Here is a 56,775-nt window from a genome sequence, read left to right on the forward strand (position 1 = left end):
GACCTTGACGGGGATGCGCGAGAGTTTTTCCGCGCCCCGCCGATGGGACTCCGGCGTCTGGCGCGACGGCGCCCGATTTTCATCCAGGGTTTTCATGCTGCGATTTCCTCGTCGCCGAGCTGGACCATCAATTCTCGCACCAGTGCCGCCGCCGGTTCGAACACCTGCGCGTCGACGCCCAGGTCGGTCAATCGCGTCACCGCCAAACCGGCATGACCGCAGGGATGGATCCGGTCGAAGGCCTCCAGCTCGGGGCAGACGTTCAACGCGACGCCGTGGTAACAGCAGCCGCGGCGCACCCGCAGACCGAGTGACGCGATCTTGGCCCCGTCCACGTAAACCCCGGGGGCATCGCCGCGCGCCCGCGCTTCGAGGCCATACTGGCGCAACAGCCCGATGACGGCCTGTTCCAGCGCGCTGACCATCCGCCGGACGCCGAGCTTCCGCCTTTGCAGGTCCACCAGCGTATAAAGCACGAGCTGGCCGGGACCATGGTAGGTCACCTGGCCGCCGCGGTCGGTCCGGACCACCGGCACCCCCCCGGCATCGAGGATGTGGGCGGGATCGCCGTTCATGCCGAGGGTGTAGACGGGCGGATGCTCCACCAGCCACAGTTCGTCGGCGGTGTCATCGGCACGCTGCCCGGTGAACTCCTGCATGGCGCGCCAAACCGGTTCGTAGTCGGCTCGCCCGAGCATGCGGACAAGAAAGGCCATCGGCGTTCAGTTCAGGAGAAACAGGGTGGCCAGCCCCAGGAAGATGAAGAATCCCATACCGTCGGTGATGGCGGTGAGCAGCACGCTGGTGCCGATGGCGGGATCTAGGTCCAGCCGGGCCCGGATCAGCGGGACGAACAGCCCCGTCACCGCCGCCACCAGCAGATTCAGCGTCATGGCCGCGGCCATCACCGAAGCCAGTTTCGGATCGCGGTAGAGCGCGTAGGTCAGGACACCGATGACGCTGCCCCAAACGATGCCGTTGATCAGGCCGATGGCGATTTCCTTGAACACCAACCGCCGCACGTTGGACGAATCGACCAGCCCGAGGGCGAGCGAACGCACGATGAGGGTGCTGGTCTGCGTACCGGTATTGCCGCCGATGCCGGCGACGATGGGCATGAGCGAGGCCAGCGCCACCACCCGGCTGATGGTGTCGTCGAACAGATCGATGACGCGGGTGCTGGCGAACGCGGTCAGCAGGTTGATGCCCAGCCACACCCAGCGGTTCTTGACGCTCTTCCAGATGCCGGCAAACAGGTCCTCTTCCTGAAGCAGACCGGCCTGGGCCAGTGCCTCCTCGTCGGACTCGTGGCGGATGTAATCGACGATGGCGTCGATACTGACGCGGCCCACGAGGCGCTGCTGATCGTCCACCACCGGCACCGACAGCAGACCATAGCGTTCGAAGGCACGGGCGGCGACGGACGCATCGTCGTCCAGATGGAACATGACGACATCTCTGGACATCACGTCCGCCACCCGCGCCTCGGGACTCCGCAGCAGGAGGCGCTTGAGCGAGAGCACGCCGCGCAGCACCCCTTGCTTGTCGACCACGAACAGCTTGTCGGTGTTCTCCGGCAGGTCGCCGCGCTGGCGCAGATAGCGCAGCACGACTCCCAGCGTCGTATCCTCCCGGATCGCCACCATGCCGAAATCCATGATCGCGGCCACGGTGTCCTCTTCGTAGGACAGGACCGATTCGAGCTGGGCACGGGTCTGGTCATTGAGCGACTTCAGCAGCTCCTGCATGACCTCTTCGGGGAGGTCGGGCGCCAGATCGGCGATTTCGTCCGTGTCGAGCTGCTCGGTGGCATGCAGCAGTTCGTCCCGGTCCATGTCCGAAATCAGCGATTCGCGCACCGCATCCGAGACATGCAGCAGGATCTCGCCGTCCATCTCGGGGTCCACCTGCGCCCACACGGCCAGACGCTGCGCCTGCGGCAGCGACTCCAGCACATAAGCGATGTCAGCGGCGTGGAGCGAATCGAGCTTCTGCCTGAGCGCGACCTGATGCTGCTTGTGCATCAGGTTTTCGATCAACTCATGCCGAGACATCGGCTGATGCTGAAGTATCGTCTCCTCCAGCTTCTGTTTTTCCAGCAGATCCACGACTTCGCGCACGAGCCGGCGCAGTCTTTCGTCGCTGGTTTCGATGATGGAATCGGACATGGCTGGCAACGGACTTCGGTGATCACTGCGCCGACGGAGAGGCCGGCGGATGGAAGGGCGTCCGGGCTCGTACCCTACCCGGACGGAACAGTCGTCAAAGAACCATGAGCACACCGGGCAGCGTGCCGATGCGCTGGTAGATCGCCTCGATCTGTGCCTGGCTCGAGGCGATGAACGTCACGGTCACCGCCACGAACCGGCCACCGCCGCTGGCGCGGACGGCGACACCGAGCTCTTCCAGCTCCGGCGCGGCCAGCCGCACCGCGGCTTCGACCGAAGCGGCGAAATCGCCTTCCGCCGGGCCGAACACCTTGATCGGAAACTCACAGGGGAATTCGAGCAGGGCGTCCAGACTCATGCCGTGATGCCACGCTTGAGCCTGCGCTTGAAGTCCTGGTACAGCGCACTGACCCGCTCCCAAACGGGCCCCGGACTCCCCCGGCCGACCGGCCGCCCGTCCAGCTCGACCACCGGCAACACTTCACGGGTCGAACTCGTGATCCAGATTTCCTCTGCCCCCGAAAACTCTTCCAGCGAGATCGCCCGCTCCCGCGCCGGCAGACCCTCCGCCCGAACCAGCTCCAGCACCAAGTCACGGGTGATGCCGGGAAGCAGTTCGGGCCCCTTGGGTGGGGTGACGATGGTACCGCCGACCACGGCGAACACGTTGCTAGCCGTCCCTTCCGTCACGTGGCCCTCGCGCACCAGCACGGCCTCGGCGCAGCCCCGGTCGACCGCCTGCTGCCGCAGCAGGACGTTGGGCAACAGCGTGATGGCCTTGATGTTGCACCAGCGCCAGCGGATATCCTCCAGCGTGATCGCGCGCACGCCGGTCACCGGAACCGGCGTGATCGGCGAAGCCATGGCGAAGACAGTGGGCCGAACCCCGACCGGGATCGAATGGTCCCGGGCAGGGCCCACGCCGCGCGTCACCTGCACATAGACCGACTGATCGTCCACCCCATCGATCAGGCGGCCGATGATTTCCGACCACTCCGACCTCATCAGGGGCGAGGTCATGCGGATGCCTCGCAGGCTGTCGTCCAGCCGCCGGAGGTGCTCTTCCAGCCGCAGCGGCCGCCCGCCGTAGACCGGGATGACCTCGTACACGCCGTCACCGAACAAGAAACCCCGGTCCAGGACGGACACGCGGGCCTGATCCAGCGGCAGAAACTCGCCGTTGAGATAAACCAGGGGGCCGTTCATGGCAGGACGCCGCGAATCTAGCCCTGCCGCCGCTTCAGCCACAACAGGACATGGTCCAGGGCCCGCCGGAAGATGCCGCCCTCCGGCACCTCCTGCAGAGCCACCAGGTCCCGCTGGATGATGGTCTCGTTGTTGAACGTGACCCGGATGCTGCCCAGTCTGTCGCCTTTTCTGACCGGCGCCATGGCGTCGGCATCCACTTCCATCGCCGTTTTCAGATTCTGGAACTGCCCTCGCGGAAAGGTCGCGTACAGATCCTCGTCCACACCGACCGGCACTTCGGTCTGCTCGCCTTTCCAGATGCGGGCCTTGGCGAGCTCTTCGCCGCCCTTGTGAACCGGTTTGGTTTCGAAGAAGCGGAAGCCGTAATTGAGCAGCGCCTGGTTGGCGTTGGCGCGATCGGTATCGCTCTTGGTACCCAGGACCACCGAAACCATCCGGTCGCCGTCGCGCACGGCAGATGTGATCAGGCAGTAGCCCGCTCCTTCGGTATGGCCGGTCTTGACGCCGTCGACCGAAGGATCACGCCATAGCAGCCGGTTGCGGTTGACCTGCTTGATGTCGTTGAACACGAACTCCTTGATGGCGTGCCAGGGATAGTACTGCGGGAACTCCTTGATCATCGCCCGGGTCAGCGTCGCCAGGTCGCGCGCGGTGGTGTAGTGGTCCGGGTCGGGCAGGCCCATGCTGTTCTTGAAATGGGTATTGGTCATCCCCAGACGCTCGGCATTCTGGTTCATCAACTGGGCGAAGACGGCCTCATCGCCGGCGACATGCTCGGCCAGGGCGACGCTGGCGTCGTTGCCGGACTGGACGATCATGCCCTTGAGCAGGTTTTCCACCGAAATCTGGGCACCGACCTGGGCGAACATCCGCGACCCTTCCGTCCGCCAGGCCTTTTCGCTGACGGTCACCATGTCCTCCAGCTTGACGTGTCCCTGGGCGAGCTCACGGAACAGGATGTAGGCCGTCATGACCTTGGTCAGACTGGCGGGTTCCAGGCGCTCGTCGGCATTGCGCTCGGCCAGCACCCGGCCGCTGTAGAAATCCTGCAGCAGATAGGCCTTGGCCGGCAGTTCGGGCGGGGCGGGGATCAGCGGCGGCTCCGCCCGGAGCGGCAGGCACCATCCGGCCAGGAGGACAAGGGAAAGGAAAACATGCCATCGGGCGTGAATCAGGAGGGCTTTCACGTTCATCCGCCGTAGGGTTGATTTGCAGTACCGTTAGTTTACCACGCCCCCCGCCACCGATTGACGACAGCCGGGGTGGGCGGCATCTCCCTCCGGCACGCCGCAACACCGCTGCCGGGCACTTCGGACCTCACCAGGGAAACGGGGCGCGACGTTTCGTGAGCTCACCCCGGCAACAGCTTGCGATGCGTTTGCACGGACATGAGGATGCCGAAGCCGGCGAGCAGCGTCACCATGGAGGTCCCGCCGTAGCTCACCAGCGGCAGTGGCACGCCCACCACCGGCAGGATACCGACGACCATGCCGGTGTTGACGAAAACGTATACGAAAAACGTCAGGGTCAGGGCGCCACTCAGCAGGCGCGTGTAGGCATCCTGCGCCTGGAGCGAAATGTGGATGCAGCGGCCGATGATGAACAGGTAGATCGCCAGCAACCCCAGACAACCAAGAAGCCCGAACTCCTCGGCCACCACGGCGAAGATGAAGTCGGTCGACTTCTCCGGCAGAAACTCCAGCTGGGCCTGGGAGCCCTGCAGCCAGCCCTTGCCATAGAACCCACCGGAGCCGATGGCGATCTTGGACTGGATGATGTGATAGCCGCGGCCCAGAGCATCCGCCTCGGGATTCAGGAACATCAATACCCGGTCCCGCTGGTAATCGTGCAGAAAATGCCAGACCACAGGCAGCAGCCCTGCCCCGGCGCCGCCGAGCACCAGCAGGTAGAGCCAGCGGATGCCGGCGAGGAATACCGCCACCGCTCCGGCGGCGCCGACCAGGATCGCCGTCCCCAGGTCGGGCTGTTTGGCGATCAGCCCCACCGGTATCGCGATGAACACGCCGGCCACGGCGACATGCCGGAAGGCCGGAGGAACCGGACATTCGGACAGATACCAAGCGACCGTCATCGGCACCGCCAGCTTGAGGATTTCCGACGGCTGGAACCGCACCACGCCGAGGTCGAGCCAGCGCTGTGCCCCTTTCCCGATCTCTCCCATGACCAGCACCGCGGCCAGCAACAACACCCCCACGCCCCAAAGCAGCGGGCTGTAAAAACGGAAATGGCGCGGATGGATCTGAGCGATGGCCAGCATCACCGCCATGGCCAGCAGCAGACGGATTCCCTGCCGCAACAGCACGTCGAAGCTCTGGGCCGACGCCGAATACAGGATCACCAGGGCCACACCGGACAGGGTCACCAGGCCGGCGAACAGCGGGATATCGATGTGGATCCGCTTCATGATGCGTTCGAAGCGGGTTTCCCCGGCAGAGAAACCGGCCAGCCCGGGATCGTATCTCATGGGGCACTCCCGCTCAGATAGCGCTCCATCACCGCCCGGGCGACCGGCGCGGCGACCGAGCCGCCGTGCCCCCCGTGCTCGGCGATCACGGCCACGGCGATGCGGGGTTGCTCCGCCGGGGCGAAGGCGATGAACAACGCATGGTCCCGCATCTCCTTGCTCACCTCCGACTCCCGGTATTTCTGTCCCTGCGCCACCGAGAAGACCTGGGCCGTCCCGGTCTTGCCGGCAATATGGTAGGCAAGGCCGCCGGCGATGCTCTTCGCGGTCCCGCGGGGGCTGTGCACGACGTCGATCATCGCCTGGATCACCGTGTCCCAATGCTCCGGCGCGATGGCCAGTTCCTCCCGGCGGCGTTCTTCCGGCGCCGCGCCGGCCCCTCCCTGCACCCCATCGAGCAACCGCGGCGTGACCACGCGACCCCGGTTGGCCAGAATGGCGGTGGCCCGCGCCAGTTGCACCGGCGTCACCCCCACGTAGCCCTGGCCGATGCCGGTGATGACCGTCTCTCCAGGAAACCAGGGGTATTTGCTGCGCTTCTTCTTCCATTCCTTGGAGGGATAGACGCCCGGCAACTCACCCGGAATGTCGATCCCGGTGCGCGTGCCGAAGCCGAACCGCCCCATGAATTCGCTCAGCTTGTCGATGCCCAGACTGAGGGCCAACTTGTAGAAATACACGTCGCAGGACTGGGTGATCGCCGATTTCAAATCGACGGCGCCGTGGCCGCCTTTGCGCCAGTCGCGGTACTGGTGAGAGGAATTGGGCAACTGGAAATAGCCGGGGCAGGACACCTTGCGGTCGGCGGCGAGGTCCCCGACTTCGAGTCCCGCCAGCCCTTCGAACGGCTTCACCGTCGACCCCGGCGGATAGACGCCGCGCAGGGCACGGTTGTACAGAGGACGGTCCGGCGAGGCCTGCAGCCGGTCGTAATCCGCCTTGGGAATGCCGTACACGAAGGGATTGGGATCGAAGCTCGGCTTGCTGACGAAGGCCAGCACCCGGCCCGTCGCGGGCTCCATCGCCACCACCGCACCGTTGTAGTCACCCAGGGCGTCGACCGCCGCGCGCTGCAGGGTGATGTCCAACGACAGGCGCAGATCGGCCCCCGGGATGGGCGGTACCGTGTTGAGAACGCCGATCGAGCGGCCCTGCACATTGGTTTCCAGCTCCTGGTGGCCGGTCCGGCCGTGGAGCAACGTCTCGTAGGTCTTTTCGATCCCGCTCTTGCCGATGTGGTAGGTGCCGCTGTAGAGCGAAGGATCGAGCGTCTTCAGATCCGCCTCGCTGATGCGGCTGACGTAGCCTACCGCATGCGCCGTGAGTTCGGCGTAAGGATAGGTCCGGATCATGCGCACGGCAATCTGGACGCCGGGAAAGAACGGCTGCTTGACCGCGAAACGCGCGATCTGTTCTTCATCCAGCCGCATCTTGAGAGGGATGCTCTCGAAGCTCTTGTGCTGGGATCGAAGCTTGCGGAACCGGCGCACGTCCTCGTCGCTCAGCCCGAGCAGGGTCTGGAGTTCCGCCAGCGTTGCGTCCAGGTCGTCGATGCGTTCCGGCACCAGTTCCAGACTGTACGAAGGCACGTTGTCCGCCAGTACCTCGCCATTGCGGTCGTAGATGACGCCCCGTGTCGGCGGCAACGGTGCGATCTTGACGCGGTTGTCCTGTGACAGGGTCGCGTAGTGCTCGTGACCGACGATCTGCAGATAAACCAGACGCACCACCAGCGCCGCCACCGCCAGCAGCAGCAGGACCACGCTGAAGGCGATGCGGGACTGGAATACCCGAACGTCGTTCTGGAACCTGCGGGCGGCTCGGATATTCATGGCTTCGGCAGGGCCGGCGCAGGCATGAGGCTACGCCGCGCCGTAACGGCGCCCCAGGCCGTCGAGCGCGACACGGACCCAGGGCCAGACCAGCCCGCCGGACAACGCCGCGAACCAGTAGCCTTCCGGCGCACTGGCCAGTCCCCGGATATGACGTGTCCACAGGGTGAGCAGGAGCCCCAAGCCGAGCAGCAGCACGACGGCCAAAACCTGCTGCACCATCGAATAGACCCGAAATCGCCGGTGAAATCGCACGCCGACATAGATGACCACACTGTATGCCAGCGCATCTTGCCCCAGCAACCGGCCCGTCAGTGCGTCTGCCAGGAGGCCGGTCAGCCAGGCCGTACCGACGCCGACGCGGTCGGGAGCCATCACGGCCCAATAGATCAGCACCAGCAGAATCCAGTCCGGGTTCCACAGTGCCCAATCTTGCGGCAAAGGGACGATCCGCATCGCCATCGCAGCGGCCAGGCTCGCGAAAATCAGGATACGGGAGGGTGTTCGCCTAGTGCGCCACATGCGGAGCCGCTGCGCCGGACGGACTTTCCCCCGTCTCGTCCCGAGTCTGGACATCGCTGCGGGTCCAGACCAGCAGAACCTCGCGGATACGGTCCAGGGGGGCGACCGGCTCCGCCGAGACCTTGGCGAGCGAACTGCCGGTGTTGGAAATGTCCACCACCGTTGCCACCGGATAGCCGGCCGGAAACACGCCGCCCATGCCGGAGGTCACCAACCGGTCGCCCTCCCGGATGTCGGCGCTGCCGCTGAGGTAGGGCAGGATCAGCCGGTCGATCCGGCCGGTACCCACCGCGATCGTCCGCAGCCCGTTGCGCTCGACCTGGATCGGGATGGCATGATTCGGATCGGTGATCAGCATCACTTCGGCACTGACCGGCGAAACGCGCAGCACCTGCCCGACCACGCCGCGGGCATCGAACACCGGCTGGCCGACGTGGACACCGATGTTCGAACCCTTGTTGGCCAGCACCAGGTGCTCGTAGGGCACCAGATTGATGGACAGCAGTTCGGCGATCAGGAAATGCTCGCCGATCTTGATCGAGGCGCCCAGCAGCGCCCGCAGACGGATGTTTTCCTGCTCCAGCGCGGAGAATTTAGCCAGCCTGGCTTCCAGACGCAGGCTCTCCTCCTTGAGCCTTTGATTTTCTTCCAGCAGGCTGGCATAGCCGGACACGTTTTCCCGGAGCCACTCGGCGAAGCGCACAGGCGCACTGACGAACTGCTGCAGAGGATAGACCGCGGCATCCAGCCCGCCCCGGAGCGCGCCGATCGCTCCCCGCCGGTCGGCCGCGAGCAGGACCAGCGAGACGACGGCGAAAACCAGCAGCCGGAAATTCTGGGCCGGCTTCTTGGTGAATGCGAGCTTGATGGCGCGCCCCTCTCGTATCAACGCTGATGGGGAACGGAACTATTCGAGGAAGAAGGGGGTACCGCCTTTCCGGTCCAGCAGCTCCAGCACTTTGCCGCCGCCGCGGGCGACGCAGGTCAGCGGATCCTCGGCCACCACCACCGGCAAACCGGTCTCCTCGGCGATGAGCCGGTCGATGTCCTTCAGCAAAGCGCCCCCTCCGGTGAGGACGATGCCCCGCTCCGCCACGTCGGCACCCAGTTCCGGCGGAGTCTGCTCGAGCGCCTGCTTGACCGCTTCCACCACGCCCGCGAGCGGTTCCTGCAAGGCTTCGAGGATCTCGTTGCTGTTCAGGGTGAAGCTGCGCGGGATGCCTTCCGCCAGGTTGCGTCCCATCACGGCGATTTCCTTGACCTCGCTGCCGGGATACGCCGAACCGATCTCGTGCTTGATGCGCTCGGCGGTGGCCTCGCCGATCAAGGTTCCGAAGTTGCGCCGGACGTAATTCATGATCGCCTCGTCCAGCCGGTCGCCGCCGATGCGCACCGACGCCGCATACACCACGCCGTTGAGCGAGATGATGGCGACTTCCGAGGTGCCTCCGCCGATGTCGATCACCATCGAGCCGCGGGCCTCGCTCACGGGCAGGCCGGCGCCGACCGCGGCGGCGATCGGCTCCTCGATCAGGTAGACCTCACGCGCCCCGGCGCCCTCGGCGGAATCCTTGATCGCCTTGCGCTCCACCTGGGTCGAGCCGCAGGGCACGCAGATCAGGACCCTGGGGCTCGGCCGCAGCAGCCGGTTCGGGTGGACCTTGTGGATGAAATACTGGAGCATCTTTTCCGTCAGGGTGAAGTCGGCGATGACGCCGTCCTTCATCGGACGGATGGCAGTGATGTTCCCCGGCGTGCGTCCGAGCATGGACTTGGCCGCGGACCCCACGGCGGCGATGGACTTGGCCCCGCGGTTCTTGTCCTCCCGGATGGCCACCACCGAGGGCTCGTTCAGGACGATGCCCTGACCTCTGATGTAAATCAGGGTGTTGGCCGTGCCCAGATCAATCGACAGATCGTTCGAGAAATAACCGCGCAGACGCTTAAACATCGGGAACCGGCCTGGCAAAAAAACATACTCTAGCAACGGGCTGGGGGGGCCAGCAAGACATGCGGTATGATATGGATCACATCGTCCATCAACAGGATACGCTCATGTCGCTCAGCGCCGCGGAAGTCAACAAAATCGCATGGCTGGCACGCCTCGCCATCGACGACGACAAGGTCGAGGCCTATGCCCGCGACCTGTCGCAGATTCTCGGCTTCGTCGAACAACTCGGCAGCGTCGACACCAGCCGGGTCGCGCCGATGGCGCACCCCCTGGACGAGGCCCAGCGCCTGCGTCCCGACGACGTCACCGAGACCGACCAGCGCGCTCTGTTCCAGGCCCATGCCCCCCTCGTCGAAGCCGGACTCTATCTGGTGCCCAAGGTCATCGAATAAACCGGTTCCGCCGCCCTTTTTTTCAAAATTCGCACATTTCGGAGCCCCACCGCATGCATCGCAAGACCCTCGCCGAACTGGCCGCCGGTCTCGAACGGAGAGAATTCAGCAGCGTCGAGCTGACGCAAGCCCACCTCGCGCGCATCGAGCGGCTCGACCCCGCCCTCAACAGCTTCATCACGACCACCCCCGAAATCGCCCTGGCCCAGGCCCGCGCCGCCGATGAGCGCCTCGCCAAAGGCGAAGCCGGCCCCCTGACGGGCATCCCCATCGCCCAGAAGGACATCTTCTGCACGAAAGGCGTGCGCACCAGCTGCGGCTCCAGGATGCTGGACAGTTTCGTCTCGCCCTACGACGCCTGCGTGGTCGAGCGCTTCAACGCTGCCGGCGCGGTCATGCTCGGCAAGCTGAACATGGACGAATTCGCCATGGGCTCGTCCAACGAGACCAGCTACTACGGGCCGGTGAAGAATCCCTGGAACACCGCCACGGTACCCGGGGGCTCCTCCGGCGGCTCGGCCGCAGCGGTCGCGGCGCGGCTGGTACCAGGCGCGACCGGCACCGACACCGGCGGCTCGATCCGGCAGCCCGCGGCCTTCTGCGGCATCACCGGCCTCAAGCCGACCTACGGCCGGGTCTCGCGCTGGGGCATGATCGCCTTCGCGTCCAGCCTGGATCAGGCCGGCCCGATGGCGCGCACTGCCGAGGATTGCGCCATCATGCTGCAGATCATGGCCGGTTTCGACGAGCGCGACTCGACCTGCGTCGACCGGCCGGTGCCGGACTACCGCGCCGCCCTCGGCAATGATCTGGACGGCTTGCGCATAGGGCTGCCCAAGGAATTTTTCGGCGAAGGGCTCGATCCCGCCATCGCCGGCCTGATCCACGCGGCCGTGGACGAGTACAGAAGGCTCGGCGCCATCGTCAGGGAAATCTCGCTGCCGAACATGCATCTGTCGGTCCCGGCCTATTACGTGGTCGCTCCGGCGGAATGCTCGTCCAACCTGGCCCGGTTCGACGGCGTGCGCTTCGGCCACCGCTGCGAAAACCCCACCGACCTGGCCGATCTCTATACTCGCTCGCGGGGCGAGGGCTTCGGAGCCGAGGTCAAACGCCGCATCCTGATCGGCACCTATGCACTGTCGGCCGGCTATTACGATGCCTACTACCTCAAGGCCCAGAAGATCCGCCGCCTCATCAGCGAGGACTTCCGCCGCGCCTTCGAGGAGGTCGACGTCATCATGGGCCCGACCGCGCCCTCGGTCGCCTTCGAGTTCGGCGCCAAGAGCGCAGACCCGATCGCCATGTATCTGTCGGACATCTACACCATCGCCGTGAACCTGGCTGGCCTGCCCGGCATGTCGATCCCGGTGGGCTTCTCCAACGGCCTGCCCGTCGGCATGCAGATCACCGGCGGCTATTTCAGTGAGGACCGGCTGCTGAACGTCGCCCACCGCTATCAGCAGGCCACCGACTGGCATACCCGCACCCCGGCCGGCATCGCCGATTGACCCACAGCTTCAAGGTGTAACCGAACATGGAATGGGAAACCGTCATCGGGCTGGAAATCCACGCCCAGCTCGCCACCCGCTCGAAAATTTTCTCCGGCGCCCCCACCGCCTACGGCGCCGAACCCAACACCCAGGCCTGCGCCATCGACCTGGGCCTGCCCGGCGTGCTGCCGGTGCTCAACCGCGAGGCCGTGCGCATGGCGGTCAAGTTCGGCCTGGCCATCGGCGCCGAGATCGCGCCGGTGTCGGTGTTCGCCCGCAAGAATTACTTCTATCCCGATCTGCCCAAGGGCTACCAGATCAGCCAGTATGATCTGCCGGTGGTCGCGCGCGGTAAGCTCAGCATCAACGTCGACGGGAAAGCGCTGACCATCGGCATCACCCGCGCTCATCTGGAGGAAGACGCCGGCAAGTCGCTGCACGAGGACTTCCACGGCTACACAGGCATCGACCTGAACCGGGCCGGCACGCCGCTGCTGGAAATCGTGTCTGAACCGGATCTGCGCTCGGCCAAGGAAGCCGTGGCCTACATGAAGAAACTGCACGCCCTGGTGCGCTACCTGGAAATCTGCGACGGCAACATGCAGGAAGGTTCGTTCCGCTGCGACGCCAACGTATCGGTCCGGCCCAAGGGCCAGACGAAGTTCGGCACCCGCGCCGAGATCAAGAACCTCAACTCCTTCCGCTTCGTGGAAAAGGCGATCAACCACGAGATCGCACGCCAGATCGAGATCCTGGAAGGCGGCGGCGAGGTGATCCAGGAAACCCGGCTGTACGACTCGGTCAAGGACGAGACCCGTTCCATGCGCAGCAAGGAGGAGGCCAACGACTACCGCTACTTCCCCGACCCGGATCTCTTGCCGCTGGAAATCAGCAGCGGCTTCATCGAGGAGGTCAAGGCCACGCTGCCGGAGCTGCCGGACGCCAAGCGCGACCGGTTCAAGGCACAGTACGGCCTCAGCGATTACGATGCGGAAGTGCTGACCGCCAGCCGGGAAATGGCCGATTTCTACGAAACCGTGGTCCGCGAGGCCGCCGGCGACCCCAAGCTGTGCGCCAACTGGGTGATGGTGGAACTGTCCGGCCTCCTCAACAAGGACGGCCTGGAGATCACCGCATCGAAGATCGATGCCGCCGGACTGGCCAGCCTGGTCCGCCGCATCGCCGACGCTACGATTTCCGGCAAGATCGCCAAGCAGGTGCTGGAAACCATGTGGAACGAAGGCGGCAGCGCCGACGACATCATCGAGAGACAGGGCCTCAAGCAGATCACCGACACCGGCGCCATCGAGTCGATCATCGACCAGATCATCGCCGCCAACCCGGAGCAATTGGCCCAGTACCGCGCGGGCAAGGACAAACTGTTCGGCTTCTTCGTCGGCCAGGCCATGAAGGCCACCCAGGGCAAGGCCAATCCCGCCCAGCTCAACGAACTGCTCAAGAAGAAGCTGCAGTAATCCGAAAAGAGAAAGCGTCTTTCGGTGAGGTCTCGGGTTTCTCCGAAAGGCGAGAGCCGGCCCTGCCAGCCCTTCCGCCGGGGCAGCGGGCCGGCTACCCTAGGTGAATCGTCCAGTCCCTGCTGCTTAAGGATGAAACACCGAGGGCCTTCCCATGAAACGTAAGCACCACGCGACCCGGAAACCTCACCCGCCGGCGCACTGGCATCTGCTGGAACCGTGGCAGATCACTGCCTGGCTCAAGGTCGACCCGCAGAAGGGACTGTCGCAACGGGAGGCCGAACAACGGCTCGCCGAACGGGGCCCCAACCTCATCATCGAGCAGCGGCCGCGCGGCCCGCTGGCCATGCTGCTGGGTCAGTTCGCCGACTTCATGATCGGCGTCCTGATGCTGGCCGGCATCGTTTCCGGCCTGGTCGGCGAGATCGCCGATACCGTGACCATCGTGGTGATCATCATCCTCAACGCGGCCATCGGCTTCGTCCAGGAATACCGTGCCGAGCGCGCCATTGCGGCCTTGAAGAGCATGGCCGCCCCCCTCGCGCGGGTGGTGCGGGACGGGCAGCATCACGAGCTGCCGGCCCACGAGCTGGTTCCCGGCGACCTGGTGCTGCTGGAAGCGGGTAACATCGTGCCGGCCGACATCCGTCTGCTGGACACGGCCCAATTCCGAGTGGAAGAGGCCGCCCTCACCGGCGAGTCCCAGCCGGTCGGCAAGTCCACCGAAGCGATACGCAATCCCGACGCTGCGCTCGGTGACCGCCGCAACATGGTCTACAAGGGCACGGTCGTCACCTACGGCCGGGGCCTGGGCAGCGTGATCGCCACCGGCATGGAAACGGAACTCGGCAAGATCGCCCAGCTCCTGCGCGAGGAGAAGGAAAGCCGCACGCCCCTGCAGAACCGCCTCGCCCAACTCGGGAAGCGGCTGGCGCTGCTGGTGCTGGCGATCTGCGCCATCATCTTCGTCGTCGGACTGCTGCGGGGCGAACAGCCGATACTGATGTTCCTCACCGCCGTCAGCCTCGCGGTCGCCGCCATTCCGGAAGCCCTGCCGGCCGTCGCGACCGTCTCCCTGGCGCTGGGCGCGCGCAAGATGATCCGCCAGCACGTGCTGATCCGCCGCCTCCCGGCGGTCGAAACGCTGGGTTCGGTCACCTATATCTGCTCGGACAAGACCGGCACGCTCACTCAGAACCGGATGCGGGCCGAGGCGTTCTATGCCGACGGCCGGCCGGGCCCGGAGCTGCCGGAGCCGATGCTGCGGGCCATGGCCCTGAACAACGATGTCCGGGTCGACAAGGAGGGGCGTCTCCTGGGAGATCCCACCGAGACCGCCCTGTACGAAGCCGCCGCCGCAGCCGGCCATTCCGGCATCGATCTCGCCGCCTCATGTCCGCGCACCGCCGAAATTCCTTTCGATTCCGAACGCAAGCTGATGACGACGCTGCACCGTGAAGGGGAAGGACTGGTCGCCTACACCAAAGGCGCGCCGGAAATGCTGTTGCCGCGCTGTCGGACGGTATGGAGAATCCAGGGTCCCGTCCCCATCCAGAGCGACGAGCTACATGAGATTGCCGAACGCATGGCGGCGGAGGGGCTGCGGGTCATGGCCCTCGCTTTCCGGGAATGGCCGGAGCCGCCGGCGGAGCCGAGTCCGGAAACCGTCGAAACCGGGCTGTGCTTCCTCGGCTTCGTCGGCCTCATGGACCCGCCGCGGCCCGAAGCCGCGGAAGCCGTGGCTCTGTGCAAGACGGCGGGAATCAAGCCAGTCATGATCACCGGCGATCATCCCGCGACCGCACGCACCATCGCCCTCCGCCTCGGCATCGCCGACGAGGACGCCCCGGTCCTGACGGGCGAGGAACTGGCCGGCCTGAGCCTGGCGGAATTCGAGAAACGGGTGGAGGAAATCCGGATCTACGCCCGCGTCGCCCCGGAGCAGAAGATCAAGATCGTCCGGGCCCTGCAGGACAAAGGCGAGTTCGTGGCGATGACCGGCGACGGGGTGAACGATGCGCCCGCCCTGAAATGCGCCAACATCGGCGTGGCCATGGGAAAGAGCGGTACCGACGTGGCGCGGGAAGCCTCACACATGATCCTCCTGGACGACAACTTCGCTTCCATCGTCGCCGCCGTGCGGGAAGGGCGGCGCATCTTCGACAACATACGCAAGTTCATCAAATACACGATGACGAGCAATTCGGCGGAGATATGGACACTGTTCCTCGCGCCGTTCCTCATGCTCCCCATTCCACTGCTCCCCATCCACATCCTGTGGATCAATCTCGTCACCGACGGCCTGCCGGGCCTGGCCCTTGCGGTCGAGCCCCAAGAACGCGGCATCATGCAGCGCCCCCCGCGTCCGCCTCAGGAAAGCATCTTCGCGCATGGCATGTGGCAACACATTCTCTGGATCGGGCTGCTGATGGGGGGCGTTTCTTTGCTGTCGCAGGCATGGGCCTACCATACCGGTTCGGCTCACTGGCAAAGCATGGTGTTCACCGTGCTCACCCTGTCGCAGATGGGGCATGTCCTTGCCGTCCGATCGGAACGGGAGTCGTTCTTCGCGCTGGGCTTCTTCTCGAACAAGCCCTTGCTCGGCGCCGTCCTGCTCACATTCCTGCTGCAGATGGCAGTGCTCTACATCCCGGCCCTCCACCCCATCTTCCGGACGGAGGCCTTGGAACCGCATGAACTGGCGGCCTGTCTCGTCCTGTCCACCCTCGTGTTCTGGGCGGTGGAACTGGAGAAATGGATGCGTCGGCGCGGCTGGATCTATCGGGAAGACCGCCAGACCGCCGCCTGACGGATCATTCCGGGGCCAACAGGAGTTCGACCTCGCGCGGCCTGGACGACGATCCGATACGGAAGCCCCGCATTTCCAGCACTCCTTTCGTGCCCAGCGAAACGATGAGATGCAGCGCCTCCGGGTAAGCGGCGAACTCGAGGTCGGCCGGGGATGGAATGGCTGCGGCCGTGGGGTGTGAATGGAAAATCGCGAACAGTTCCTCCCCCCGCTCCCGCATGGCGCGCAGGGCGTCGATCTGCCCCTTGGGATCGAGAAGAAAACGGCATTCCGGGCGTTCGGCGACGTTGGGCACCGGATAACAGCGCATCCTCCGCCCAGCGGTGGCACCGACCAGCCCGCAGACCTCGCGCTCCGGCGATGCCTGGGCCAAACGCAGAATCTGATTGATCAGACACCTGGGAATCACACACTGTTCCTTGGTCACTGAGGTCGTCTCCCGTAGCGGACGTTCAAGACGGCCTGCCTGAAGGTGCCGTCCAGATATGCGCTTCCATGACGCCGAAGCCGGCGGGGCGATCGTAAGCCGTCTGCAGGACCTGGACTCGCCGGGCCTTCCCTCGGTAAGCCAGGTCGCGCCCGCCCGCCTTCGCCGACACGGCAACGTCGTAAATCCCGGCATCCAGGCCGAGGAAGGGCAGTTCCACCCGAAGGCGCCCCCGCCCCCCGGCCAGGCATGGCCGGCTGTCCGCCGGCGTCAGTGTGCTGGCTGCGAGCAGACCCGCCGTATTCCAGAATTCGAGCCGCAGATCCACGGCCTCGAAATCGCGCTCGGCCCGGTATTCCAGTTCGAACGCCAACGGCTGGCCGGGGTTGGCCTGCAATGGCTCGTCCGCCGACCCGGAAAAATCCAGCCCGGCGGAAACGTCCGGAGGTCTAGTCGGCAAGACGCCGAGCGACTTCAGGTCGCGATTGAGATAACCCACGGCCTCGTAGTATTTCCCGAACACGGCTTCCGGCCGTCCCTCGACCACGGTCTGACCGTCGAACAGCAGCAGGCAGCGGTCGGCCACATGGAGCACGTTCATTTCGGAATGGGACACGAATACCAGGGCGCTGCCTTCACGCTTGAGGGTCTGGAGCCGCTCGAGACAGCGCAACTGGAATGCGACGTCACCCACCGCCAGCACTTCGTCGATGAGCAGGATATCGACCGGCATGCAGGTGGCGATGGCGAACTCCAGGCGGGCGTACATGCCATCGGAATAATGCTTGACCGGTCGCTCCAACACCGCCTCCAGTTCGGCGAAGGCCACGATTTCGTCCAGCCTGGCGTCGATCTCGCGCTTGGACAGTCCCAGCTCGGCGCACTTGAGATAGACGTTTTCGCGCCCGCTGTACATCGGCTGGAGCCCATGTCCCAAGCGGATCAGCGATTTCACCGCCCCGTGCAATTCGATCCCCCCGGCATCTGGGCGGTATTCGCGGCCGAGCATCCGTAGCAGCGTACTCTTGCCCGCACCGTTGGGGCCGACCAGTCCCAGGCACTCGCCCGCCGCGACTTCGAGGGACACGTCTCGCACCGCCCAGAATTCACCCGCCCGCAAGACCGGCGTCGGCCGTCGCCCGATCAGGCGCCGCCCTAGATCCTGCGTACGATGCCAAAGCGAATGCCCCAGGGAGCGGGAAAACTTCTTGCCGAGCCGGTGGGCCAGGATACGGGGGAAACTCACGGTCGGGACGAGGATGTCGGTTAGAATGCACAGCTTTCGCCGGTTCCAACTTAAACCAGCCCCGCGCACAGGTAAAGCCTTGACATCGCCCTCCTCGATCCTCCTCTACTGCCGCCGCGGCTTCGAAAAGGAATGCGCGGCCGAAATCCTGGTCCAAACCCAGGCGGCGGGGATTTCCGGCCATGTCCGGGCCAAGGAGAACTCGGCCTATGTGGTCTTCGTGGCGCACGAGCCCGAGATCCTGGCCAACCGAGCCGCCAGGCTGCGGTTCGACGCACTGATATTCGCCCGCCAGCGGATCTTCGCCAGCGGACCATTGGCCGACCTCCCGGTCGACGACCGGATCACCCCGCTCCTCGACACGGCGGCCGGCTTGCAGCGGCGCTATTCGACGCTCTGGCTGGAAACCGCGGACACCAACGAGGCCAAGGAACTGGCCGCCTTCACCCGCAAGTTCGAGCGTCCTTTCGCCGCCGCCGCGGCCGGCCTGCTCGGCGGCGGACCACAGGCCCCACGCCTGCACGTGTTCTTTCTGACTTCGACCGCCGCCTATCTGGGCTACACGCTGCCGGACGATTCGGCGCCGTGGCCCTGCGGCATCCCCCGCCTCAAGCTTCCCCGCTCCGCGCCGAGCCGGTCCACGCTCAAGCTCGAAGAAGCGTTCCTGGTATTCGTCGACCGGCCCGAAACCATGCTGCGCCCCGGCATGAGCGCCGTCGACCTGGGCGCCGCCCCCGGCGGCTGGACCTGGCAACTGGTGCGGCGCCACATCCGCACCACTGCCGTCGACAATGGCAACCTGGATCCAGCACTGTTGGACTCCGGTCTGGTGACCCATTTGCGCACCGACGGTTTCCGTTTCCGCCCTTCCAGGCCGGTCGACTGGCTGGTCTGCGACATGGTGGAACAGCCCTCGCGGATCGCTCGGCTGGTGGCCGACTGGGCGGCCGACGGCGCCTTCCGCTATGCCGTGTTCAATCTAAAATTGCCGATGAACAGGCGCTACGAGGAAGTCGAACGCTGCCGCGGCTTGATCGAGGAACGGCTAGCCGCACAAGGGGTGTCCCACCGCCTGAGATTCCGCCAGCTCTACCACGACCGGGAAGAAGTGACGGGATTTCTCGAGCTGGTGTCTTAGATCAAACGTTCCCGAGGGGAGAGGGGCTTGAAACTCATGCGTTCGCCGCTCCTGGGGTCGCCGATGCGCAGAACCGCCGCTTTCACCCTGATCGAACTCATGATCGGGATCGCCCTCGCCGCCGTCCTGCTCACCGTGGGCATACCCGGTTTCCGCGATCTGATCCTGGACAACCGCATGGCGGCCCAGATCAATTCGCTGGTGGCCGACTTGAGCTATGCCCGCAGTGAGGCCGTGAAGCGCAACTCCGAGGTCACCGTATGCAAGCGGAACACCGCCGGCACCGCCTGCGACGACTCGAAGAATTGGACGGACGGCTGGATCGTGGTGGCCGGTGCAACTGTATTGAGAGTCCATGACCCGGTTTCTTCGTCGCTGACCATGACCATCAAGTACACCGGCAGCAACCGCGTGGTTTACGGCGGCAAGGGGTTCCTGAGCGGTGTGAACAACGGCACCTTCATCTTCTGCGACAGCCGCGGTTACACCAAGGCGCGAGGTCTGGTGCTGGCGATGACGGGACGCCTGCGGACCACCCGCGACGACGACGGCAACCAGATTCAGGAAAAGGGCAGCAATGGCGTCAATCTTTCCGAAAGCGACTGCCAATGAACCGGTCTCGCCCTAACGGCTTCACCCTGATCGAAGTACTCGTCAGCGTGTTCATCTTTGCCGTGGCGCTGCTGGGCCTGGCCGCCCTGCAGATCACCGCCCGCAAGGCCGCGTTCGAATCCGCCCAGCGCAGTCTGGCCGCAGCCATCGGCCAGGACGTGCTGGAGCGGATGCGGCTGAACACCGAAGCCCTGTCCGGCTACACCGGGACCCTCAACGCGAACACCACGTTCAGCGACTCGCTCGACTGCGCGGGGCCGGCCAACCTGGCGGTCTGCGATCGCCGCGACTTCCAGCGCAGCCTGCTGGGCACCGCCGAAACGACCGGCACCGGAACGAATGTCTCCAAAACTGGCGGGCTGGCCAACCCCACGCTGTGCGTGACCAGCAGCAATGCAGGCGGCTCCGGCCAGTACACCGTCACCATCGTCTGGCGCGGCCGCGAGCCTGCCCTGCCCGAAGCAGGGTCGGAAAACGCATCTGACACCTGCGGCAACGGCCAATACGGCACCAACAACGAATACCGCCGGATCTTCCGGATCAGCACCTATATCTGCCGCGAAGGCGTCAGCGGAGGATGCATCTGAGCATGAAAATTCCGAGACGGAGCGGCCTGATGGGGTTTTCCACGGTGGAACTGCTGATATCGATGGTGCTGGGCCTTTTGGTGGTCGGCGCCATCGGCAGTCTGTTCGTGCAGCACAAGACCAACTACCGCCAGAACGAGCAATTCGCGCTGATGCAGGAAAACGGACGGTTCACCCTCAACCTGCTGGCCAGCGACCTGGCGCTGGCGGGATTCTGGGGTGGCGCCGATTGCAACGACCTGAGCCGTTGCCCTTCCGCCTCGGCCATCAGCGTGCAGAATGACTGCGGAACCAACTGGACGACCACGACGACGTCCTCGTCTCCGGCCACGCACTACCTCATGGCCCCGTCGGCGGACTCGATACCTGCCGATTGGCCCTGCTTCAACTCCAACGACTATCTCAAGCCTGGAACCAATCTGCTCGCCCTTAGGCACGCAGAAGGCAAGCCCGTCTATTGTCAGACCGGAGAGGACAAAAGGAACGACCGTTTCGCGGGACTGATCTATCTGCGAACCAGCGGCTCCAATGGCAATCTCGTAAAACTTCCCGTGTCCACCGCCACGCCGCCGGAGCCGCCCGACTGTCCGGTCAGCTCCAGCTCCGCGGCCTATTGGCGGTATGTCGTCCATGTCTATTACATCAGCCGAGGTTACACGGCGAGACAATGCGCCAGCAAACCCACCGATCCGCGGTGTGCGCCCAGGCTGATACGAAAGACCCTGGGCCGACAAACCGGAAACCCCATCATTTTCGAGTCGGATGACGGCGGAGAAATCGCCGAAGGTATCGAATATTTCCACATCGAATTCGGCATCGATGACGGCGACGGCAACATGACCGATGAGTCCTGCGACATGGATGGCATCCCCGAGCGGTATCTCTCCACCCGGGAGGATTACGCCGCCATCACCCCCGACGAGCTCGACTGCGCCATCAGTGCCAGGGTCCACGTGTTGGTGCGTAGCATGGAATCCGATTCAAGCTACACTGATGACAAGACTTATACATTCGGCTCGGTGACACTGGGACCGTTCGGTGACCACTTCCGCCGAAAAGTGTTCACGACCACGGTGCAGTTGCGGAACCAGCAATATCACTGAGCATTTCGTCGGAGGGGGAAGACGGCGATGGCCCGGAAAAGAAGCACGCAAAACGGCGCCGCCCTGGTCGTAGGCCTGCTGTTCACCATCGTGCTGACGATGCTGGGCATCGCGGCGATCCATTCCAGCAGCACCAGCGTCCGCATGGCGCGCAACGCCGAGGCCCGCATCAACGGCCTGCAGCAGGCGCAGGCGGCTGCCGACTACGTCGCGGCGGAAGCGATCGATCTCAACCTGGACCGGATGGGCAACAATGTACGTTGCACCGCAAGCTATCCCTACGGCACCTGCAACGGCCTGTCGCTGCCGGCCCTGCCATCACCGCTGACGACACCGCCGGTACACGTCCGGGTCCGCGGCAGCATCGCCTTCGGCTCGTCCAGACGCGAGGAGGGCAACAAGGTCTTCGAGCGCGTCATCGAAAGCGACTACGACGGCGCGCCGGCCGGATCGTCCGCCGATGCCAGCCGCGCCGGCGTGGTGTCCGCCGTCCGCGGCACCCTCGTCTCCAGCGGCTCGGTGCGTTACGACAGCGAAACTCCCGACCCGACGCCGACACCCGCGCCCACCTCCTAGCACCTGTCGAATCCGGAGAAGAACGATGAAAATCCAACCCGCAATCATGGTGCTTTCGATCGCTGCCCCCTTCTGCGCCGGCCGGGCGGACGACACCGACATCTATTTCGCTGGCGGCGGCTCGCTGGGCGGGAAACCGCTGGTGATGTTCAGCCTGGACTACCGCTCGAACCTGGGCGCACTGGTATGCCAAGGCACCGGTGAAGACGACGAGCATGACGATCACAGATATGACCATCAGGAAGATGACGACGATGAACACGGCGACGACTGCCGTTCGCTGAGGACGACTGTCTCCCCCAGTTCGGGAACCACCTATCTGCCCCCCAGCGGCGACGTGACCCATTTCGACCTGATCCGGGGCGCCTTGCGCAAGGCCATGGACGATCTCGGCACCGAGCTCGCCACTGTCCGGGTGGGGCTCATGATCAACCACGCCGATTCCACCACCGGCCAGTGCGGCGCCGGCCCCAGCGGCCAGTGCAGCAACGGCGCCTACGTGCTGAGAGGTTTCAGCACCGACAAGGCGCGCTTCCATGACGCCCTGGCCCGGATTCCCGTGCCGCAAGGCAACCTGGCCCACGACTTCCAGGGCAAGGAGCTCTATTTCGAGCTGTTCCGCTACCTGACCGGCCAGGCCATCTTCAACGGCCACAAGGGCTGGCAGGACTACGGCGACAGCAACCGGAACGACAACCTCGACGTCGACAACCCCGGAACGAGTTTCGACGACCGGCTGCTCAAGTGGGACAGCGGCATCGAAAACGGCACCAATTACGTGAGCCCACTGGTGGACAACTGCTCCAAGGTGTTCATGATCAACTTCATGTTCCAGGTCTCCAACAAGGACAACGACTCCGACGCCGCAATCAGGCAGAGCAAGGACTCGGGCGGTATGAACGGCCTCAATCCGGGCACCAGCAACAGCGCATTCGCCAACGTGATCCGCTGGATGCGCGACGCCGATCTGGCGGACGGCACCTACGGCAGCGCCGGCAACCTGGAAGACGTACAGAACGTCACGTCCTATTTCTTCGTCGCTCCCACGAACATCAACACCACGACCAACGGTTACGCGGTCGCCGGCGGAACCAACAATGCGCTGCCGCTGAGCACCGATCCCACTGTGCTGATCGCCTCCCTCAAAGAGGTCTTCAAGGAAGTGCTGAGCGTGAGCACCACCTTCGTCTCGGCCGCCTCACCGGTTAACGTCTTCAACCGCACGGAGTCGCTGAATCACGCGTTTTTCTCCATCTTCCAGCCGGAACAGGCGCCCCGCTGGAACGGCAATCTGAAACGGCTCAAGCTGGCATCCGATCCCACCACGCACCGACTCCAGGTCCTGGACGCCTCCAGTCCGCCGATCGAAGCGATCTCTCCCATCGACGGCAGGATCAAGCATGAAGCGTTCACCTACTGGACCAGCGCTTCCGGCTTCGATGTACAGACCTACGCCGATACCGGCAAGGGCGAAGTGGTTGGAAAAGACGGCCGCAGCGTGGGCCGCGGCGGCGGCGGCCAAAGAATCCCCGGATTCCTGACGAACTCGCCCGGCGACAGCAACTCCACCAGCGGCGCCCGGAAGCTCTATACCGAACCCGACAGTCTGAGCAACGGCACGGCGACGGCCCTGCGCGCACTGAACGCCGATTCGACCACCGCGGCTGCGCTCTGGAACACGCTCCGTCTGAACGGGGCGAAGAGCGGCGAGGTCTGGAGCGATGCCGCGAGCTATGGCACCGCCAGCAGCGACGATCAGGCCACGGCCGTGAAACTGCTCAAGTTCGCCCGCGGACAGGACGCCAACGACGAGGACGGCGACGGCAACTACACCGAGGCCCACCCCTGGGCGTCGCCGGCCAACCAGGCCAAGCGCAAGTGGCTGATGGCCGATCCGCTGCATTCGGCCGCCGTGCCGCTCAACTACGGCGCACGCAGCGGCTATTCGCGGGACGTTCAGGACGTCCGCATCCTGGTCTCCGGCAACGACGGCTTCCTGCACATGTTCCGCAATTCGGCTTCGGGAGGCACCACCACTGAAACGCCCAGCGGCGTCGAGGACTGGGCCTTCATTCCCCGCCGGCTGCTCGGCAATCTAAAGCCGCTCTCGGACAACGGCGCGGCGACACCCCATGTCTACGGACTCGACGGCACCGCAGCGGTCTATGTCAACGACATGAACCGCGACGGCACCGTGAACGGCGCCGACCAGGTCATCGCCTTCATCGGCATGCGCCGCGGCGGCAAGGGCTATTACGCGCTCGACATCACCGATCCCGACACCCCGAGGATGCTCTGGACGATCGAGAAGAACGACGCCAGCGGAAACTTCAACGAACTCGGCTACACCTTCTCCGATCCCACCATCGCCCAGCTCGACTGGGGCGAAGGCCGCAAACCCGTGCTCATCTTCGGCGGCGGCTATGGCACCCGCAAGGACGAAGCCAGCGCCGCGAATGCCCGGAACGCGGCGACCGGCACCGACGACACCGAGGGCAACGCGATCTACATCGTCAACGCCAAAACCGGCGCACTGGTCTGGAAAGCAGTCAAAGGATCGGGTGCCTCATCGGCAACGACGTTCCAGCATGCCGGACTGGCCGACAGCATTCCCTCCAAGGTCACGGCGGTCGATACCGACGACAACGGTATGGTGGACCGCCTGTACGTCGGCGACACCGGCGGGGTGCTGTGGCGCGCCGACCTGGCCTACGTGCAACCGGACGGCACCACGTCCTACAACGAGCCCGCCCACTGGACCCTCACCCCCGTGCTCTCGGTTGGCCGCCATGCCGGACAACCGGACCGGCGCTTCTTCCACCGTCCGGACTTCGTGCCGTCCCCCGCAGGCTCAAGCCGCTTCGATGCCGTGCTGATCGGCTCCGGCGACCGCGAGCACCCACTCGATACCAACGTCCAGAACCAGTTTTATATGTTCAAGGACACCTACGTCGCCAGCGGCTCGCCGCCGACGGGACCGGTCAAGACCCTGGCGGATCTCGACAACCTGACGAGCTCGACCACTGTCCATCCCGACAAATCCGGCTGGTACATCGACATCGGCAGTTCGGCCAGCGGCGAAAAAGTGCTCTCCAGCCCGCTCACCTACAACGGCTCGGTCTATTTCAGCACCTATGCGCCTCAGGGCGGGAGCGTTTCCGGACAGTGCGGACCCAACGAAGGCGAGTCGCTGACCTATGTCATCCGTCTCGCCGACGCGGCCGGCGTCTTCAACTTCAACGCGGCGACCACGGCCAACGAGCGCTTCACCGTCACCGGCCGGGGACTGCCCAGCGATCCCGTCACCGTCGCCGTCAACGGTAAACTCTACGTCACGGCCGGCAACCTGCCGGCGAATCCCGACCTGTCCAATCCGGTCGGCAATTCCGGCATCAACCGGCTCTACTGGTACGAAAAGGAGTGAACGGACGTGGCCGAACCGAACGGAAAGGTAAGCATTACTCCCGCCCGCCGGGCGGCGGAGGGACGGGGATTCTCCCTGCTCGAACTGATGATCACCGTGGCCATCATCGGCATCCTCGCCACCGTCGCCTACCCGTCCTACAAAGAACACATCGTCCGGACCCGCCGCGCCGACGGCAAAGCCGCGCTCCTGCGGGCCGCCGCACGCGAGGAGCAGTACTTCATGGACAACAAGACCTATACGAGCGACGTCACCAGACTCGGTTTCGCCTCCAACGGGAAATCCGACGAAGGCCATTACGTCATTTCCGTGACCGCCGCCGACGCCAATGGCTTCACGCTGCAAGCGACGCCGCAGAGTCCGCACACCGACGCACTCTGCGGCAATCTCACCCTGAACTCCCAGGGCGTGAAAGGAAAATCCGGCTCCGGCTCCGTCGCCGATTGCTGGAACTGGTAAAAGCGGGATGGGCGGTCAACCCGCCGCAGTGGAGACGGTGAGCCTCAATCCCCGATCCGCGCCAGCGAATCGATCACGGCTTTGGCCTCCGCCGGTCGCAGCCCGGTCGCCTCCCTCAGCCGATTGACCGCTCCACCCGGATTGCCGTCCCGGATCAGCCTGCGGATCTCCACCGCGGTATCGGAGGGCAGCCTGACCATTTTGCCGTTCACGACCACGTCGACGGGCTGCGCATCGGAGGGAATGCCGGCCCCACCTGCGGTTCGTCCAGGAGCGGTCCGTGCCGGTCCGCCGATCCGGGACACCAGCCAGCCGAGAAAGAAGCCGAGGCCTGTCCCCAGCAGCAGGAAGGCATATTCCTTGGGGAATCCGGACAGGTTCGCGGCGGCTTCGTTCATGGGCGTGTCGCTGGTGGGGGTTGAAAGGACTCGAGGACTTCAGCCTTTCACGCTGGCCTTGAGCGCTCGGAACTTCTCGATCATTTCCTTCTCCATCTGACCGCGGCCGATGGAATGCTTCAGTGCCTCGCCGAGGCCGGTGACTTGGTCGGTCGAAGAACGCACCGAGTAGAAGACCAGGGCGCCATCGAGGTAAGGCACGGTGCCGGCGAGAGTCTGGCTGACATCGTAGGAATGGCCGACGTAGAAGGCGCTCTGTAGCAGGAGGACCCCGTCGTTCCCGGCATGAATGATGCGGTGGACCAGGATCGGGGTGGGCCGTCCCTGCACCATGCGATTGAGCCAGATGAACGAATCCTCCGCACCGGCCGGCATCTCCGCCGGATAGCCGAGCAGAGCCTTCTGCAACCCAGGGAACCGATCGCCGAGCAACTTGCTGGCCCGGATGGCATCGGTCAGCTCGGCGGCCGGATCGGCCTTGTCACCGTCGCCGCGTTCGTATGCGGCCATGCCGGCCAGCCCCTTGCTCCGGTAGGCCCTCAGGCGGGCGGCAAGCACCGAGCGGTACTGCCTGGACACGGCTTCCACCACCGTTTCGTCGTCGTCGCTGGCGAGGCTCGCCTTCAGCGCGGCGAAGCCGGCGATTTCCTCGGCCGACAGATTGAAACCGGAACCCGGCCGGACGTTCAGCAGGTCGCGAGCCTCGTCCACCTGCGCCCGGCCGTAGGCGAACTTCGCGAAGGCTTCGACCCCGGCACCGCTGGGCACGACACCGCGAGCCGTGACGTCCGGATCGCGGGCAGCGAGTTCGCCGCGCCTGACGACCTCGACGATCCGGGCCGGCGCCGTTTTGAGGTACATGGCGATCCCGGTCGCCAGCGATTTGCTACCGGTCTCGACCACCGAATAGGAAACGATCTCTCCTTTCTGCAAGCGTGCGACGTCGGCCTGGGAGATCCCCACCTGGTCGATGAGTTGCCCCGCTGTCAGCCCGGCTCGGACGGGGGATGCGGCCAGAAGCAGAAAGCCCGCCAGCCATGCTTTCCGAAAAGCGATCGAGGGTGGGAAGGGACGGTTCATCGTTCTCGACTCCGGGGACAACGGTTGCGGCAGCCCGAAACCGACACCCCGGGCCCACGACGGCTTCAGCTTACACGGGTTTTTCCGCGCGGAAAATGCAGTAACGCACCATGCCCTCGCTGAATACCTTCCACTGCGCCAGTGCCACCTTGTAGTTGGCGGTCTGGGCCTTCTTGCGCAGCCCCAGCCAATGCATGATCCATTGCATCGGGGCGGTCCAGCGCGCGGTGAGATACATGCGGCGGGACGAAGGCAGGGTTTCCCGGGTCGCTTCGGTGACGTGGATCTCACGGAAACCGCATTCCTCCATGCCGGCATGGAACTCCTCCACGGTGGACAGGTTGGGCACCGCCCAGCCGTTCAGACAGTCCATCACCGCCCGCCATTCGGCTTCGTCGAACTCGCGCCGGGCGGCATAGCCATCACAGGCGATGAGGGTGCCGCCCGGCTTGAGCACCCGGTAAGCTTCGCGGAGGAAATCGCGCTTGTCCGTGGCGTAGCAACTGCTCTCGACGGCCCAGACCACGTCGAAGACGGCGTCCGGAAACGGCGTCTGGCAGAAGTCCGCCACCTGGAATTCGGTCTTGTCTGCGACGCCATGCCGCCGGGCGTTACGCCGGGCGTGCTCGACCTGTTGCTCACTGACGGTGATGCCGGTGGCCCGGGCCCCGACGTGCTTGGCTAGCCAGATGGAACTGCCGCCGATGCCGCAGCCGGCATCCAGCACGTGGTCGCCAGCCTCGATCCCCGCGATCGCGGCCATGATGCGGTTCTTGTTGATGAGGGCCTGGCTGTGGGTCTTGATCCCTTCTTCCCAGTAGCCGTAGTGCAGCGCCAGGTTCTCGTTGTCGAACCAGGCGGTGCGGTAGTCCCAGTAACAGTCGTCGTAATGCCTGGCCGTGTCGATACGGATTTCGGCTTCGGAAAACTCGGCGCCCTTGCGCAGGGAGTCGTTGCGGTAATCTTTGTTGGGTTCGAGATAATACATGGGTCATTCCAGAGCTGCTCGCCTCGTGCCCGATGCAGCAAAAACGCAAAGTGTACCCCGGAATTCTCGACCAAGGCATGTCTCGATGGAGTTCCGGGCTCAGCAACCGTTAAAATGACCGGTCGTTCTCCCATACTTCGAACTCCCCCCGCATCGAGCGGCCGAATCCATCCCGACATGAAACTCCCCCGAATCGGCTTCATCAGCCTTGGCTGTCCCAAGGCGCTCGTGGACAGCGAGCGCATCATCACCCAGTTGCGTGCCGAGGGCTACGCCATCGTGCCGACCTATCAGGACGCCGATCTGGTGGTCGTGAATACCTGCGGCTTCATCGACGCGGCGGTGGAGGAGTCGCTCGAAGCCATCGGCGAAGCCGTGGCGGAAAACGGCAAGGTGATCGTCACCGGCTGTCTCGGCGAACGGCCGGAGGAAATCCAGGCGCGCCATCCTGCGGTCTTGAAAGTGACCGGCGCCCATGCCTATGAAGAAGTCATGAACGCAGTGCACGAACACCTTCCGCCGCTGCACGATCCCTTCATGGACCTGGTGCCGCCACAGGGCGTCCGGCTGACCCCGCGCCATTACGCTTACCTCAAGATCTCGGAAGGCTGCAATCACCGCTGCAGCTTCTGCATCATCCCCGCGCTGCGCGGGGATCTGGTGAGCCGGCCGATCGGCGAGGTCATGACCGAAGCCGAACGGCTGGTCGCCGCTGGCGTGAAGGAAATCCTGGTGGTATCACAGGACACCAGCGCCTATGGGGCGGATCTAGGCTACCGCACCGGTTTCTGGGGCGGACGGCCGCTGCGCACGCGCTTCCAGGAACTGGCGCGGGCGCTGGGCGATCTGGGCGTCTGGATCCGGCTGCACTACGTTTATCCGTATCCCCATGTGGACGAAGTGATCCCGCTGATGGCGGAAGGACGACTCCTGCCCTATCTGGACATCCCGTTTCAGCACGCCAGTGCGCGGGTCCTGAAAGCGATGAAACGGCCCGCAGCGACGGAAAACATCCTCGCCGCCATCCGCCGCTGGCGTGAGGTCTGCCCGGAACTCACCTTGCGCAGCACCTTCATCGTCGGCTTCCCCGGCGAGACCGAAGACGAGTTCCGCGAACTGCTCGACTTCCTGGAGGAAGCCCGGCTCGACCGGGTCGGCTGCTTCGAATACTCGCCGGTGAAAGGCGCGGCGGCCAACGCCCTGCCCGATCCAGTGCCGGCCGAGGTGAAAGCCGAGCGCCATGCCCGTCTCATGGAGGTGCAGGAGCGCATCAGCGCGGCGCGGCTGCGGACGAGAATCGGCCGGACCGAGACGGTGCTGGTGGACGAAGTGGTGGAAGAGGGCGCGGTCGCCCGCCGCCGGGCCGATGCCCCGGAGATCGACGGTCAGGTCTTCATCGATGGCGCCACCCACCTCGAGGTCGGCGAATTCGTGGAAGCCACCTTCGAGGACGCGGACGCGCACGATCTTTGGGCCCGCCTGGCCGACTAGCGCTTCGAGACGACTCCCCGGGCAGCCGCCAGCCTTGCCGAATCAGTGGTGATGACCGCCGGGACCATGGACGTGGCCGTGTTCGAGCTCTTCGGGCGTGGCATCGCGGATGCCGGCGACTTCGACGTTGAAATGCAGGGTCATGCCGGCCATGGGATGGTTGCCGTCCAGCACCACCTCGTCTTCCAGCACTTCCAGCACCGTCACGATCTGCATGCCTTCGTTGGACTCGGCATGGAACTGCATGCCCGGCAGGATTTCGTCGACGCCCTCGAAGGCGTGCCGCGGTACCGCCTGGACCAGGTTCTCGTCGTGCAGACCGTAGGCCTCCTCCGGGGGGATGGTAACGTTGAAGCTGTCGCCGACCACCCGGCCGGTCAGCGCATCCTCGAGGCCGGCGATGATGTTGCCCATCCCGTGGATGTAAGCCAGCGGCTCGTCCGCGCTGGAGCTGTCGAGAACGTCTCCCTCGTCGTTGGTTAGGGTATAGTGGATGAGGACAACCTTGTGGGGAGAGATTTGCATGGGAATACCTGCTGAGATTGGAGTCGCCATCATAGTCTTTTTCCTCGAATGCAGACAGGCTTTCGTTGTCGCGGCTGATGACGGCCAGTTTCCTCTGTCCTTCGCCGTCTGACCGGGCGCCGGGCCTTTCCGAGTATACCTCCGCTCCCCGCCGATGCCGTATATCCACCGGACGCCCCGCCCCACGCGCGCGGCCGTCCTGCTTTGTTGTTGTGTCCTTTCCGGCGCCGCAGGCGACGAGGCCGGGACGGCTTTCGAAATACCGGTGCAGCAAACCGGGGTCGTGCTCGAACCCGCACGGCAGCGACTCGCTGGCATCGAAACGCGCATCCTGGATGCCGTCGAGTACCGGCCCGAAACGAGATCACTGGGCCGCATCGTGGATCTCCAGCCATTGCTCGAACTGCGCTCGCGCTACCGCGCCGCCCAGGCCGAGGCCAAGATCACCGATGCCGCGCTGCGGCTCGCCCGCAAGAACCGTGACCGGCTCGCCAGCCTGCACAGCGAAGCCATCGTCGCCACCCGCGAACTGATCCACGCCGAATCCCAACTCGCCGCCGACGAGGCACGGGCCGTGACGGCGCGCCAGCATGTCCGGGAGTTGCAGGAGGAAGGTCTGCAGGCGTGGGGCACGGAGCTGTTCCAGGCCGCCGTGGCCGGGGACTCCCGCTTGTTCGACGATCTGCTGCAACGGCGCCGGGTGCTGCTCCTGGTCACCCTGCACCACGGCCAGGCGCTGCCTGCGGACGCCGCCCGTATCATGGTGGCGCGGGAAGGTGACCGGCAGGCGGCACAGCCCGCCGAACTGGTCTCGGCGGCGCCGAAGACCGACGACATCGTGCAAGGGGAAACCTGGTTCTTTCACACCGATGCCCGCAAGTTGCGTACCGGCATGCGTATCGAGGCATGGATTCCGGCTTCCGCCGAAAAGCTGAGCGGCGTCGTCATTCCCCGCTCGGCGCAGATCTGGCACGAGGGCCGGCCCTGGGTCTACCTGCAGATCGGCGCAGACCGTTTCGTGCGAAGGCCGATCGATGCTCATCGCGACTACGGCGACGCCTGGTTCGTCGACGAAGGGATCGAGCCGGGCGCTTCGCTGGTGACGCGGGGGGCGCAGCTGCTGTTGTCGGAGGAACAGCGCCACGCGATCCCCGAAGAGGACGACTGATGCTGGGCGCCTTGGTCCGCTTCGCGGTGTGCCGCAGCGGTGTCGTGATCGCGCTCGCGGTGCTGCTGGCGGCCTACGGCCTGTACCGTGCGGCGACGGCGAAACTGGACATCTTTCCCGAATTTTCCGCCAAGCGGGTGGTGGTGCAGACCGAAGCCCCGGGCCTCACCACCCGGCAGGTCGAGATCCTCCTGACCCTACCCATCGAGCGAAAGCTGGCCGGCATCGTCGGACTGGAAACCCTGCGCTCGGAGTCGATCCAGGGTCTGTCGGTGGTAACGGCGGTATTCGCCGAGGAGACCGACATCTACCGCGACCGGCAACTGGTGAGTGAACGCTTGGCGCTGCTGGCCGGTCAGCTTCCGGAAGGCGCGGGGACGCCGGTCCTGGTGCCGTTGTCCTCCTCCTCGGCGACGGTGCAGACGTTCGGCTTGACTTCGGAGACCCTCGGCCCCATGGAACTGCGGACGCTGGCGGACTGGGTGATGACGCCGCGCCTCCTCGCCGTGCCGGGAGTCGCCGACGTCAATGTCTTCGGTGGCGCAGTACAGCAGTTGCAGGTGGAAGTCGATCCCGCACGGCTCAAGCGCTTCGGTCTCGACCTCAACGCCGTGAGCCTGGCGGTGCGCCAGTCGTTCCGCACCCAGGGCGCCGGCTTCGTGGAGAACGAGAACCAGCGTTTGGCCCTTCAGGTCACGGGCCTCCCGCTCGGTCCGGAAAGCCTCGGCAACGTCATCCTCAACCGTTCGCCCGGCGCGGTGCTCAAGCTGCGGGACGTCGGGACGGTCCGTTTCGGGCCCAGGCCGCCGATCGGCGCGGCCGCGGTCAATGGCGCCGCCGGGATCGTCATGATGGTGATCGGCCAGTATGGCGCCAACACCCTCGAGGTATCGCGCGGCGTGGAACGCGGCCTGGCGGAACTCGCCCCGATGCTCGCCGCACGAGGCGCGACACTGCATCCCAGACTGTTCCGCCCCGCCGACTATATCGAGCGGGCGCTGGACAACCTCGGCGCTCACCTGCTGGCGGGCGGGCTGCTGGTGATGGCGGTACTCTACGCCTTCCTGTATGACCTTCGCACCGCTCTGATCTCGGCAGTGGCGATCCCGCTTTCACTGCTGGGCGCCTTCGTGGTGCTCCAGGCTTTCGGTGTCAGCCTGAACCTCATGGTGCTGGGAGGACTGGCCATCGCCCTGGGCGAAGTCGTCGACGACGCCATCATCGACACCGAGAACATCTTCCGGCGACTGCGGGAAAACCGCGCCACTGCCGCCCCTCGCCCCGCGCTCACGGTCGTTTACGAGGCATCACTGGAAGTCCGCGGGTCGGTGGTCTACGCCAGCTTCATCGTGGCCCTGGTATTCCTGCCGCTGCTGGGATTGGGCGGCGTCGCCGGCCGTCTGTTCGCGCCGCTCGGCTACGCCTACATCATCGCCATCCTGATCTCGCTGGCGACCGCACTGACGGTCACGCCTGCGCTTTGCGTCGCCCTGCTGACAGGTTCGAAAGAGGCGGCGGAAACGCCGCCGCTGATCCGCTGGCTGCAACCGCTTTATGGACGCTGGCTGCGGTGGGCCGCGAGGCAGCCGGCCCGGCTCGCGGCCGGCAGCCTCGCGGCCTGCCTCCTGGCGACCGCGTTGGCCCCTGGGCTGGGCGGGGACTTCCTGCCGCACCTGCGCGAGGGGCACTACATCGTGCACACCACGAGCCTGCCCGGCACCTCGCTGCAGGAATCACTGCGCCTTGGCGGACTGGTCGTCCGCGAGATCCTGCGGATCCCCGGGGTGGAATCCGTCTCGCAATGGGCGGGACGGGCCGAGCGCGGCGCCGATACCTACGGCAGCCATTACAGCGAATACGAGGTGCGCCTCCAACCGATGTCCGGCAGCGGACAACAGAAGGTGCTGGAGCGGCTGCGCGGACTACTGGCGGGCTTCCCCGGAATACGGGCCGAGGTGAACACCTTCCTCACCGAACGGGTCAACGAAACGATTTCGGGCTACACCTCGCCGGTCGCAGTCAATCTGTACGGTGAAGACCTGGATCTGCTGGACCGGAAGGCGCGCGAGCTCGCCGACGAAATCGGCAGGATGGCTGGAGCCACGGACGTGCAGCTGCGGTCGCCGCCCGGCTCGCCGCTGGCGGAAATCCGGCTGCGGCCCGATCAGCTCCAGGTGTGGGGACTACGTCCGGGAGACGTCATGGATGCCGTCGACACCGCTTTCGCCGGCCGGACCGTCGGCCACTTCCCCCTCGGCCAGCGTATCGTCGAAACGTCCGTCATCCTCCGGCCGGATTTGCGGCAGTCGCTCGACAGCCTGCGCGAACTGCCGCTCAAAAGCCAGGACGGTACGCTCGTATCCCTCGGCGAGGTGGCCGAAATCTCCGAAACCGGGGATCGCTACAACATCCTGCACGGCGGCGGCCGCCGCATCCAGACCGTGACCGCCGGCGTCGAGGGGCGCGACCTGGCCTCGTTCGTGGAGGAATTGCGGGCCCGGTTGGATGCGGTGCTGGGACGTTCGACCGGCGTCTATGCGGAAATAACCGGCGCCGCGATGGAACAGGGCGTCGCCCGGCGCGAACTGATCGCCCGCGCCTGCCTGGCTGGCGGCGGCGTGCTGGTGCTCACCTATCTCGCCATAGGCCGTTTACGCCATACCGCCATCGTCCTGGCCAACCTGCCGTTCTCACTGGCTGGCGGGGTGCTGGCAGCAGGGATTTCCGGCGCCAGCCTTTCGGTGGGCGCGCTGGTAGGTTTCGTGACTCTGTTCGGCATCACCGTCCGCAACACCATCATGCTGCTTTCGCATTACCGTCATCTGGTCGAGAGGGAAAGGCAGACATGGAATCTCGACACCGCCGTGCGGGGTGCCCAGGAACGCCTGCCTTCGATTCTGATGACGGCGCTGGTGACCGCGCTGGCGATGCTGCCCATCGCCAGCGGCAGCGACGACCCGGGACTGGAAATCATGGGACCGATGGCTGCCATCATCATCGGCGGCCTGCTGTCTTCCACCTGCCTCAATCTCGCGTTGCTGCCGGCAATGCTGCTGCGCTGGGGAGGCTCTTTCGAAAACCGGTAGAATGTCGCCCGTGAGACCGAACCGTCCCCTTTCGCCTCGAGGATCGACCGCTCGATGATCAAAAAAATCCTGGCGGCGTCGATCGTCCTCGCCGCCGTATTCGCGTTTTCATGGCACATGGGGGTACGCCAGCGCCTGGCGAACGAAGCGAAGCGCGCCCAGGCACGGATGTCGGTACCGGCGCCGCCCGTCAGTCCGGCACCCACCCCCATACCACTCGCCGCGCCGGAGCAGCAAACGGCGCCAGAGGCCCCCACCGAAGCCCGGAAGCCGGTGGATCTGCTGAAAGAGCCTGCCAGGATTCACTCGGGTGGACGGAAAAAGGTCTGCAAAAAGATCCTCGGCCTGGAGACCTGCGCCGATACCGAATGGAACGTCCAGGTCGTGACGGAAGGCCAGCCGTCCGTCACCCGCAACGGGAACCTCTTCCATGTCTCCATCCCCGTCCGGTTCACCGGCGAAGCGGCGGCCTCCAGCGAGGACTTCAAAAGCCTGAAGCTCGACAGCCGGAAATTCACCGGAGCGGTCGATGCCTGGGCCGACGTGGGCATCGATCCCGCCGACGGCTGCACGATCAACGCGGTGTCGACCGGCATCGAATGGCGGGAAGAGCCGGAAATCGAGCTCGTGGGCGGACTGCAGGTGAAGGTGGGCGATCTCGTGAGGAGCCATTTCGAGAAGACCTTGCAGGACGCGGTCGAGTCACTGAAACTGCAGGCGACCTGCGAAATGGTGAAGAAACAGATCGAACGGCTGTACCAGGAGAACGGAAACTGACGCCGCCTCAGAACTTGAGCGGAGCCTTCCCTTCCTGCTCCCACAGTAGGTCGCAGCCATGTTTCAGCGAATCCTTGAGCAGCCCGATGAGCGGGAAGGCCCGCACCCGCAGGTTCGGCTTTTCCTGCCTTTCCTCTTCCTCGTCTTCGGAGGAAGTGGAGACCGGGGCCGCTTCGGCCGCCAGCCCCTGTTCGAGCTTCTCGAGCGCCACCGGGATGTCCCTGGCCAGCAGGGCACCCGGCACCGTACCGGTATTTCCCATCATCCTGAGCAGGTGCAGAGCGACATCGCCGAACATCGTCACCCGCCCGACTTTGCTTTCAAAGGTTATCAGCATGAACGTGCCGGTATGTCAAATGGCCATGGCTGCGGAGTTCATCGGCCAAGCTTCAGATATCTGGGATTGATTACTTTCAGATAGAAAAAGGCCACGATGGAAACCAGGCTGCCAACGATGGCGAGGGGATAAACCAGACCCCACACGTTTCCGGTGCGCACCGTTCTAACGCCCTCGGCAAGCCACTTCTGCCAATGCTGCACAGGATGCGGCAGCTTCTTCATCAGCGTCCATCCCGCCATGCCGAAGACGACGACCGCCGCCGTCCACCCGGGCGCAGCCAATGCCCCCTGGATTCGATCGGCGTAGACGGTCAACGCTTCATAGACGAAAGCCCAGATACTCAGAAGGACGACCAGTCCCAAACCTGCTCCCAACAATTTCCCTTTCGTATCGGTCAAGCGGAACACCTTGAAAAACATGTCACCGCCCACGGCAAGGCAATGGGTCAGTCTGCAGCTATCCAGCGTGGGACTCGTCATGACGGAATAAAAACCCCAGGGGAGAGACGGCGGATTCTTCAAGCCTTCGGATTGGTTGAGGAATCTATCGCACAAGCAATAACCGTCATACATCAGAGCGTTGGCTTCGATATCGGCGAAGGCATCCAGATCGGTACGTATCGCCGAGAGCAGAAATATTTGCCCGTTGTCCGCACCGGTCTGGTTGTAATCGCTGCTGTCGGGAGGCGGAGAGAAGCTCCGGAAATACGGCGTGCCGCCAAACCCCTCCCTGAGATGCCAGAAACGCGCATCGACGGTTTTGCCGCCCTCTTTCATCTCCAGCTCCCGAACGATGAGGTCCCGCACCCGTTTCATCAACACATCGTTTGAACGCATGAACACGGAAGCCATGCCGCTTGCAGGGCTGCGGTCATGGCACAACTGCCCGCTGGCATCGCTGCAGATGATGTGCGTGCATTTTCCATCGGTTAGCGCTGTCAAGCCCTGGTTGTCGAATACGCCGCCATCCACCAATTCGATGACGTCTTTTTCTCCGTATAAATCGTGAATCGCAAACGGCGCAAACAACGCTGGCACGCAGGCGGAAGCCGCAACCGCATCGGATAGGGTCAGCCTGTTCAATATGGCCGCACGCTTTTTGTTTTGCTCAGGTGACAAGCCGGGATCGTTGGGATTGGCGAAACTTATTCTCGGATAGAGATCCGATGAAGCCACGCCGACGTAAGACGCCGTGAATACCCAGTTGTCGCCGGAGTTCAGCGTCGTCGCGTTGATATTCAATACGGGAATCTTGTGCTCGGCGTCCCGGTTATGCAAGGCAACATCGAATCCGGGCCGTTCGCCCTTGGGGACGATTTTGAGATCCTTGAGAAATATGTCTCTGCAATCCTTTAGGCTCAGCGCATCTTGCAGCCAGTCCCGCAATGTCTCTTTCCCAGGTCTCTGGATGGGGCGGTAGAATGTCTCGTTATATAACTCCGACATGCGGTCACTGCGCGAATAATCGTCGCTGATGAACATCTTCGCATTTTTGATGGGGTTCAGCAGGGCACGCACGCGCAAGTTGGTCTGGACTCCTTTCAAGAATTCCGTTTCCAGCTCCTGGACTATCTTGACGTAGGCACCGGGTGTGGACGGTATGACCCCATCCGTGCGCTCGTGTTCCAGTAACTGTTTTACCTTCAGATAATACATCGCGCCGATGATGGAACCGCCGGACACGGTCGAGAGCATCTGCACATGTCGCAATAAATCGAGTTCCGCCATTTTCGCCAGAACGCCGAGATGGAACAGCGCGGCTCGAAACCCGCCCCCGGACAGGGCCAAGCCCAATCTATCGGTGTTTCGGATCGTAAAGGGAGCGTCGTGGTTCATCGTTACGGCCTCCAGCGAGACGAGACGGGGCGACTGCTAGCCCTCGACGATAGGGAAATCACTGACCAAGGCGGTGTAATTGCCTTTCTTGCCTGCGGAGACCTCGGCCCGCGTCCCGGCCAAGTGGTGGTGCTCGGCCCAATGTTCCGGATGCCGGAGCAGGCGTGTCAAGCGCCCCAGAAACAGGGAGGCCTCCTGGCGGACGCTCATGTCCACGTGTAACTGGCCGCTTTCATGGTTGCCGTAGCACAAGCGGCCGACGCCCACATAACCCAGGTCGTGGACGCTCAGTTCCAGGAACTCGTTCACCTTGACCGGAACACCAAAGCGCTTCAAAGGCAAATGCCTCGGGACGGTCACGAGCGTCTTCACCCACCTGCTCAGCAGTGTCGGCGGAACGTGGGGAACGATGTCGTCGCCGAATTCGATACGGTGGAACGGAAACTCCGCCGGAACCGCGTCTGCGAAGGTCCGGTCGCCGGCGCGCGGTGCGGCGAAGGTGTAAGTGGCCGCGACCTTGAATCCGCCCGCGAGCAACGCCACCGTCGCGAGCGTGGCCTCGGCGCCACCCTGACTGTGCCCCGTGAGGTACAAGGGTTTGTCCTTGCCACCGTTTTTCGACAACACGTCAATGACTTTGGCCTGGACGGCTTTCAGCTCGGAAAGGAATCCCGCGTGGACCCGGCCGGGGAGCTCCACCTCTTTGTCCAAGCCGAGATGTTCCTTGCCGAGTTTGAACGGCACCGGTGCCGCCCGGAAATTGTTGAGCCAATCCTCGATCGAATCCTTGGCGTTCACGGCGTTGTCGAATTCGGTCTTGGTGCCCATGTAGGCAACGACATTCTTGTCCGGTTACCGGAAAACGCAGGCCACCGAGGTATCGCCCCCTCGTATGGGCTCCAACGAGGCGGGATCGGGTTTGCCTCCCTGCTGCTCGATCCACTGGAGCGCATCGCCTTCCTCGGGGGCGAGAGCGAACGCCTTGGCATAGGTATAGCGGCAAATTTCGAGCAACAGCCGCGCGAATCCTCGATCGAATGTCGACATATCCCCTCCACGTTGGCAAGCGCCGCGGAAGCCTCTTCCCGCCGGCGGGACTTAACTTATTGGATCAACCCTTCGGCCTTCATAGCGGCCTGAACTGCTGGCCGCGCCTGGTTGCGTTCGAGATAGGCGAGGATGCGCGGCCACTTCGAGAGATCGATCTTGAGATATTCGCACCAACCCAGCACGGTAGAGAGATAAGCGTCGGCCACGCTGTAGCGGTCCCCCATCAGCCAGGGACCGCCCGCCTCCAGCCGGTCTTCCACGTAATCCAGCCTCCGCGACAGCAGCCCGAGTGCTATCTGCTTGCTGGCCTCGGGAGATTCCGGATTCCAGAACGGGCCGAAGGTTTTGTGGATCTCGGTGGAGATGAAGGCCAGCCACTCCAGGAGCCGGTAGCGCTCGAACGTCCCCGACGGCGGCATCAGGCCGGACTCGGGCGCGAGGTCCGCGAGGTATTGCAGGATGACCTGGTCCTCGGTCAGCACCTGGCCATCGTCCAGCTGCAATGCCGGTACATAGCCCTTGGGATTGACCTGGAGAAAGTCCGCGCCGCTGCCGGTCTTCTTGGTGCCGAGATCGACGTTCTCCAGCTCGAAATCCAAACCCGCTTCGCGCAGCACGATGTGGGGCGCCAGGGAACAGGCACCGGGGAAATAGTAGAGTTTCATGGGTGCATCCTCGTTTCGGTGTGTTTGAAGGGGGGCTACCGTCAGACACGTCCAGCCATGCTGACGGGCATGCGCTTCGCGCCCCAGTCCCCCGGCGCGGACTCGAACACGCCGGCACAGGGCGTGCCGCAGCGGTTGCAGCGTCCTTCCGGCGTGAGGTTCCACTCCGACAGCTCGTACCAGTCGCGGCCGATCAGCATCCGTCCGCAATGGTGGCAGTAAGTGCTGTCCCCCTCTTTGTGATGGATGTTGCCGACGTAGGCGTAGCGCACCCCATTCTTCATGGCGATCCGCCGCGCCTCGAGCAGCGTCGCGGGCGGCGTGGCGCTCTTGTTCAGCATCTTCCAGTCGGGATGGAAGGCCGAGAAATGCAGTGGAACGTCCGGCCCCAGCTTCTCCACCACCCACTGGGTCAGCGCCTCCAGCTCCCGTTCGGAATCGTTTTCGTCCGGGATCAGCAGGGTGGTGATCTCCAACCAGACCTGCGTCTCATGCTTGATGTATTCCAGGGTCTCCAGCACCGGCTGCAGATGGCCGCCGCAAATCCTGTGGTAGAAGTCCTCGGTGAACGCTTTCAGATCGATGTTGGCGGCATCCATGTGGCGATAGAACTCGGCGCGCGGCTCCGCGCACTGGTAGCCGGCGGAGACGGCGACCGACTTGATACCGAGCTCGCGGCAGGCGCGCGCGGTATCGATCGTGTATTCGTGGAAAATGACCGGGTCGTTGTAAGTGTAGGCCACGCTGCGGCAGCCCAGCGCCTTGGCGGTCCTGGCGATCGCCTCGGGGCTGGCCCGGTCCAGCAGCGAATCCATTTCGCGCGACTTGCTGATGTCCCAGTTCTGGCAGAACTTGCAGGCCAGATTGCAGCCGGCGGTGCCGAAGGAGAACACCGGCGTCCCCGGCAGGAAGTGGTTCAGCGGCTTCTTTTCGATGGGATCGACGCAGAACCCGCTGGAGCGGCCGTAGGACAGCAGCACCACCTTGCCGCCGACGTTGCCCCGCACGAAGCACAGACCGCGCTGCCCTTCGTGCAGTTTGCAGAAGCGGGGACAGACATCGCATTGGACACGACCATCCTCCAGAACATGCCAGAACCGAGTGGGAAAGGCTTCCGCGGCATCGATGTTGGTGTCCATGACGTACCCCCGGGAACGACGGGAAGTTGACAGACGGAACTACAGTATGAATTCTGTAGCCGCCAAGCAAGTGTTTCTTCATTGCACAGCAGGAGGACACCATGCGATCCGTTCGAGCTCCAGCCGTCGCCGGCCTGTTCTACCCCGCAGACCGCCGCCAGCTCCACGCCCTGCTGCAGGGCTTCCTCGGCGAAGCGAAGACCGCCGGTACACCGCCCAAGGCGCTGATCGCCCCCCATGCCGGCTACGTCTATTCCGGCCCCGTCGCCGCCAGCGCCTATGTCCTGCTGAAGCCTTTGCGGCACAGCATCCGGCGCGTCGTACTGCTGGGTCCGTCGCACCGCATCGCCTTCCGGGGGCTCGCACTGAGCAGCACCCAAAGCTTTGCGACGCCCCTGGGCGAAATCCCGCTGGACCTCGAAGCCCAGTCGGTACTCGCCGCACTGCCGTTCGTACACGTTTTGGACCAGGCCCATGTACTGGAACACAGCCTCGAAGTCCAACTGCCGTTCCTGCAGGAAATGCTGGAAGATTTCAAACTGGTGCCGATCGTGGTGGGCGATGCAGTGCCGGGCCAGGTCGCCGAGGCGATCGACCTGGTGTGGGGCGGGGACGAAACCCTCATCGTCGTCAGTTCGGATTTGAGCCATTATCACGATTATGCGACGGCCCGGCGGATGGACCGGGCGACCTCCGACGCCATCGAATCGCTGCACCCCGAGGAGATCGGCTTCGAAGACGCCTGCGGACGGCTGCCTGTGGCGGGCCTCCTCATCGCCGCGCGCCGCCGGGGTCTTTCGGCGAAAACGGTCGATCTGCGCAATTCCGGCGATACCGCCGGTTCCAAGGACAGCGTCGTAGGATACGGAGCCTATGTCATCGAACCAGGGCCCTTGCCCGCTTGAACCCGGACACCGGCGATACCTGCTGGACCTCGCCCGCGCGTCGATCCGGCACGGCCTCACCACCGGCAGCCCCCTCCCGGTCGACCTTGCAGACCTGCCTTCCCGGCTTAAGGAGCGGCGTGCGACCTTCGTCACGCTGAAGAAAGGCGGCGCACTGCGCGGCTGCATCGGCTGCCTGGAAGCGCTGAAACCGCTCGCCGTCGACGTGGCCGACAATGCCTTTTCCGCCGCCTTCCGCGACCCGCGCTTCCCGCCCGTCACGGCGGACGAAATCGACGGCCTGGACATCCATGTCTCCCTGCTCACGCCGCCCGAACCCATGAGTTTCGTTTCCGAGCGCGACCTGATCGGACGACTGAGGGCCGGCATCGACGGCCTGATACTTCAGGAAGGCCCCCTGCGCGGCACCTTTCTGCCTTCCGTGTGGGAAGCCTTGCCGCGGCCGGAGGACTTCTTGCGCCAGCTCAAGCTCAAGGCGGGTTTGCCGGAGGACTATTGGTCGGACACATTGAGGATTTCCCGGTACCAGGTCGAGAGCATCGACCAGGCCTGATATCGCCCGCTTGGCCTTCTTCCAGAATTGCACACAATCGCCGACTGCCCGGAAAAACCACCCTGAAGAAAACCCAGGCCAGCCAAGCCGCTGCTGAACTGGGCAGGTCCAACCCGCTCGAACGCGCCGCGATCGGCACTCGAGCCGGCGTCATCGCGGCAACTCGGGTCGACTGGTCGTTCAAGAAGACGCCCCGTGCGAAAAACTCCGTTGAGACCGAGCGGAAGAGAGGAAAGGAAGGCGGGCCGGAGTCACCCTGAAGCATGGGCCATCGGCCTGAAAGCCAGGTCTGGGAGCAGTTTGGCGAAGCGGTGCAACAGCCACACGCACAGCTCGAAGTCCGTATCCAAGGTGCCGGCCTCGATGCTCTGCTCTGTTTCCAGGGCCGCGACCCCGTCCGAATACGCCTGCCGGAGCGCTGTGACCGGCTCGCCGTGGCGGCGGGTCTGCGCATGGAATTCGGCGATCGCAGCCGAGTCCAGCGTGGTGACCGCTCCCACCGCCAGGGTGAGCAGGTGCTCCAACCGGGCTCGCAGAGGAGCGGCCACCACCTTTACCGGTCCGGGCAGGGCATCGAGATGGGTGGAGAATTCGGCGGAAGCTTCCGCGACATGCCGCACGAGGGCGAGCGCCGTCCGGAATCGGTACAGACGGGCGGTCTCGGCCGGCCCGAGCCCGTCGCGCAAGGCCAGCTTGACGCAGAAGCTCTCGATGGCGGCGGCGAGCCGGAGGAATTCCGGCTCCAGCAGGTCGGGGTCGGTATCGGCGGACGGCTTTCTTCCGTCCGGTCGGCGTGGCGCCACCCGCACAGAACCGAGCAGCCGCCCCAGTTCCTTCGTGAGAAGATCGAGCGCAGTCGGCGGATCCGTGAGTGCATGGCTGGACAGGAACGCCGGCTCGCCCAGCGCCTTTTCCGGCGCGGGCGGCCAGAAGCGGTCGAGCAGGCGGGCGCAGGCGGGCAGGAAAGGTGAGAGCGCCAGCGCTGGCAGCAGATTCGAGAGCAGAAACGCCACGGCGAGTTGGCCAGGGGGAGAAGCCGTCAGTTCCGCCACCAAGGCACCCACCAAGGGCACGCCGAAGTGCTCGCCCATGAACAGCGCCATCATCAGCAGCCCGCTGGCGAGGCAGAACAGGTCCTCGGTGCGGACCAGACGGACGGCATCGCCTTGCATGCCGAGAGCCAGCATGGCCCGCAGCGGAATCGCTCCCAGGTTGGTGCCATATATCATCGGAAGCGCGGCGGACGCCGGCATCGCCCCCGCCCCGCACAAGGTGATCACCAGCATCGTTGCCCCCGCGTTGGATTGCAGCAGCGCCGCGGCACCGAAACCGCAGGCGAAGGCGAACCAGGGCGAAGCCAGCGCCGTATCCAGACCTGCCCGGAACCAGGACTCGTTCTTCAACGGGGCGGCACCTGCCCCCATGTTTTCCAGCGCGAACAGCAACAGGCCGACGCCGAGCAGGGCAGCGGCGACGGTACTCCAGGGCTTGGCGCGCACGGAACCCAGGGCGATGCCGGTCCCGCCGACGAAATAGGCCACCAGCGGATGGATGTCGACGGCGGCGAGAAAAGCCAGGGCGGTGAGGCCGACGTTGGACCAGACGACAACGAGGCGGGCCGCCGCCGGCTTGATCAGGCCGCTGCCGAGCATGCTGGCCAGAATGAAAGTCACGGCGGTGGCGCTCTGGGTCAGCGCACCGCTCATGATGCCGAGCATCGAAGCCAGCGGCGGGATATGGGTGGCAGCCTCGACCGCGCGGCGGAACCCGCCGCCGCCCAACTCGGAAAGGCTCTGGCCGATCAGTCTGAGGCTGAGAAAGAACAGGCCCAAGCCGAGGACGAGTTGCTCGAAGGATTCCATGGAACGCGTGGCTATGCGGTTCGGGGGCTGCGCGGCAGCGGCATGGCGGGGACTACGGCGTCCATTCCTCGCACCCGCTGCCGGAGAGAGACCCGGGGTTTCTTCCCCCGGTCGTTGGAAGGCGGATCGTTCAGCACGTCACGGGCGGCGGCTCGGGCAAGCTTGTTGAGCAGCGGGTCTTTCTCCCCGTCGGACTGGTCCGGCAACGGTACGGCAGAACAGGTGACGACTGGCTTGCCCTGGATGTTCGCCACCGGCGAGACGGTTTCCAGCGTGTGCAGGGTGATGGCGGGCAAGGCCGCCGGGTCTTCGGACGGTAGAACCGAATCGGCGGTATTCCCGCCCAGATACCGAACGCCCAGCGCCGGTGAACGCTCCCTGCCGACATCGCACAATGCGCAGTCGTCCTGCTTTTCGCCGTGGCGCAGGATGACGATCTTGCCCGGAACGGCAAGCGCATGGGAACAAACCGCCAGCATCCCCGCCACCACTGCGAGGCGGCAGAATCCGGACCGCTTCTCGCCGCTTCTCATACCCCTCATCTGCAACCCCGCCTCCAGAAGGCTCGACCGGCATCAAGGAGACGCCATCGGCCCCATGGTAGCCGAGCTTCGGCGCCGGATGTTACGAATGAATCCGCAAAGACATCCGTTTCCTTCAATCTGCCTTAACAAACGTCCGGTACCGTTCCTGCCGCGTTTGACCGCTTGGCTCCGCCTTTCGGAACGGGCCGGCGCCGACGAAATCTACATCGGCAGCGCGGACTGGATGACGCGGAACCTCGACCAGCGCGTCGAAGCGGTCGCGCCGGTGGAGGACCCCGCCGCCGTCCGCCACCTTGAGCAGGTGCTGGATTTCCTGCTGAACGACAACCGCCACGCCTGGGACCTGCAGCCAGACGGACGCTATCTGCAACGGCAGCCAGCGGAAGGCGAACCCGAACGAGCCGCGCAGTCGCTGTTGATGGAGGGCGCCCGGCTGGGCGGATTCCAGGCACGATCTTGACAGGGACGAGCGTTTGCCCCTTTATCGGGAAAATTGCCGACACACCCTCCTCGACCCGGAACTCCCCATGGCAAGCAAGAAATCTGATCCGAAAAAGACCGCGCCGGCCCCGGATGCAGCGGAACACACCCGCACCGGCATGAGCCCGGAAATTCTCAAGGCCGCCTTCATCGACAACCTCACACTGGCCGTGGGTCGCCCCCTGGAAACGGCGGTGCCCGAGGACTGGTACCAAGCCATCGCACTGTCGGTGCGCGACCGCATCATGCAGCGCTGGGTCCGCCAGTTCGAAAAACGCAATGCCCCCGACGTACGCCAGGTCGCCTACCTGTCGGCGGAATTCCTCCCCGGTCCGCATCTGGGCAACAGCCTGCTCAATCTCGGCATCACCGACAATGCCCGCGAGGCACTGGCCGGCCAGGACCTCGACCTGTACATCGGACTGGAGGAGGAACCGGGCCTCGGCAACGGCGGCCTGGGGCGGCTCGCGGCCTGCTATCTGGACTCCCTGGCGACGCTGCGATACCCGGCGACGGGCTACGGCATCCGCTACGAATTCGGCATCTTCGACCAAGCCATCAAGGACGGATGGCAGGTGGAGACCACCGACAAATGGCTGCTGCCCGGCAACGTCTGGGAAATCAAGCGGCCGAACTTCGCCCAGGTGGTCAAGATCGGCGGACATACCGAGACTTTTACCGACCAGCACGGCGCCTTCCGGGTGCGCTGGATACCGGACCGCGTGGTGGTCGGCGTACCCTACGACACACCCATCGTCGGCTATTTGTCCGACTCCTGCGTCCTGCTCCGGCTGTGGAGTGCGGAGGCGGCCCAGTCGTTCGACTTCGCCGACTTCAACCGGGGCGACTATTACGGCGCGGTGGAGGAGAAAGTCTTTTCCGAGAACATCTCGAAAGTCCTTTACCCCAACGATGAGCAGCTCGAGGGCAAGCGCCTGCGCCTGGAACAGCAGTATTTCTTCGTCGCCTGCTCGATCAAGGACATGATCCGCCTGTGCTTGCGGCGGGGCTCGACGCTGGAGCGCTTCCACGAGATGTTCTGTGTCCAGCTCAACGACACCCACCCGGCCATCGCCGTGGCGGAGCTGATGCGGCAATTGGTGGACAAATATGCCATGCCGTGGGAGCGGGCCTGGGACATCACCCGCCGGACCTTCTCCTACACCAATCACACGCTGTTGCCGGAGGCCCTGGAAAAATGGCCGCTGCCGCTGTTCGGCTCGGTGCTGCCCCGGCACCTGGAAATCGTCTACGAGATCAACCGCCGCTTCCTCGACGAGGTCCGCACCCGTTTCCCAGGGGACGAGGACAAGATCGCGCGGCTGTCGATCATCGACGAAAGCGGCGAGAAATACGTGCGCATGGCCAACCTGGCGATGGTCGGGAGCCACACCGTCAACGGCGTCGCGGAATTGCACTCCGAGCTGGTGAAGACCCAGCTCTTCCCGGACTTCCACGACCTCGACCCGAAGCGTTTCCAGAACGTGACCAACGGCGTCACGCCGCGGCGCTTCCTGGGGCTGAGCAATCCGGGACTGACCCGGCTGATCGACGGGTGCATCGGCGACAGCTGGCTGTCGGATCTGGACCGGCTCAGGGAGCTGGAGGCTTTCGCCGGCGATGCCGGGTTCCAGCAGGACTGGATGCGGATCAAGCTGGAAAACAAGAGCCGGCTGGCCAGGATCATCCGCGACCGCACCGGTGTCGTGGTCGACCCGACCTCGCTGTTCGACATCCAGGTCAAGCGCATCCACGAATACAAACGCCAGCACCTGAACGTGCTGCACATCATCACGCTGTACCAGCGCCTCAAGCACGATCCCAGACTGCAGATCACGCCCCGGACCTTCCTGTTCGGCGGCAAGGCCGCACCCGGCTATTACATGGCCAAGCTGATCATCAAGCTGATCAACGCCGTCGCAGACACCGTGAATCAGGACCCCGCGGTGCGCGATCTCATCAAGGTCGTATTCCTGCCGGACTACAACGTCAAGCACGCGCAGAACATCTACCCGGCGGCCGACCTGTCCGAGCAGATCTCCACCGCCGGCAAGGAGGCCTCGGGCACCGGCAACATGAAACTGTCGTTGAACGGCGCGCTGACCATCGGCACGCTGGACGGCGCCAACGTCGAAATCCGTGAAGAGGTGGGGGCGGAGAATTTCTTCCTGTTCGGCCTGACCTGCGAGCAGGCAGCCCGGCTCAGGGCCGACGGCTACAATCCCGGCGACTACTGCCACGGTGATCCGGAACTGCGGGGCGTCATCGAACTGATCGACAGCGGCCTGTTCTCCCACGGCGACAGGGAGCTGTTCCGACCGCTCACCGCGCACCTGCTGGAACGGGACGATTATCTGCTGATGGCCGACTATCGGCCCTACGTCAACTGCCAGCAGCAGGTGGGGCACGCCTACCGTGACTGTCAGCACTGGACCCGCATGTCCATCCTCAACGTCGCCCGCATGGGCAAGTTTTCGTCGGACCGGGCGGTACGGGAGTACGCGGCGAACATCTGGAAACTGAAACCCTTCACCCCCGACCCATGAAAGCGGAGGAGGCGCAGCCGTTTCAGCCGGAACCGGCGAACTTGCGCATCAAAGCCGCTCTCACGTGCCCTGGCACGAAGGCCGAAACGTCGCCGCCGAATTTGGCGATCTCCCGGATGACCGAGGAAGAAAGGAAGGCATAGCTTTCGCCGGGGGTGAGAAAGATCGTTTCGATCTCCGGTCCCAGCGAACGGTTCATGCCCGCCATCTGGAATTCGAACTCGAAATCGGACACGGCGCGCAGGCCACGCAGGATCACGGTGGCGCCGTGAGTCCGGGCGCAGTCGACCAGCAGCGAGTTGAAACCCACGACTTCGACGTTGGGCATTTCGGCAACAGCCTCCCGGGCCAGTGCCAGACGCTCGCCGAAATCGAACAGCGGAGTCTTGGCCTTGCTCTCGGCCACCGCCAGGATGACGCGGTCGAAGATGCGGCTGGCGCGGCCCACCAGGTCCGCATGCCCCAGGGTGATGGGATCGAAAGTGCCGGGATAGATAGCGGTGACGTTCAAACGGGAGATTCCTCGAGACGCTGATACAAACGGTAGGCGACGTCACCGCTGGCTTTTTCCCGCAGCAGCGTCCAGTTGGCCGGAATTCCGTCAGGCGCGGGTCCGGCCTCGGCTTCCACGTAGATTCTGGCGCCGGGCTTCAGCCAGCCGCCCTGTTCCAGTTTTCGGCAGCAGGGACCGACCTGGCCAGTGCGAAAAGGCGGATCCAGGAACACCAGGTCGAAGACTTCCGGGCGCCCCGAAAGGAATTTCATGGTTTCGGCACACACCACGGTGATCTGCCCCGCATTCAGCATCGCACAGGATTGTTTCAGTACCCTGCAGACCCTGGGATTGCGCTCGACCTGGATCACCCGCGCCGCCCCCCGCGAGGCCGCCTCGAAACCCAGCGCCCCGCTGCCGGCGTAAAGGTCGAGGCAGACTGCGCCTCCTATGTGCTGCTGCAGCCAGTTGAAGACGGTTTCCCGCACCCGGTCGGGGGTCGGGCGCAGGCCGGGCTCCGGCGCGAACCGGATCCGCCGGCTGCGCCACAGCCCGCCGATGATGCGCAGCTCATTGCGCACTTTCGGCTGCGGAATTCGCGCCCACCAGCACCGTCTGCAGCCGGTCCGGATGGATGCGCGCCTGCCAGACCCGACGGACATCGTCCTTGGTCACGGCCTCGATTTTCGGGATGTACGTCGCCAGGTAATCGAGCGGCAGGCCGTAGAACGCCATGGAGGCGATCTGCTCGACCAGTTTCTGGTTGCTGTCGAGCCGCAGCACGAAGCCGCCGACGATGTTCTTCTTGGCCGCATCCAGCTCCTTGTCGCTCGGCCCTTTGGCAATGAAATCCCTGAGCGTCTGCAGCAGCACGGTCAATGCCTCGTCGGCCTTCTCGTTGCGGGTCTGCAGTCCCATCAGGAACGGCCCCTCGACCCGGAACGGATAGAAGTGGCTGTGGGCACTGTAGGACAGCCCGCGCTTCTCCCGCACCTCCTCGCTGATCCGCGACACCAGACCGCTGCCGCCGAGGATATGGTTGCCCACGTACAACGGGAAATAGTCCGGATCGTTGATGCGCATGCCGGGCTGACCGGAATACACGTGGGTCTGCTCGGAAGGGAAGGCGCGCCTGAGAGTCTGCGCTGGCTGATCCATCGGCACCGGCGGCAGAGGGGCGGCGGCCTCGCCCGGCGGCAGGGCCGACACCAGGTCGTCGGCGATCTTTTCCGCCTGCGCCCGCTCGATGTCCCCGACCAGCGCCACCACCGCGTTCCTGGCCACGTAGAACTTGCGGTAGAAGGCCTCCAGGTCGTCCCGGGTGAGCTTCTCCACGGTGGCGACATGGCCGTCCTTGGGGTGGGCGTACGGGTGATCGCCGTATACCGCCTCGAAGAAGGCGATACCCGCCAGGTCGGCGGGCGACTCTTCACGCTGTTTCAGCGCCAGCAGCACGCGGTTCTTTTCCCGCTCGAAATCCTCTGCCGCGAAGCGGGGTTTCGCCAGGATGACCCTGGCGGTCTCCAGCGCCGGCTGGAGCAGGTTGGGCTGGGTCAGGCTACGCAGCGAGAGCGAGGCACTGTCGCGGGAAATCCCGGTGCCCAGCACCGCCCCCACGCCGTCCAGGCGCTGGGCGATGGCGTCGGCATTCCAGTCGCCGGCACCGGTGTCCAGCACCGCGGAGGTCAGCGCGGCCAAGCCGAACTGCCCGCCATCGCGGGCACTGCCGGCGTCGAACACCACGCGGACGTCCAGCAGCGGCAGCCCCTGGGTCCGGGCGAAATACACCCTGGCCCCGTTGGCCGTAGTCCAGGTCTGGATTTCCGGCAAGGCGAACACACCCTGCAACGGCAGCAGGACGAACAAGAGAACGACGGCGAAGCGCTTAACGGACATGGCCGCCTCCCATGCCTTCGGGACCTTCCTGGATCTTCGCCCCTTCCGGGATCGGCTGTGGCTCGAGATGGGCGATGGTGAGCCCGTCGTCGATCAGGTATTTCCGGGCTACTTCACGCACCTGCTCGGCCGTCACGGCATTGATCTTGTCCACGTATTCCTCCACTTTCCGCCAACCCAGACCCACGGTCTCGGCCATACCGAGCTGCATCGCCTGATAAAACACCGAATCCCTCTGATACACGTTGCTCGCCAGCACCTGGGCCTTGACCCGGGCCAGCTCGTCCTCGGCGACCGGCTCCTCGCGCAGCCGGCGGACCTCTTCCAGCAAAGCCGCTTCCAGCTCCGCCACGGTCTTCCCCTGCGCGGGCGTTCCCTCGAGGCTGAACAGTGGCGACAGCCGGGCATAAAGATCGTAGCCGGCTCCGACGCCCGCCGCGATCTGCCGGCCCCGAACCAGGCGGCTGGTCAAACGCGCGCTGTTGCCGCCGTCGAGAATGCCGGCCGCCACTTCCAGGGCGTAGGCCTCCCATTCCGCGGCGGCAGTCTTGAGCGAGGGCACCTTGTAACCCATTTCCAGGTGCGGCAGCTTCGCCGGCACCTTGACCACCATCCGCCGCAAGCCGAGCTGGGGCACCTCGCCCTGCGGCTTCAGCGCCGGCAGCTTGGCCGGTTTGAGTGGGCCGAAGTGCTTCCTGGCCAGCTCGAACACCTCCCCGGGAGCGACGTCGCCGACCACCACCAGCGTGGCGTTGTTGGGCGCGTACCAGCGCTGATACCAGGCGCTCAGATCGTCCAGCGTGAGACCGGCCACGTCCTCGGGCCAACCGATCACGGGGTTGCGGTAGGGGCTGTCGGTGAAGGCGACCGCATGGAAATGCTCTTCCATCCGTGCGTGGGGCTGGTCCTCGGTACGCAGCCGCCGCTCCTCGATCACCACCTGCTGCTCCTTGACGAATTCGTCCTGCAGCAGCCTGAGATTGCGCATCCGGTCCGCCTCCAGCTCCAGACTCACCGGCAGGCGGCTCCGCTCCAGGGTCTGGAAATAGGCCGTGTAATCCTGCCCGGTGAAGGCGTTTTCACTCCCCCCGTTTGCTGCGATAATGCGGGAAAACTCCCCCGGCGGATGCTTCTTCGTGCCCTTGAACATCATGTGTTCGAGCATGTGCGACACGCCGGTGATACCGCCGTATTCGTAGCTCGATCCGACCTTGTACCAGACCTGCGACACGGCGACTGGCGCGCGGTGGTCCTCCTGAACCAGCACCCTGAGGCCGTTGGCCAGGGTGAATTCGTGCACCTGGGGCGGTGCCGCCGGCGCCGCCAGAGGCAGCGCCATGAGCAGAAATCCGAGTCTCGGTATCGACATTGAACTGAACTCCGTTGATGAAGCGGCCGGCCTGGCCGTCGTGAAGCCGGGGCATTTTAACCCAACCGATTCTTGAGCGATGACGACGAATTCCAGCGGCAAACCGGCTGGCGGCATCTCCTGGCGTACCTATCTGGCCCTGTGCAAACTGAAAGTGGTGGGCCACATCGTGTTCACCGCCATCATCGGCATGTTCCTGGCCGTGCCGGGCGTGCCGCCGCTGGACACCGCCTTCTGGGCTTCGCTCGGCATCGGCTTCGCCGCCGCCTCGGCGGCGGCGCTCAACCATTTCCTCGACCGCCACGCCGACGCCGAGATGGCCCGGACCCAGAACCGTCCGCTGCCCTCCGGCGACATCCGTCCGGCTCAGGTCGTCGGCTTCGCACTGGTGCTGGGCATCGTCGCCATGGCGATCCTGATCGCCTTCGTGAACATGCTGACAGCCTTTCTGACCTTCCTGTCGCTGATCGGCTATGCGGTCATCTACACCGTCTATCTGAAGCGGGCCACCCCGCAGAACATCGTGATCGGCGGCGCTGCCGGAGCCGCACCGCCGGTGCTGGGCTGGTGCGCCGTCACCGGATCGGTGCACCCGTACGCTCTGCTGCTGTTTCTGCTGATCTTCGTCTGGACCCCGCCGCATTTCTGGGCCTACGCCATCGCCAAACGCGACGACTACGCCAAGGTCGACATCCCGATGCTGCCGGTGACCCACGGCATCGCCTTCACCCAGCTCCACATCCTGCTCTACACCATCCTGCTGTTCCTGGCCGGCCTCATGCCCTATGTCACCGGCATGAGCGGTGAAATCTACCTGGCCGCCGCCCTGATCTTCGGCGGCATCTTCGTCTATTACGCCATCCGCCTGAAGCGCAAGGCCGATCCCCGCCTCGCCATGCAGACCTTCGCCTATTCGCTGGTCTATCTGGTGGGGATATTCTCCGCACTCCTGGTGGATCATTACATCGTGCTGTGAACGGTTGACGGGTCTTCCCGTCCAGTCGGCCCGGGAAAGCCTTTCTTCCGCCGGCGGGTTTGCGGCGGCTCGCGCCCGTCGCCCCTCGCCCGGCTTCCGGTGACGGCTGCCCATGCCCTTCGATTCGGATTACCATTCCCGGATTCTCCCCGGTCGAGAAACGATGTACACCCGATTCTTCCGGCTCACCGACGCGCCGTTTTCGATCGCGCCGAACCCCCGGTTCCTGTACCCCAGTGCCAGACACCGCGAGGCTCTGGCCCACCTCATTTACGGCATCAAGGAGGAAGGCGGCGGCTTCGTCGCCCTCACCGGCGAAGTCGGCACCGGCAAGACCACCCTGTGCCGTTGCCTGATCGAACAGTTGCCGGAAAACGTCGACGTCGCCCTGATCCTGAACCCCCGCCTGGACGCACTGGAACTTCTCGCCGCCGTCTGTGACGAACTGCACATCGGCTATCCGCAGGCAGGCGCCAGTCTCAAGCTTCTGGTCGATTCCCTGAACGAGTACCTCCTCACCGCCCATGCCAAAGGGCGGCGCACGGTGCTGGTGATCGACGAGGCGCAGAATCTGAGCTTCGACGTGCTGGAGCAGATTCGCCTCCTGACCAATCTCGAAACCAGCGAGCGCAAGCTCCTCCAGATCATCCTGATCGGCCAGCCGGAACTGACCCGGCTGCTGGAACAGAAGCGGCTACGGCAGCTCGCCCAGCGCATCACCGCGCGCTACCATCTGACACCGCTCACCCGCGCGGAAACCATCGACTACATCCAGCACCGGCTCTCGGTCAGCGGCTGCCCCGCCCCGCTGTTCACACGCCCGGCGCTGGCGGCGGTTCACCGGCTGTCCGGGGGAATTCCGCGTCTGATCAACATCATCTGCGACCGGGCATTGCTGGGTGCCTACGCACAGGGCAAATTCCAGGCGGACCGCACCACCGTCCGGCGCGCGGCCCGGGAGGTCCTGCCACGGAACCTGCATCCCCGCTTCCTGCGGCGGCTGCTCCTGGGGGTGGCGGTCGTGGCCCTGAGCGGCGCGGGGATCGCCCTCATCGGCCGCACGCCCGGCGGCAACACCGCATCATCCGCGCAGGAAGCGCCTGCAACCACACCGACCGCTCCACCCCGAGCCGCGCCGGAGACGGTCCTGCCGGCGGCAGCGACCGGCCGCGCCCGTTTCGAAGATCTGCTGAAATCGAAAGGCCGGGACGAATCCGCCGCCTTTGACCGGCTGTTCGCGCTCTGGCGAATCGAAGCAGGCGCCGGCAAGCCGTGCGCCACCGCAGAGCGCCAGGGTCTGCGCTGTCTCAGCGAGGATTCCGGCTGGCCGGGCCTGCGCCCGCTGAATCACCCGGCGGTGCTGGAATTCGCCCTCCCTGGCGGGGAAAAGCGCTATGGCACGCTGACCGGCATCGCCGGCGATCTGGCGACGGTGGAATTCGGCGGCGAGCCCGCGACCCTGCCGCTGACGGAAAACCTGCCGTTCTGGGAAGGCAGGTTCACGCTGCTGTGGCGTCCGCCGGCGGCGAATGTCACCGTACTCCGGCCCGGCGAATCGTCACCCGCGGTCAAATGGCTGCGCCAGCATTTTCCGGCAAAAAAGAAACCCGCCGACCCCCAGCGCTTCGACGAAGCCCTGAAAGCCCAGGTCGCCGCCTTCCAGAAACAGCACGGCCTGATTGTCGATGGTACCGTCGGACCGCATACTTTCATCCGCCTGCTCAACGAAACGAAGGGCGCCGACGCGCCGCACCTGGAATGACCTCTTCGCCCGGTTAGATCGATGTCCTATATCCTCGATGCGCTCCGCAAATCGGAGCGGGAACGAAAGCTCAGCCAAGCCGCCTCACTGGACAGCGTGATCTTCTCACCGGAACCGGTGCCTGGACGCCCTTGGCTGCCGTGGGTCCTGGGTGTGGTAGTCGTCGCCAACGTGGCGGCGTTGGGCTATTTTCTGGGACTCACCTCGGGCAGCCCGCCGGCGCCCGACGCGCCGGCAAGTCAGTCGCCGCCCTCCTTGACCCGGGAAATTCCTTCAATGACGGCGCCCGTGGCGGCCACCCAACCGTCGCCCCCTCCTGCGGCGACGGTGCCGCCTTTCGCCCGCCGGCTCGGCGGCGCCGACGCCCCCCCCAGAGGGCTCCATCCGCACCCGGCCGCACCGCCGGCGGCGGTCCGGCCCGTCGGCGGCAAGGGACCGGAAACCGAGACCGGAGAAGCGGCGGAAGAGGATGCCGGGGACGAAACGATGGCCGGCGAAATCGACGATGCGACCGAAGCGGAGGAGGAGGACCCGGAAACCGAGGCTCCGGTACGGAAGGCACCGCCGCCCGCTCCGGCCACGCCCGCGCCAAGGCGGGATACGGTTCCCTTGCTCAGCGAAATGCCACCCTCCTTCCAGAGCCGGGTTCCGCAGCTCAAGATCAACCTGTTCGCCTACGGTCCGCACCCCGACGACCGCTTCGCCGTCATCAACATGAAACGACACTCGGCGGGCGATACCGTCGCCGAAGGGGTGCGCCTGGAAAGCGTGGACGAATCCAGCCTGACCTTGGTCTTCGAAGGGCAACGCTTCCGCCTGGAACGCCCCTGATTCGGCTGCGGCTGGCCTGATCGAAAACCCCGGCTTTCATCCAAACGTCACCGAGTCTTAGCCAATCTGTCAATTCTGCTCCGTATCTTCTGCCGAACCTCTTTATCAAGTTCGCGGGAGATATACGTTGGGAGCACCGGAATCACGCACGAGTCGGCCGGGCCGGCTCACGGCATTCGTCGCGAGAGACGAAGCGACGATCGTTGCCGCACAGAAACTTCGCTACCGCGTCTTCGCCGAGGAAATGGGGGCGCGCCTGCACACGCCCATCGACGGTCTCGACATCGACGAATTCGACGCCTATTGCGACCACCTGGTGGTCATGGACAACCGCGAGCGCCGCGTCATCGGCAGCACCCGCCTGCTGAGCGACAGCCAGGCCAAACGGCTGGGCCGCTTCTATTCGGAAGGCGAGTTCAGCCTGTCCGGCGTCCTCGCCCTGAAAGGACGATTCCTCGAGATCGGCCGCACCTGCGTGGACCCGAACTACCGTGGCGGCGCCGTCATCGCCTGCCTATGGGGGGCCCTGTCGGAATACGTCACGCAAGGCGGCTTCGACCACCTGATGGGCTGCGCCAGCATCCCGCCGGGCCCGAGCGGTTTCGCGGTGGACGCGGTCTACCGCAACGTCGGGGAAGGACGACTGGGACCGGCAGAGCTGGGTGTCCGGCCCCGCCACCCGGTCCCCGCCTGGAAACGCTGCCAGCGCGACGAGAGCGGCGTCCCCCCCCTCCTGCAAGCTTATCTGCGGCTGGGCGCCTGGGTTTTCGGCGAACCCTGCTGGGACGAGGATTTCGACGTCATGGACGTCTTCGTCCTGCTGAAGATGGAACGCCTGCAAGGACGCTATGAACGCCACTTCGTCGGAGGCGAGCGGAATGCCGCGCTTCAGACAGGCCTATAGGGCCGTCCTGGTGACGGCCGCCTGCCTGGGCGGCATGGCGGCCGTGGTGCTGCTGTTCCCCCCCTTGCGGGCCCTGGGAGAAAACCGCGCCCAGTGCCTGCGGGACAGGGTCCAGATGGCCTGGTTCCGCACCCTCCTGCTCATCCTCGGTGTGCACGTCGAACGCCGTGGCCGATGGAACCCCGACGCGCCGCTGTGGGTCGCCAACCACATTTCCTGGCTGGACATCGTCGTCATCGGCGCTCAGGCTCCGCTGACCTTCATCTCCAAACAGGATGTCGCCGGCTGGCCGGTGTTTGGTTTCCTCGCCCGTCGCACCGGCACCTTGTTCCTGCGGCGGGGCGACCGCGAAGATACCCAGCGGCTCGGCGAGCGGATGACCTGGCTGCTGCGCCAGAAACGCACCCTGCTGCTGTTCCCGGAAGGCACCAGCTCCAGCGGAGAGACCGTGCTGCGGTTCCATCCCCGTCTGTTCCAGCCGGCCAAACGCGCCGGCGTCGCAGTGCAGCCGGTCGCGCTGGCTTACCGGGGGGATGCCGGCAAAATCGCGCCGTTCGTCGGCGAGGCTGCGTTTCTTCCCCACCTCCTGAGGATGCTGGGGATTCCCCGGACCGTGGCCGAACTGAGTTTCGGCCTCGCCATCGACAGCGAACACCTCAACCGCGACGAACTGGCCCACGCGGCCCGCCAGACGGTCGTCGGCTGCCTGGGAAAAGGCGAAACACGGCGGCAGGTCGCCTGAATCGACGCCCTGACCGGTTGCCGGAGCTCAGCCGTCTCTGAGAGGACTTGCATCCATGGCGTTTTGGCCCGAAAATGCCAGCCATCTACGCAATCACGGCCCGCTGCAGGCACGCCTTGAGTCCAGGGAGCGGGCCGGTGATCACCTACGAGGAGCCGCCCAAGTGAGCAGTGACAAAATCCTTCATGTGACCGACGCCGAATTCGAAGACAAGGTCCTCAAGGCACCCGGACCGGTGCTGGTGGACTACTGGGCCGAATGGTGCGGCCCGTGCAAGATGATCGCTCCCATCCTCGACGAGATCGCCGGCGAATACGAAGGCCGCCTGACCGTCGCCAAGCTCAACATCGACGACAACCCGGCGACCCCGCAGCGTTACGGTGTGCGGGGCATCCCCACCTTGATGGTATTCAAGGGCGGTGAAGTGGTCGCCAGCAAGGTGGGCGCATTGACCAAATCCC

Annotated in this window: 54 protein-coding genes (2 of these 54 cut by a window edge); 25 read left to right on the top strand and 29 right to left on the bottom strand. The window is 64.8% G+C overall.

The genetic code is table 11. The annotated features are described in order from the left end of the window. The 11 genes from lipA to ACSHWJ_RS07320 all read right to left on the bottom strand — a co-directional run. On the bottom strand, positions 1-96 hold the beginning of the coding sequence (gene lipA / locus ACSHWJ_RS07270; RefSeq protein WP_017365967.1) for a lipoyl synthase. Its footprint begins 873 nt before the window's first position; the window shows 96 of its 969 coding nt (coding positions 1-96); it begins with the start codon at positions 94-96; its stop codon lies beyond the left edge, outside the window. Next, positions 93-716, bottom strand: coding sequence for a lipoyl(octanoyl) transferase LipB (gene lipB / locus ACSHWJ_RS07275; protein ID WP_017365966.1), 624 nt, complete (start codon positions 714-716; stop codon positions 93-95). The genes lipA and lipB overlap by 4 nt, the downstream gene beginning before the upstream one ends. Before the next feature lie 6 nt (positions 717-722). Further along, on the bottom strand, positions 723-2,168 hold the full coding sequence (mgtE, locus tag ACSHWJ_RS07280; protein WP_010959478.1) for a magnesium transporter: 1,446 nt from the start codon (positions 2,166-2,168) through the stop codon (positions 723-725). 94 nt (positions 2,169-2,262) lie between these two features. Continuing rightward, positions 2,263-2,526 carry a YbeD family protein gene (locus ACSHWJ_RS07285; RefSeq protein ID WP_010959477.1) on the bottom strand — a complete coding sequence of 88 codons (264 nt, stop codon included), beginning with the start codon at positions 2,524-2,526 and terminating at the stop codon, positions 2,263-2,265. Next, entirely contained in the window at positions 2,523-3,374 is an 852-nt protein-coding gene (locus ACSHWJ_RS07290) for a D-amino acid aminotransferase (protein ID WP_010959476.1), read from the bottom strand. Before ACSHWJ_RS07290 ends, ACSHWJ_RS07285 begins: the two co-directional genes overlap by 4 nt. 17 nt (positions 3,375-3,391) lie before the next feature. Next, positions 3,392-4,570: a D-alanyl-D-alanine carboxypeptidase family protein gene (locus ACSHWJ_RS07295; protein ID WP_017365964.1), complete on the bottom strand. Its 1,179-nt coding sequence runs from the start codon at positions 4,568-4,570 to the stop codon at positions 3,392-3,394. A gap of 158 nt (positions 4,571-4,728) precedes the next feature. Beyond that, positions 4,729-5,862 carry a rod shape-determining protein RodA gene (rodA, locus tag ACSHWJ_RS07300; protein ID WP_010959474.1) on the bottom strand — a complete coding sequence of 378 codons (1,134 nt, stop codon included), beginning with the start codon at positions 5,860-5,862 and terminating at the stop codon, positions 4,729-4,731. Then, positions 5,859-7,694 (bottom strand): penicillin-binding protein 2, encoded by a 1,836-nt coding sequence (gene mrdA / locus ACSHWJ_RS07305; RefSeq protein ID WP_432539554.1) that lies wholly within the window; start codon positions 7,692-7,694, stop codon positions 5,859-5,861. The genes rodA and mrdA overlap by 4 nt, the downstream gene beginning before the upstream one ends. Before the next feature lie 30 nt (positions 7,695-7,724). After that, on the bottom strand, positions 7,725-8,216 hold the full coding sequence (gene mreD, locus ACSHWJ_RS07310; protein WP_432539555.1) for a rod shape-determining protein MreD: 492 nt from the start codon (positions 8,214-8,216) through the stop codon (positions 7,725-7,727). Beyond that, positions 8,203-9,105, bottom strand: coding sequence for a rod shape-determining protein MreC (mreC, locus tag ACSHWJ_RS07315; RefSeq protein WP_432539556.1), 903 nt, complete (start codon positions 9,103-9,105; stop codon positions 8,203-8,205). The genes mreD and mreC overlap by 14 nt, the downstream gene beginning before the upstream one ends. An 18-nt stretch (positions 9,106-9,123) precedes the next feature. After that, complete coding sequence (locus tag ACSHWJ_RS07320; protein WP_010959470.1) at positions 9,124-10,167, bottom strand: rod shape-determining protein; 1,044 nt, start codon at positions 10,165-10,167, stop codon at positions 9,124-9,126. Between the two features lie 104 nt (positions 10,168-10,271). Between ACSHWJ_RS07320 and gatC the strand changes: the two genes are divergently transcribed. The 4 genes from gatC to ACSHWJ_RS07340 all read left to right on the top strand — a co-directional run bounded on the left by gatC (position 10,272) and on the right by ACSHWJ_RS07340 (position 16,336). After that, positions 10,272-10,559, top strand: coding sequence for an Asp-tRNA(Asn)/Glu-tRNA(Gln) amidotransferase subunit GatC (gene gatC, locus ACSHWJ_RS07325; RefSeq protein WP_010959469.1), 288 nt, complete (start codon positions 10,272-10,274; stop codon positions 10,557-10,559). A 53-nt stretch (positions 10,560-10,612) separates the two neighbouring features. Next, complete coding sequence (gene gatA, locus ACSHWJ_RS07330; protein ID WP_432539557.1) at positions 10,613-12,070, top strand: Asp-tRNA(Asn)/Glu-tRNA(Gln) amidotransferase subunit GatA; 1,458 nt, start codon at positions 10,613-10,615, stop codon at positions 12,068-12,070. A 26-nt stretch (positions 12,071-12,096) separates the two neighbouring features. Beyond that, the gene (gene gatB / locus ACSHWJ_RS07335) at positions 12,097-13,527 is read left to right on the top strand and encodes an Asp-tRNA(Asn)/Glu-tRNA(Gln) amidotransferase subunit GatB (RefSeq protein WP_010959467.1); all 1,431 of its coding nucleotides are present in this window, start codon (positions 12,097-12,099) and stop codon (positions 13,525-13,527) included. A 154-nt stretch (positions 13,528-13,681) separates the two neighbouring features. After that, positions 13,682-16,336, top strand: a complete 2,655-nt coding sequence (locus ACSHWJ_RS07340; RefSeq protein WP_432539558.1) for a cation-translocating P-type ATPase — start codon at positions 13,682-13,684, stop codon at positions 16,334-16,336. Between the two features lie 4 nt (positions 16,337-16,340). Here the strand turns inward: ACSHWJ_RS07340 and ACSHWJ_RS07345 are convergent, their stop codons facing one another. Together ACSHWJ_RS07345 and ACSHWJ_RS07350 are read right to left on the bottom strand one after the other, a co-directional pair. After that, positions 16,341-16,745: a M67 family metallopeptidase gene (locus ACSHWJ_RS07345; protein WP_154656686.1), complete on the bottom strand. Its 405-nt coding sequence runs from the start codon at positions 16,743-16,745 to the stop codon at positions 16,341-16,343. Between the two features lie 43 nt (positions 16,746-16,788). Then, positions 16,789-18,009 (bottom strand): ABC transporter ATP-binding protein, encoded by a 1,221-nt coding sequence (locus ACSHWJ_RS07350; protein ID WP_432539559.1) that lies wholly within the window; start codon positions 18,007-18,009, stop codon positions 16,789-16,791. Positions 18,010-18,088: 79 nt separating this feature from the next. Here ACSHWJ_RS07350 and rlmM point away from each other — a divergent pair, with 79 nt between their 5' ends. From rlmM to ACSHWJ_RS07385, 7 genes are read left to right on the top strand one after another with little or no spacing between them, the layout of a single operon-like run. Beyond that, the gene (gene rlmM / locus ACSHWJ_RS07355; protein ID WP_010959463.1) at positions 18,089-19,147 is read left to right on the top strand and encodes a 23S rRNA (cytidine(2498)-2'-O)-methyltransferase RlmM; all 1,059 of its coding nucleotides are present in this window, start codon (positions 18,089-18,091) and stop codon (positions 19,145-19,147) included. 36 nt (positions 19,148-19,183) lie between these two features. Next, the gene (locus tag ACSHWJ_RS07360) at positions 19,184-19,759 is read left to right on the top strand and encodes a GspH/FimT family pseudopilin (RefSeq protein WP_432539650.1); all 576 of its coding nucleotides are present in this window, start codon (positions 19,184-19,186) and stop codon (positions 19,757-19,759) included. Next, positions 19,756-20,346, top strand: a complete 591-nt coding sequence (pilV, locus tag ACSHWJ_RS07365) for a type IV pilus modification protein PilV (protein WP_017365953.1) — start codon at positions 19,756-19,758, stop codon at positions 20,344-20,346. Before ACSHWJ_RS07360 ends, pilV begins: the two co-directional genes overlap by 4 nt. Positions 20,347-20,348: 2 nt before the next feature. Beyond that, the gene (locus ACSHWJ_RS07370; RefSeq protein ID WP_432539560.1) at positions 20,349-21,449 is read left to right on the top strand and encodes a PilW family protein; all 1,101 of its coding nucleotides are present in this window, start codon (positions 20,349-20,351) and stop codon (positions 21,447-21,449) included. 27 nt (positions 21,450-21,476) lie between these two features. Then, complete coding sequence (locus ACSHWJ_RS07375; protein WP_432539561.1) at positions 21,477-22,025, top strand: pilus assembly PilX family protein; 549 nt, start codon at positions 21,477-21,479, stop codon at positions 22,023-22,025. Positions 22,026-22,050: 25 nt separating this feature from the next. Beyond that, positions 22,051-25,449: a pilus assembly protein gene (locus ACSHWJ_RS07380; protein ID WP_432539562.1), complete on the top strand. Its 3,399-nt coding sequence runs from the start codon at positions 22,051-22,053 to the stop codon at positions 25,447-25,449. A gap of 6 nt (positions 25,450-25,455) precedes the next feature. Beyond that, positions 25,456-25,908, top strand: a complete 453-nt coding sequence (locus tag ACSHWJ_RS07385) for a type IV pilin protein (RefSeq protein ID WP_432539563.1) — start codon at positions 25,456-25,458, stop codon at positions 25,906-25,908. Between the two features lie 44 nt (positions 25,909-25,952). Here ACSHWJ_RS07385 and ACSHWJ_RS07390 read toward each other — a convergent pair whose 3' ends face one another. From ACSHWJ_RS07390 to ACSHWJ_RS07400, 3 genes are all read right to left on the bottom strand, one after another. Then, positions 25,953-26,306: a hypothetical protein gene (locus tag ACSHWJ_RS07390; RefSeq protein ID WP_432539564.1), complete on the bottom strand. Its 354-nt coding sequence runs from the start codon at positions 26,304-26,306 to the stop codon at positions 25,953-25,955. Between the two features lie 39 nt (positions 26,307-26,345). Further along, the gene (locus ACSHWJ_RS07395; RefSeq protein WP_432539565.1) at positions 26,346-27,386 is read right to left on the bottom strand and encodes a hypothetical protein; all 1,041 of its coding nucleotides are present in this window, start codon (positions 27,384-27,386) and stop codon (positions 26,346-26,348) included. Between the two features lie 70 nt (positions 27,387-27,456). Continuing rightward, positions 27,457-28,374, bottom strand: coding sequence for a methyltransferase domain-containing protein (locus ACSHWJ_RS07400; protein WP_432539566.1), 918 nt, complete (start codon positions 28,372-28,374; stop codon positions 27,457-27,459). A gap of 177 nt (positions 28,375-28,551) precedes the next feature. Between ACSHWJ_RS07400 and rimO the strand changes: the two genes are divergently transcribed. Next, positions 28,552-29,865 carry a 30S ribosomal protein S12 methylthiotransferase RimO gene (gene rimO / locus ACSHWJ_RS07405; RefSeq protein ID WP_010959453.1) on the top strand — a complete coding sequence of 438 codons (1,314 nt, stop codon included), beginning with the start codon at positions 28,552-28,554 and terminating at the stop codon, positions 29,863-29,865. 42 nt (positions 29,866-29,907) lie between these two features. Here rimO and ACSHWJ_RS07410 read toward each other — a convergent pair whose 3' ends face one another. Then, positions 29,908-30,390, bottom strand: a complete 483-nt coding sequence (locus tag ACSHWJ_RS07410; protein WP_010959452.1) for an FKBP-type peptidyl-prolyl cis-trans isomerase — start codon at positions 30,388-30,390, stop codon at positions 29,908-29,910. A gap of 283 nt (positions 30,391-30,673) precedes the next feature. Between ACSHWJ_RS07410 and ACSHWJ_RS07415 the strand changes: the two genes are divergently transcribed. The 3 genes from ACSHWJ_RS07415 to ACSHWJ_RS07425 are packed head-to-tail and all read left to right on the top strand — an operon-like array spanning position 30,674 to position 35,421. Beyond that, positions 30,674-31,558, top strand: a complete 885-nt coding sequence (locus tag ACSHWJ_RS07415; protein ID WP_249385167.1) for a hypothetical protein — start codon at positions 30,674-30,676, stop codon at positions 31,556-31,558. After that, positions 31,558-34,644, top strand: coding sequence for an efflux RND transporter permease subunit (locus tag ACSHWJ_RS07420; RefSeq protein ID WP_432539567.1), 3,087 nt, complete (start codon positions 31,558-31,560; stop codon positions 34,642-34,644). Before ACSHWJ_RS07415 ends, ACSHWJ_RS07420 begins: the two co-directional genes overlap by 1 nt. A 54-nt stretch (positions 34,645-34,698) precedes the next feature. Further along, a complete protein-coding gene (locus tag ACSHWJ_RS07425; RefSeq protein WP_041360516.1) occupies positions 34,699-35,421 on the top strand; it encodes a DUF4403 family protein in 723 nt (240 codons plus the stop codon). A gap of 7 nt (positions 35,422-35,428) precedes the next feature. Here ACSHWJ_RS07425 and ACSHWJ_RS07430 read toward each other — a convergent pair whose 3' ends face one another. Genes ACSHWJ_RS07430 through amrS form a run of 6 tightly spaced genes read right to left on the bottom strand, consistent with a single transcriptional unit; the run spans position 35,429 to position 40,450 of the window. Then, entirely contained in the window at positions 35,429-35,758 is a 330-nt protein-coding gene (locus ACSHWJ_RS07430; protein WP_010959449.1) for a DUF1840 domain-containing protein, read from the bottom strand. 38 nt (positions 35,759-35,796) lie between these two features. Further along, positions 35,797-37,596 carry a patatin-like phospholipase family protein gene (locus ACSHWJ_RS07435; protein ID WP_432539568.1) on the bottom strand — a complete coding sequence of 600 codons (1,800 nt, stop codon included), beginning with the start codon at positions 37,594-37,596 and terminating at the stop codon, positions 35,797-35,799. 36 nt (positions 37,597-37,632) lie between these two features. Beyond that, positions 37,633-38,424, bottom strand: a complete 792-nt coding sequence (locus ACSHWJ_RS07440) for a lipase family protein (protein WP_432539569.1) — start codon at positions 38,422-38,424, stop codon at positions 37,633-37,635. A 24-nt stretch (positions 38,425-38,448) separates the two neighbouring features. Next, positions 38,449-38,643, bottom strand: a complete 195-nt coding sequence (locus ACSHWJ_RS07445; RefSeq protein WP_432539570.1) for a hypothetical protein — start codon at positions 38,641-38,643, stop codon at positions 38,449-38,451. Between the two features lie 56 nt (positions 38,644-38,699). Continuing rightward, positions 38,700-39,311 carry a glutathione transferase GstA gene (gene gstA, locus ACSHWJ_RS07450; RefSeq protein ID WP_017365939.1) on the bottom strand — a complete coding sequence of 204 codons (612 nt, stop codon included), beginning with the start codon at positions 39,309-39,311 and terminating at the stop codon, positions 38,700-38,702. Positions 39,312-39,352: 41 nt separating this feature from the next. After that, complete coding sequence (gene amrS / locus ACSHWJ_RS07455) at positions 39,353-40,450, bottom strand: AmmeMemoRadiSam system radical SAM enzyme (RefSeq protein ID WP_010959445.1); 1,098 nt, start codon at positions 40,448-40,450, stop codon at positions 39,353-39,355. Between the two features lie 101 nt (positions 40,451-40,551). Between amrS and amrB the strand changes: the two genes are divergently transcribed. Together amrB and amrA are read left to right on the top strand one after the other, a co-directional pair. Beyond that, positions 40,552-41,355: an AmmeMemoRadiSam system protein B gene (gene amrB / locus ACSHWJ_RS07460; RefSeq protein ID WP_017365938.1), complete on the top strand. Its 804-nt coding sequence runs from the start codon at positions 40,552-40,554 to the stop codon at positions 41,353-41,355. Then, the gene (amrA, locus tag ACSHWJ_RS07465) at positions 41,324-41,908 is read left to right on the top strand and encodes an AmmeMemoRadiSam system protein A (protein WP_218796769.1); all 585 of its coding nucleotides are present in this window, start codon (positions 41,324-41,326) and stop codon (positions 41,906-41,908) included. Before amrB ends, amrA begins: the two co-directional genes overlap by 32 nt. 251 nt (positions 41,909-42,159) lie before the next feature. On the opposite strand, the gene ACSHWJ_RS07470 is transcribed toward amrA, so the two are convergent. Together ACSHWJ_RS07470 and ACSHWJ_RS07475 are read right to left on the bottom strand one after the other, a co-directional pair. Then, on the bottom strand, positions 42,160-43,770 hold the full coding sequence (locus ACSHWJ_RS07470) for a Na/Pi symporter (protein WP_010959442.1): 1,611 nt from the start codon (positions 43,768-43,770) through the stop codon (positions 42,160-42,162). Between the two features lie 11 nt (positions 43,771-43,781). Beyond that, positions 43,782-44,303 carry a hypothetical protein gene (locus tag ACSHWJ_RS07475; RefSeq protein ID WP_432539571.1) on the bottom strand — a complete coding sequence of 174 codons (522 nt, stop codon included), beginning with the start codon at positions 44,301-44,303 and terminating at the stop codon, positions 43,782-43,784. A 97-nt stretch (positions 44,304-44,400) separates the two neighbouring features. Here ACSHWJ_RS07475 and ACSHWJ_RS07480 point away from each other — a divergent pair, with 97 nt between their 5' ends. Continuing rightward, complete coding sequence (locus ACSHWJ_RS07480; protein WP_256996344.1) at positions 44,401-44,775, top strand: polyphosphate kinase; 375 nt, start codon at positions 44,401-44,403, stop codon at positions 44,773-44,775. Between the two features lie 67 nt (positions 44,776-44,842). Further along, a complete protein-coding gene (locus tag ACSHWJ_RS07485) occupies positions 44,843-47,341 on the top strand; it encodes a glycogen/starch/alpha-glucan phosphorylase (protein WP_017365933.1) in 2,499 nt (832 codons plus the stop codon). A 22-nt stretch (positions 47,342-47,363) separates the two neighbouring features. On the opposite strand, the gene coaD is transcribed toward ACSHWJ_RS07485, so the two are convergent. Genes coaD through ACSHWJ_RS07505 form a run of 4 tightly spaced genes read right to left on the bottom strand, consistent with a single transcriptional unit; the run spans position 47,364 to position 51,099 of the window. Further along, positions 47,364-47,852 carry a pantetheine-phosphate adenylyltransferase gene (gene coaD / locus ACSHWJ_RS07490; RefSeq protein WP_010959438.1) on the bottom strand — a complete coding sequence of 163 codons (489 nt, stop codon included), beginning with the start codon at positions 47,850-47,852 and terminating at the stop codon, positions 47,364-47,366. Continuing rightward, entirely contained in the window at positions 47,849-48,415 is a 567-nt protein-coding gene (rsmD, locus tag ACSHWJ_RS07495) for a 16S rRNA (guanine(966)-N(2))-methyltransferase RsmD (protein WP_010959437.1), read from the bottom strand. The genes coaD and rsmD overlap by 4 nt, the downstream gene beginning before the upstream one ends. Then, positions 48,405-49,730: a M16 family metallopeptidase gene (locus ACSHWJ_RS07500; protein WP_010959436.1), complete on the bottom strand. Its 1,326-nt coding sequence runs from the start codon at positions 49,728-49,730 to the stop codon at positions 48,405-48,407. The genes rsmD and ACSHWJ_RS07500 overlap by 11 nt, the downstream gene beginning before the upstream one ends. Continuing rightward, positions 49,720-51,099 (bottom strand): M16 family metallopeptidase, encoded by a 1,380-nt coding sequence (locus tag ACSHWJ_RS07505; protein ID WP_010959435.1) that lies wholly within the window; start codon positions 51,097-51,099, stop codon positions 49,720-49,722. Before ACSHWJ_RS07505 ends, ACSHWJ_RS07500 begins: the two co-directional genes overlap by 11 nt. Before the next feature lie 79 nt (positions 51,100-51,178). Here ACSHWJ_RS07505 and cyoE point away from each other — a divergent pair, with 79 nt between their 5' ends. The 6 genes from cyoE to trxA form a co-directional block, all read left to right on the top strand. Beyond that, positions 51,179-52,075, top strand: coding sequence for a heme o synthase (cyoE, locus tag ACSHWJ_RS07510; RefSeq protein ID WP_010959434.1), 897 nt, complete (start codon positions 51,179-51,181; stop codon positions 52,073-52,075). A 163-nt stretch (positions 52,076-52,238) separates the two neighbouring features. Next, entirely contained in the window at positions 52,239-53,837 is a 1,599-nt protein-coding gene (locus ACSHWJ_RS07515; RefSeq protein WP_041360509.1) for an ExeA family protein, read from the top strand. 21 nt (positions 53,838-53,858) lie between these two features. Then, positions 53,859-54,668 (top strand): general secretion pathway protein GspB, encoded by an 810-nt coding sequence (locus tag ACSHWJ_RS07520; RefSeq protein ID WP_010959432.1) that lies wholly within the window; start codon positions 53,859-53,861, stop codon positions 54,666-54,668. A gap of 127 nt (positions 54,669-54,795) precedes the next feature. Further along, complete coding sequence (locus ACSHWJ_RS07525) at positions 54,796-55,572, top strand: GNAT family N-acetyltransferase (RefSeq protein WP_010959431.1); 777 nt, start codon at positions 54,796-54,798, stop codon at positions 55,570-55,572. Beyond that, positions 55,547-56,314, top strand: a complete 768-nt coding sequence (locus ACSHWJ_RS07530; protein ID WP_432539572.1) for a lysophospholipid acyltransferase family protein — start codon at positions 55,547-55,549, stop codon at positions 56,312-56,314. The genes ACSHWJ_RS07525 and ACSHWJ_RS07530 overlap by 26 nt, the downstream gene beginning before the upstream one ends. A 163-nt stretch (positions 56,315-56,477) precedes the next feature. Continuing rightward, positions 56,478-56,775: the 5' portion of a thioredoxin TrxA gene (trxA, locus tag ACSHWJ_RS07535; protein WP_010959429.1), read on the top strand. It continues 32 nt past the right edge of the window; 298 of the gene's 330 nt are visible here — the first part of the coding sequence; it begins with the start codon at positions 56,478-56,480; its stop codon lies beyond the right edge, outside the window.

The organism is Methylococcus sp. S1M (assembly GCF_051295855.1).
In the GTDB taxonomy this organism is placed as follows: Bacteria; Pseudomonadota; Gammaproteobacteria; order Methylococcales; family Methylococcaceae; genus Methylococcus; species Methylococcus capsulatus.

Bases quoted from the DNA above. Each gene is read 5' to 3' on its own strand.
- ACSHWJ_RS07285 (WP_010959477.1), bottom strand. From the start codon at position 2,526: ATGAGTCTGGACGCCCTGCTCGAATTCCCCTGTGAGTTTCCGATCAAG.
- ACSHWJ_RS07410 (WP_010959452.1), bottom strand. From the start codon at position 30,390: ATGCAAATCTCTCCCCACAAGGTTGTCCTCATCCACTATACCCTAACC.
- ACSHWJ_RS07290 (WP_010959476.1), bottom strand. From the start codon at position 3,374: ATGAACGGCCCCCTGGTTTATCTCAACGGCGAGTTTCTGCCGCTGGAT.
- ACSHWJ_RS07375 (WP_432539561.1), top strand. From the start codon at position 21,477: ATGGCCCGGAAAAGAAGCACGCAAAACGGCGCCGCCCTGGTCGTAGGC.
- ACSHWJ_RS07395 (WP_432539565.1), bottom strand. From the start codon at position 27,386: ATGAACCGTCCCTTCCCACCCTCGATCGCTTTTCGGAAAGCATGGCTG.
- amrA (WP_218796769.1), top strand. From the start codon at position 41,324: ATGTCATCGAACCAGGGCCCTTGCCCGCTTGAACCCGGACACCGGCGA.
- ACSHWJ_RS07435 (WP_432539568.1), bottom strand. From the start codon at position 37,596: ATGAACCACGACGCTCCCTTTACGATCCGAAACACCGATAGATTGGGC.
- gatB (WP_010959467.1), top strand. From the start codon at position 12,097: ATGGAATGGGAAACCGTCATCGGGCTGGAAATCCACGCCCAGCTCGCC.
- gatA (WP_432539557.1), top strand. From the start codon at position 10,613: ATGCATCGCAAGACCCTCGCCGAACTGGCCGCCGGTCTCGAACGGAGA.
- ACSHWJ_RS07480 (WP_256996344.1), top strand. From the start codon at position 44,401: ATGAATCCGCAAAGACATCCGTTTCCTTCAATCTGCCTTAACAAACGT.
- ACSHWJ_RS07475 (WP_432539571.1), bottom strand. From the start codon at position 44,303: ATGAGAAGCGGCGAGAAGCGGTCCGGATTCTGCCGCCTCGCAGTGGTG.
- ACSHWJ_RS07340 (WP_432539558.1), top strand. From the start codon at position 13,682: ATGAAACGTAAGCACCACGCGACCCGGAAACCTCACCCGCCGGCGCAC.
- mrdA (WP_432539554.1), bottom strand. From the start codon at position 7,694: ATGAATATCCGAGCCGCCCGCAGGTTCCAGAACGACGTTCGGGTATTC.
- ACSHWJ_RS07430 (WP_010959449.1), bottom strand. From the start codon at position 35,758: ATGCTGATAACCTTTGAAAGCAAAGTCGGGCGGGTGACGATGTTCGGC.
- ACSHWJ_RS07360 (WP_432539650.1), top strand. From the start codon at position 19,184: ATGCGTTCGCCGCTCCTGGGGTCGCCGATGCGCAGAACCGCCGCTTTC.
- ACSHWJ_RS07380 (WP_432539562.1), top strand. From the start codon at position 22,051: ATGAAAATCCAACCCGCAATCATGGTGCTTTCGATCGCTGCCCCCTTC.
- ACSHWJ_RS07420 (WP_432539567.1), top strand. From the start codon at position 31,558: ATGCTGGGCGCCTTGGTCCGCTTCGCGGTGTGCCGCAGCGGTGTCGTG.
- rimO (WP_010959453.1), top strand. From the start codon at position 28,552: ATGAAACTCCCCCGAATCGGCTTCATCAGCCTTGGCTGTCCCAAGGCG.
- amrS (WP_010959445.1), bottom strand. From the start codon at position 40,450: ATGGACACCAACATCGATGCCGCGGAAGCCTTTCCCACTCGGTTCTGG.
- ACSHWJ_RS07530 (WP_432539572.1), top strand. From the start codon at position 55,547: ATGCCGCGCTTCAGACAGGCCTATAGGGCCGTCCTGGTGACGGCCGCC.
- ACSHWJ_RS07425 (WP_041360516.1), top strand. From the start codon at position 34,699: ATGATCAAAAAAATCCTGGCGGCGTCGATCGTCCTCGCCGCCGTATTC.
- ACSHWJ_RS07390 (WP_432539564.1), bottom strand. From the start codon at position 26,306: ATGAACGAAGCCGCCGCGAACCTGTCCGGATTCCCCAAGGAATATGCC.
- gstA (WP_017365939.1), bottom strand. From the start codon at position 39,311: ATGAAACTCTACTATTTCCCCGGTGCCTGTTCCCTGGCGCCCCACATC.
- ACSHWJ_RS07370 (WP_432539560.1), top strand. From the start codon at position 20,349: ATGAAAATTCCGAGACGGAGCGGCCTGATGGGGTTTTCCACGGTGGAA.
- ACSHWJ_RS07295 (WP_017365964.1), bottom strand. From the start codon at position 4,570: ATGAACGTGAAAGCCCTCCTGATTCACGCCCGATGGCATGTTTTCCTT.
- rodA (WP_010959474.1), bottom strand. From the start codon at position 5,862: ATGAGATACGATCCCGGGCTGGCCGGTTTCTCTGCCGGGGAAACCCGC.
- gatC (WP_010959469.1), top strand. From the start codon at position 10,272: ATGTCGCTCAGCGCCGCGGAAGTCAACAAAATCGCATGGCTGGCACGC.
- ACSHWJ_RS07320 (WP_010959470.1), bottom strand. From the start codon at position 10,167: ATGTTTAAGCGTCTGCGCGGTTATTTCTCGAACGATCTGTCGATTGAT.
- cyoE (WP_010959434.1), top strand. From the start codon at position 51,179: ATGACGACGAATTCCAGCGGCAAACCGGCTGGCGGCATCTCCTGGCGT.
- ACSHWJ_RS07485 (WP_017365933.1), top strand. From the start codon at position 44,843: ATGGCAAGCAAGAAATCTGATCCGAAAAAGACCGCGCCGGCCCCGGAT.
- ACSHWJ_RS07520 (WP_010959432.1), top strand. From the start codon at position 53,859: ATGTCCTATATCCTCGATGCGCTCCGCAAATCGGAGCGGGAACGAAAG.
- amrB (WP_017365938.1), top strand. From the start codon at position 40,552: ATGCGATCCGTTCGAGCTCCAGCCGTCGCCGGCCTGTTCTACCCCGCA.
- mgtE (WP_010959478.1), bottom strand. From the start codon at position 2,168: ATGTCCGATTCCATCATCGAAACCAGCGACGAAAGACTGCGCCGGCTC.
- ACSHWJ_RS07470 (WP_010959442.1), bottom strand. From the start codon at position 43,770: ATGGAATCCTTCGAGCAACTCGTCCTCGGCTTGGGCCTGTTCTTTCTC.
- ACSHWJ_RS07515 (WP_041360509.1), top strand. From the start codon at position 52,239: ATGTACACCCGATTCTTCCGGCTCACCGACGCGCCGTTTTCGATCGCG.
- ACSHWJ_RS07400 (WP_432539566.1), bottom strand. From the start codon at position 28,374: ATGTATTATCTCGAACCCAACAAAGATTACCGCAACGACTCCCTGCGC.
- pilV (WP_017365953.1), top strand. From the start codon at position 19,756: ATGAACCGGTCTCGCCCTAACGGCTTCACCCTGATCGAAGTACTCGTC.
- mreD (WP_432539555.1), bottom strand. From the start codon at position 8,216: ATGTGGCGCACTAGGCGAACACCCTCCCGTATCCTGATTTTCGCGAGC.
- lipB (WP_017365966.1), bottom strand. From the start codon at position 716: ATGGCCTTTCTTGTCCGCATGCTCGGGCGAGCCGACTACGAACCGGTT.
- ACSHWJ_RS07500 (WP_010959436.1), bottom strand. From the start codon at position 49,730: ATGTCCGTTAAGCGCTTCGCCGTCGTTCTCTTGTTCGTCCTGCTGCCG.
- ACSHWJ_RS07440 (WP_432539569.1), bottom strand. From the start codon at position 38,424: ATGGGCACCAAGACCGAATTCGACAACGCCGTGAACGCCAAGGATTCG.
- ACSHWJ_RS07445 (WP_432539570.1), bottom strand. From the start codon at position 38,643: ATGTCGACATTCGATCGAGGATTCGCGCGGCTGTTGCTCGAAATTTGC.
- ACSHWJ_RS07505 (WP_010959435.1), bottom strand. From the start codon at position 51,099: ATGTCGATACCGAGACTCGGATTTCTGCTCATGGCGCTGCCTCTGGCG.